Source organism: Comamonas sp. E6, from assembly GCF_001010305.1.
Lineage (GTDB): Bacteria > Pseudomonadota > Gammaproteobacteria > Burkholderiales > Burkholderiaceae_C > Comamonas > Comamonas thiooxydans.
In genome coordinates, this window is sequence record NZ_BBXH01000008.1 from 285856 (window position 1) to 338895 (window position 53040).

Annotated in this window: 43 protein-coding genes and 7 pseudogenes (1 of these 50 only partly in view); 22 read left to right on the forward strand and 28 right to left on the reverse strand. The window is 58.5% G+C overall.

Annotated elements, in window-relative coordinates; translation table 11 throughout:
- Both CSE6_RS07940 and CSE6_RS07945 read left to right on the forward strand, forming a co-directional pair.
- On the forward strand, positions 1-1105 hold the 3' portion of the coding sequence (locus CSE6_RS07940) for a phosphomannomutase/phosphoglucomutase (protein WP_059440269.1). It extends 284 nt beyond the left edge of the window; the window shows 1105 of its 1389 coding nt (coding positions 285-1389); its start codon lies beyond the left edge, outside the window; its stop codon occupies positions 1103-1105.
- Positions 1106-1123: 18 nt separating this feature from the next.
- The gene (locus CSE6_RS07945; protein WP_045838898.1) at positions 1124-2428 is read left to right on the forward strand and encodes a 3-deoxy-D-manno-octulosonic acid transferase; all 1305 of its coding nucleotides are present in this window, start codon (positions 1124-1126) and stop codon (positions 2426-2428) included.
- An 87-nt stretch (positions 2429-2515) separates the two neighbouring features.
- Here the strand turns inward: CSE6_RS07945 and CSE6_RS07950 are convergent, their stop codons facing one another.
- The 5 genes from CSE6_RS07950 to CSE6_RS07970 all read right to left on the reverse strand — a co-directional run bounded on the left by CSE6_RS07950 (position 2516) and on the right by CSE6_RS07970 (position 9763).
- A complete protein-coding gene (locus CSE6_RS07950; RefSeq protein WP_059440270.1) occupies positions 2516-3976 on the reverse strand; it encodes a TolC family outer membrane protein in 1461 nt (486 codons plus the stop codon).
- Positions 3977-4059: 83 nt separating this feature from the next.
- Complete coding sequence (locus CSE6_RS07955; RefSeq protein ID WP_034355938.1) at positions 4060-4407, reverse strand: rhodanese-like domain-containing protein; 348 nt, start codon at positions 4405-4407, stop codon at positions 4060-4062.
- 117 nt (positions 4408-4524) lie between these two features.
- Positions 4525-5235: a protein-L-isoaspartate O-methyltransferase gene (locus tag CSE6_RS07960; RefSeq protein ID WP_004340917.1), complete on the reverse strand. Its 711-nt coding sequence runs from the start codon at positions 5233-5235 to the stop codon at positions 4525-4527.
- A 22-nt stretch (positions 5236-5257) separates the two neighbouring features.
- Positions 5258-8512: an efflux RND transporter permease subunit gene (locus tag CSE6_RS07965; protein ID WP_034355942.1), complete on the reverse strand. Its 3255-nt coding sequence runs from the start codon at positions 8510-8512 to the stop codon at positions 5258-5260.
- Positions 8513-9763, reverse strand: coding sequence for an efflux RND transporter periplasmic adaptor subunit (locus CSE6_RS07970; protein WP_034391546.1), 1251 nt, complete (start codon positions 9761-9763; stop codon positions 8513-8515).
- Between the two features lie 344 nt (positions 9764-10107).
- Between CSE6_RS07970 and msrA the strand changes: the two genes are divergently transcribed.
- From msrA to CSE6_RS07985, 3 genes are all read left to right on the forward strand, one after another.
- Positions 10108-10644, forward strand: a complete 537-nt coding sequence (msrA, locus tag CSE6_RS07975; RefSeq protein ID WP_045838895.1) for a peptide-methionine (S)-S-oxide reductase MsrA — start codon at positions 10108-10110, stop codon at positions 10642-10644.
- Between the two features lie 180 nt (positions 10645-10824).
- Positions 10825-11241, forward strand: a complete 417-nt coding sequence (locus CSE6_RS07980; RefSeq protein ID WP_059440271.1) for a hypothetical protein — start codon at positions 10825-10827, stop codon at positions 11239-11241.
- A 160-nt stretch (positions 11242-11401) separates the two neighbouring features.
- The gene (locus CSE6_RS07985; RefSeq protein ID WP_034355954.1) at positions 11402-13537 is read left to right on the forward strand and encodes a TonB-dependent receptor domain-containing protein; all 2136 of its coding nucleotides are present in this window, start codon (positions 11402-11404) and stop codon (positions 13535-13537) included.
- A gap of 62 nt (positions 13538-13599) precedes the next feature.
- Here the strand turns inward: CSE6_RS07985 and CSE6_RS07990 are convergent, their stop codons facing one another.
- Positions 13600-14679 carry a site-specific integrase gene (locus tag CSE6_RS07990; RefSeq protein ID WP_059440272.1) on the reverse strand — a complete coding sequence of 360 codons (1080 nt, stop codon included), beginning with the start codon at positions 14677-14679 and terminating at the stop codon, positions 13600-13602.
- Between the two features lie 143 nt (positions 14680-14822).
- Entirely contained in the window at positions 14823-15470 is a 648-nt protein-coding gene (gene pdxH / locus CSE6_RS07995; RefSeq protein WP_034356018.1) for a pyridoxamine 5'-phosphate oxidase, read from the reverse strand.
- Positions 15471-15504: 34 nt separating this feature from the next.
- Here pdxH and CSE6_RS08000 point away from each other — a divergent pair, with 34 nt between their 5' ends.
- The gene (locus CSE6_RS08000) at positions 15505-16119 is read left to right on the forward strand and encodes an NTP transferase domain-containing protein (protein WP_059440301.1); all 615 of its coding nucleotides are present in this window, start codon (positions 15505-15507) and stop codon (positions 16117-16119) included.
- Between the two features lie 143 nt (positions 16120-16262).
- On the opposite strand, the gene CSE6_RS08005 is transcribed toward CSE6_RS08000, so the two are convergent.
- Together CSE6_RS08005 and CSE6_RS08010 are read right to left on the reverse strand one after the other, a co-directional pair.
- Complete coding sequence (locus tag CSE6_RS08005) at positions 16263-16874, reverse strand: superoxide dismutase family protein (RefSeq protein ID WP_059440273.1); 612 nt, start codon at positions 16872-16874, stop codon at positions 16263-16265.
- 102 nt (positions 16875-16976) lie between these two features.
- On the reverse strand, positions 16977-17606 hold the full coding sequence (locus tag CSE6_RS08010; RefSeq protein WP_034384211.1) for a gamma-glutamylcyclotransferase: 630 nt from the start codon (positions 17604-17606) through the stop codon (positions 16977-16979).
- Between the two features lie 301 nt (positions 17607-17907).
- Here CSE6_RS08010 and CSE6_RS08015 point away from each other — a divergent pair, with 301 nt between their 5' ends.
- Positions 17908-18432: an OmpA family protein gene (locus CSE6_RS08015; RefSeq protein WP_059440274.1), complete on the forward strand. Its 525-nt coding sequence runs from the start codon at positions 17908-17910 to the stop codon at positions 18430-18432.
- A gap of 78 nt (positions 18433-18510) precedes the next feature.
- On the opposite strand, the gene CSE6_RS08020 is transcribed toward CSE6_RS08015, so the two are convergent.
- Entirely contained in the window at positions 18511-19038 is a 528-nt protein-coding gene (locus tag CSE6_RS08020) for a nuclear transport factor 2 family protein (RefSeq protein ID WP_034355968.1), read from the reverse strand.
- A gap of 286 nt (positions 19039-19324) precedes the next feature.
- Positions 19325-20320, reverse strand: coding sequence for an AraC family transcriptional regulator (locus CSE6_RS08025; protein WP_034356023.1), 996 nt, complete (start codon positions 20318-20320; stop codon positions 19325-19327).
- Between the two features lie 176 nt (positions 20321-20496).
- Between CSE6_RS08025 and CSE6_RS08030 the strand changes: the two genes are divergently transcribed.
- The 7 genes from CSE6_RS08030 to CSE6_RS08055 all read left to right on the forward strand — a co-directional run bounded on the left by CSE6_RS08030 (position 20497) and on the right by CSE6_RS08055 (position 26975).
- Positions 20497-22089: a long-chain-fatty-acid--CoA ligase gene (locus CSE6_RS08030; RefSeq protein ID WP_045838892.1), complete on the forward strand. Its 1593-nt coding sequence runs from the start codon at positions 20497-20499 to the stop codon at positions 22087-22089.
- Between the two features lie 54 nt (positions 22090-22143).
- Positions 22144-22938: a crotonase/enoyl-CoA hydratase family protein gene (locus CSE6_RS08035; RefSeq protein WP_034355974.1), complete on the forward strand. Its 795-nt coding sequence runs from the start codon at positions 22144-22146 to the stop codon at positions 22936-22938.
- 41 nt (positions 22939-22979) lie between these two features.
- The gene (locus tag CSE6_RS08040) at positions 22980-23297 is read left to right on the forward strand and encodes a DUF485 domain-containing protein (protein ID WP_034355977.1); all 318 of its coding nucleotides are present in this window, start codon (positions 22980-22982) and stop codon (positions 23295-23297) included.
- Positions 23294-24862: a sodium/solute symporter gene (locus CSE6_RS08045; protein WP_059440275.1), complete on the forward strand. Its 1569-nt coding sequence runs from the start codon at positions 23294-23296 to the stop codon at positions 24860-24862. Before CSE6_RS08040 ends, CSE6_RS08045 begins: the two co-directional genes overlap by 4 nt.
- A 62-nt stretch (positions 24863-24924) precedes the next feature.
- Complete coding sequence (locus CSE6_RS08050; protein WP_238585660.1) at positions 24925-25218, forward strand: hypothetical protein; 294 nt, start codon at positions 24925-24927, stop codon at positions 25216-25218.
- Positions 25219-25228: 10 nt separating this feature from the next.
- Complete coding sequence (locus tag CSE6_RS26020; protein WP_193751110.1) at positions 25229-25396, forward strand: hypothetical protein; 168 nt, start codon at positions 25229-25231, stop codon at positions 25394-25396.
- A gap of 55 nt (positions 25397-25451) precedes the next feature.
- Entirely contained in the window at positions 25452-26975 is a 1524-nt protein-coding gene (locus tag CSE6_RS08055; RefSeq protein WP_059440277.1) for a CoA-acylating methylmalonate-semialdehyde dehydrogenase, read from the forward strand.
- Between the two features lie 266 nt (positions 26976-27241).
- Here CSE6_RS08055 and gloA read toward each other — a convergent pair whose 3' ends face one another.
- Complete coding sequence (gene gloA, locus CSE6_RS08060; RefSeq protein ID WP_059440278.1) at positions 27242-27691, reverse strand: lactoylglutathione lyase; 450 nt, start codon at positions 27689-27691, stop codon at positions 27242-27244.
- Between the two features lie 160 nt (positions 27692-27851).
- Here gloA and CSE6_RS26785 point away from each other — a divergent pair.
- Positions 27852-28185, forward strand: a pseudogene (locus CSE6_RS26785) (transposase); the annotation flags it as partial.
- On the opposite strand, the pseudogene CSE6_RS26030 reads toward CSE6_RS26785, so the two are convergent.
- From CSE6_RS26030 to nirB, 3 genes and pseudogenes are all read right to left on the reverse strand, one after another.
- Positions 28184-28874, reverse strand: a pseudogene (locus CSE6_RS26030) (hypothetical protein); the annotation flags it as partial. The pseudogenes CSE6_RS26785 and CSE6_RS26030 sit on opposite strands and share 2 nt — an antisense overlap.
- A gap of 6 nt (positions 28875-28880) precedes the next feature.
- Positions 28881-29285 (reverse strand): nitrite reductase small subunit NirD, encoded by a 405-nt coding sequence (gene nirD / locus CSE6_RS08070; RefSeq protein ID WP_059440280.1) that lies wholly within the window; start codon positions 29283-29285, stop codon positions 28881-28883.
- Between the two features lie 18 nt (positions 29286-29303).
- The gene (gene nirB / locus CSE6_RS08075; RefSeq protein WP_059440281.1) at positions 29304-31889 is read right to left on the reverse strand and encodes a nitrite reductase large subunit NirB; all 2586 of its coding nucleotides are present in this window, start codon (positions 31887-31889) and stop codon (positions 29304-29306) included.
- A 159-nt stretch (positions 31890-32048) separates the two neighbouring features.
- Here nirB and CSE6_RS08080 point away from each other — a divergent pair, with 159 nt between their 5' ends.
- Both CSE6_RS08080 and CSE6_RS08085 read left to right on the forward strand, forming a co-directional pair.
- On the forward strand, positions 32049-32237 hold the full coding sequence (locus CSE6_RS08080; RefSeq protein ID WP_131421520.1) for a hypothetical protein: 189 nt from the start codon (positions 32049-32051) through the stop codon (positions 32235-32237).
- Positions 32227-33942, forward strand: coding sequence for a bifunctional protein-serine/threonine kinase/phosphatase (locus CSE6_RS08085; protein ID WP_059440282.1), 1716 nt, complete (start codon positions 32227-32229; stop codon positions 33940-33942). The genes CSE6_RS08080 and CSE6_RS08085 overlap by 11 nt, the downstream gene beginning before the upstream one ends.
- Before the next feature lie 8 nt (positions 33943-33950).
- Here CSE6_RS08085 and CSE6_RS08090 read toward each other — a convergent pair whose 3' ends face one another.
- The 4 genes and pseudogenes from CSE6_RS08090 to CSE6_RS08115 form a co-directional block, all read right to left on the reverse strand.
- Positions 33951-35171, reverse strand: a complete 1221-nt coding sequence (locus CSE6_RS08090; protein WP_059440283.1) for a nitrate/nitrite transporter — start codon at positions 35169-35171, stop codon at positions 33951-33953.
- 2053 nt (positions 35172-37224) lie between these two features.
- Positions 37225-38278: pseudogene (locus tag CSE6_RS08100) on the reverse strand (IS110 family transposase).
- 117 nt (positions 38279-38395) lie between these two features.
- Positions 38396-38802 (reverse strand): annotated as a pseudogene (locus CSE6_RS08105) (transposase); the annotation flags it as partial.
- Between the two features lie 173 nt (positions 38803-38975).
- A pseudogene (locus CSE6_RS08115) lies at positions 38976-39110 on the reverse strand (helix-turn-helix domain-containing protein); the annotation flags it as partial.
- A 156-nt stretch (positions 39111-39266) separates the two neighbouring features.
- Between CSE6_RS08115 and CSE6_RS08120 the strand changes: the two are divergent.
- A complete protein-coding gene (locus CSE6_RS08120) occupies positions 39267-40484 on the forward strand; it encodes an EAL domain-containing protein (protein WP_059440285.1) in 1218 nt (405 codons plus the stop codon).
- A gap of 555 nt (positions 40485-41039) precedes the next feature.
- Here CSE6_RS08120 and ftrA read toward each other — a convergent pair.
- Positions 41040-42056: a transcriptional regulator FtrA gene (gene ftrA, locus CSE6_RS08125; protein WP_045838877.1), complete on the reverse strand. Its 1017-nt coding sequence runs from the start codon at positions 42054-42056 to the stop codon at positions 41040-41042.
- Positions 42057-42128: 72 nt separating this feature from the next.
- Between ftrA and CSE6_RS08130 the strand changes: the two genes are divergently transcribed.
- The gene (locus tag CSE6_RS08130; protein WP_045838876.1) at positions 42129-42551 is read left to right on the forward strand and encodes a rhodanese-like domain-containing protein; all 423 of its coding nucleotides are present in this window, start codon (positions 42129-42131) and stop codon (positions 42549-42551) included.
- Between the two features lie 502 nt (positions 42552-43053).
- On the opposite strand, the pseudogene CSE6_RS08135 reads toward CSE6_RS08130, so the two are convergent.
- Positions 43054-43953, reverse strand: a pseudogene (locus CSE6_RS08135) (LysR family transcriptional regulator).
- 97 nt (positions 43954-44050) lie between these two features.
- Here CSE6_RS08135 and CSE6_RS08140 point away from each other — a divergent pair.
- Positions 44051-45019 carry a tripartite tricarboxylate transporter substrate binding protein gene (locus tag CSE6_RS08140; RefSeq protein ID WP_034408216.1) on the forward strand — a complete coding sequence of 323 codons (969 nt, stop codon included), beginning with the start codon at positions 44051-44053 and terminating at the stop codon, positions 45017-45019.
- 201 nt (positions 45020-45220) lie between these two features.
- On the opposite strand, the gene CSE6_RS26430 is transcribed toward CSE6_RS08140, so the two are convergent.
- Complete coding sequence (locus CSE6_RS26430) at positions 45221-45385, reverse strand: hypothetical protein (RefSeq protein ID WP_238585657.1); 165 nt, start codon at positions 45383-45385, stop codon at positions 45221-45223.
- A 36-nt stretch (positions 45386-45421) separates the two neighbouring features.
- Between CSE6_RS26430 and CSE6_RS08150 the strand changes: the two are divergent.
- Positions 45422-46524 (forward strand): annotated as a pseudogene (locus tag CSE6_RS08150) (IS3 family transposase).
- Between the two features lie 1277 nt (positions 46525-47801).
- Here CSE6_RS08150 and CSE6_RS08155 read toward each other — a convergent pair.
- The 6 genes from CSE6_RS08155 to CSE6_RS08180 all read right to left on the reverse strand — a co-directional run bounded on the left by CSE6_RS08155 (position 47802) and on the right by CSE6_RS08180 (position 52332).
- Positions 47802-48269, reverse strand: a complete 468-nt coding sequence (locus CSE6_RS08155) for a hypothetical protein (RefSeq protein WP_152668545.1) — start codon at positions 48267-48269, stop codon at positions 47802-47804.
- A 941-nt stretch (positions 48270-49210) separates the two neighbouring features.
- Positions 49211-49774 (reverse strand): fasciclin domain-containing protein, encoded by a 564-nt coding sequence (locus CSE6_RS08160; RefSeq protein ID WP_045838872.1) that lies wholly within the window; start codon positions 49772-49774, stop codon positions 49211-49213.
- 207 nt (positions 49775-49981) lie between these two features.
- Positions 49982-50710, reverse strand: a complete 729-nt coding sequence (locus tag CSE6_RS08165; RefSeq protein ID WP_045838871.1) for an anti-sigma factor domain-containing protein — start codon at positions 50708-50710, stop codon at positions 49982-49984.
- Entirely contained in the window at positions 50707-51285 is a 579-nt protein-coding gene (locus CSE6_RS08170; RefSeq protein ID WP_012838008.1) for a sigma-70 family RNA polymerase sigma factor, read from the reverse strand. Before CSE6_RS08170 ends, CSE6_RS08165 begins: the two co-directional genes overlap by 4 nt.
- Positions 51286-51351: 66 nt before the next feature.
- The gene (locus CSE6_RS08175; protein WP_012838009.1) at positions 51352-51927 is read right to left on the reverse strand and encodes a DUF3455 domain-containing protein; all 576 of its coding nucleotides are present in this window, start codon (positions 51925-51927) and stop codon (positions 51352-51354) included.
- A gap of 150 nt (positions 51928-52077) precedes the next feature.
- Positions 52078-52332: a hypothetical protein gene (locus tag CSE6_RS08180; RefSeq protein WP_059440286.1), complete on the reverse strand. Its 255-nt coding sequence runs from the start codon at positions 52330-52332 to the stop codon at positions 52078-52080.
- Between the two features lie 141 nt (positions 52333-52473).
- Between CSE6_RS08180 and CSE6_RS26435 the strand changes: the two genes are divergently transcribed.
- Entirely contained in the window at positions 52474-52911 is a 438-nt protein-coding gene (locus tag CSE6_RS26435; RefSeq protein ID WP_034408237.1) for a hypothetical protein, read from the forward strand.
- Positions 52912-53040 lie beyond the last annotated feature (129 nt).

Genomic DNA, 53040 nt, shown 5'->3' on the forward strand with positions numbered 1-53040 from the left:
CATTCAGGTGACGGGCAGCCACAACCCCAAGGATTACAACGGCTTCAAGATGGTGCTGGCAGGCCGCGCCATTTATGGCGAGGAAATCCAGGCCCTGCGCGCACGCATGGAAACCGAGGACTGGACGATTACTGGTGCCGGACAGATCAGCCGTGCTGATGTGCTGGCCGATTACACCGCCCGCATCGTGGGCGACGTGAAGCTGGCGCGGCCCATGAAGATTGTGGTGGACTGCGGTAACGGCGTGGCCGGTGCGTCGGCGCCCGCCATCTTCCGGCAGCTGGGCTGCGAGGTGATTGAGCTGTTCTCTGAAGTCGACGGCAACTTCCCCAATCATCATCCAGACCCCAGCAAGCCCGAGAACCTGCGCGATGTGATCCAGGCCCTGCAGACCAGCGATGCCGAGCTGGGTCTGGCCTTTGACGGTGACGGCGACCGCCTGGGCATTGTGACCAAGGACGGCCAGAACATCTTCCCCGACCGTCAGATGATGCTGTTCGCCAAGGATGTGCTTTCGCGTGTGCCCGGCGGCTCCATCGTGTTCGACGTCAAGTGCACCCAGCGTCTGGCCCCCGAGATCGAGGCTGCAGGCGGCAAGGCCGTGATGTACAAGACCGGCCATTCGCTGGTCAAGGCTCGCATGAAGGAGCTGGGCGCGCCGCTGGGCGGCGAGATGAGCGGCCATATCTTCTTCAAGGAGCGCTGGTACGGCTTTGACGATGGCACCTATGCCGGCTGCCGTCTGCTCGAAATCGTCAGCCGCGAAACCGACTCCAGCGCAGTGCTCAACGCATTGCCCACCAGCTTCTCCACGCCCGAACTCAATGTGGCCTGTGCCGAAGGCGAGCCCCATCGTCTGGCGGCCGAGCTGCAGGCGCTCGCTGCCACGGAGTTTGCCGAACCTGCCCGGGTCAGCACCATTGACGGCCTGCGCGTGGACTGGGCCGACGGCTTCGGCCTGATCCGCGCCAGCAACACCACGCCGGTGCTGGTGCTGCGCTTTGAAGGCCATACACAGCAAGCCTTGCAGCGCATAGAAGCGCAGATGCTGGCCTTGCTCAAGCGCGTCAAGCCCGACGCCCAGGTGGGCGCTTCTGCGCACTGATAGCAGCAGCGCTCAAGCATGGCCAGATCGGCTCCCATGAGCTTTCCCCGTGCGCTGTTCAGCGCACTGGCCTGGGCGGTGCAGCCTCTGCTGCGGCGCAAGCTGCGACGCAGAGCGCTCGCCGAGCCGGGCTACGGCGTGGCCGTGCCGGAGCGCTTTGGCCATTATCAGCCTGCAGATCTGGGGCGCGACGGACGCGGCCGTTGGGTGTGGATTCATTCGGTGTCGCTGGGCGAGACCCGGGCTGCCGCCATTCTGATCAAGGCCTTGCGCGAGCGCATGCCTGCGATGCGTCTGCTGTTGACGCACAGCACTGCGACCGGGCGAGAGGAGGGGGCAAAGCTGTTGCACCCGGGCGATGTGCAGGTCTGGCTGCCCTGGGACTCCCTGGGCGCCACCAGGCGTTTTGTCGCGCAGTTTCAGCCTGCCGTGGGCGTGCTGATGGAAACCGAGATCTGGCCCAATCTGATTGCGGCCTGTGCCAACACAGGCATTCCTCTGGCCCTGGCCAATGCACGTCTGAACGAGAAATCCGAAGCCGGTGCCTTGAGAGTCAGGCCTCTGTCTCGCCCAGCGTACGCCGCACTGGCTGCCGTCTGGGCGCAGACCGAGACCGATGCCAAGCGCCTGCGCAATGTAGGAGCCAGCGTGGATGCGGTGCTGGGCAATCTCAAATTCGATGTGCAGCCCGATACTGCCCAGATCGCCCGGGCAGGCCAATGGCGCGCAGAACTGGCACGCCCCGTACTGCTGTTTGCCAGCAGCCGCGAGGGCGAGGAAGCGATGTTCATCGATGCGCTCAAGGCCCTGGGCGATGCTGCAGCGGCGGTGCAATGGCTGGTCGTTCCGCGTCACCCTCAGCGCTTTGACGAGGTGGCGAGCTTGCTGGGCAAGGCGGGCTTTGCTGTTTCGCGGCGCAGCCAGTGGGGGCAGAGGCCTCCCGTGCAGTCCGGCGCGATCTGGCTTGGAGACTCGCTGGGCGAGATGCCCCTGTATTACGGCTTGGCAGCGGCGGCCCTGATGGGGGGAAGCTTTGCGCCGCTGGGCGGGCAGAACCTGATCGAGGCGCTGGCCTGTGATTGCCCGGTGATACTGGGGCCGCATACCTTCAATTTCAGCCAGGCGTCCGAGCAGGCGCTGCATGCCGGAGCAGCCCTGGGTGTGGAAAATATGGGAGCGGGCTTGTGTCAGGCCTTGGACCTGGTGGCCAAGCCGGATCGTCTGCAGGCTGCCGTACAAAGCTGCCGCCAGATGGTGCAGGGCAATCGCGGCGCGGCCGCGGCCACGGCCGAGGCGATTCAAGCGTTGATGAATGCTCCTTGATCAGGAGCGTATGGCGACCTGTAGGAAAGGGTTTGAGGCCGATATGATGTTAAACCCTGAGAGCCTGCTTCTCGAGCGGTCTTAACGCTAAGGCGTTCTTGCTGCGGGCTTTGCGGCAGCCAGGCTGCTTGTGACGGCTGGCCTGGCTGTGGCAGCAGGGGCTATGTCGGGCGTGCGTGTCAGTGCGTCGATCATGCGCAGATCATCGTCACTGAGCACGCCTGCGGACTGGCGCAGCTTGAGCTGGCCTAGCAGCACCTGGTAGCGCGCATTGGCCAGATCGCGCTCGGTCTGGTAGACCTGACTCTGGGCATTGAGCACATCGATATTGATGCGCACGCCCACCTCATAACCCATTTTGTTGGCCTCCAGCGCACTCTGGCTGGAGGCGAGGGCCGCTTCCAGCGCCTTGACCTGAGCCTGGCCTGACTGCACGCCGAGGAAGGCGGTGCGCGTAGCCTGCTCCACGTTGCGGCGAGCATCGTCGAGCTGGGCGCGGGCTTTTTCCTCCAGCGCCACGGTTTCCCGGATGCGGTTCTGCACGGCAAAGCCCGCAAACAGCGGCATGTTCATGACCACGCCGATCTGGGCAGCGTTGGTGCGATAGCTCAGGGGAATGGATGGAGTCATGGAGCCGTTGGGATAACGGTTGACCACATAACCCGCCTGCAGGTCCACGGTAGGCTTGTGGCCGGCTTCGGCCTTCTGCGTGTCGAGCCTGGCGATGTCCAGGGCCAGCTGGGCCTGGCGCAACTGGGGCTGGGCGGCCAAAGCCTTGTCCACCCAGTCTTGCATATTGTCGGGCGTCACCTTGGGCAGGGTCAGCGGCGCGGCCAACGGCGTAGGCTGAATGCCGACGCGGCCCACGAGCTGATCCAGGGCTACGCGCTTGACCTGCAGGTCATTTTGCGCAGCGATTTCCTGGGCCGTGACCAGATCGAAGCGTGACTGGGCTTCGCGTGAATCGGTGATGGTGGCTGTGCCAACTTCGAAATTGCGCTTGGCCATCTCGAGCTGGGTGCTGATGGCCTGCTTTTGCGACTGGGCCACCTGCACGCTGTCCTGGGCCGCCAGCACATCGAAATAAGCCTGGGACACACGCACGATCAGGTTCTGTGCAGCCGCATCCAGCTGAGCCTGGGCCACATCCACGCCGTGCTGCCCCTGCTCGTAGGCAATCTTGTTGGCAGGACGGTACAGCGGCTGCTGGGCGCTGAGCTGCACGTTCTGCTGCGTGCTATTGAAGCTGCTGGTCATGCCGGGCACGGGCACCGAGGTGTGAATGTCCACATGGGTGCGGTTGGCACCCGCCGACAGACCCACATTGGGTAGCAGCCCGGACAGGGCCTGGTCGGCGCGGCTGGCCGCAGCTCTCGCATCGGCTTGCTGGGCCTGCCATGAAGCGTCATAGCCGCGGGCCTGAGCCACCAGCTCCGACAAGGTCTGGGCCTGTGTCTGAGTGCCGGCCCATGCCAGCAAAACTCCCAAGGAAATGGCACGCAGCGCGTGTGCGGAGGGGGCTTGCAGAGGCCTGGGCAGCTTGGTCATAAATGTCAGGGTTGGGCGGTCTCGATCACAACAGAAAACTCAACAAAGCTCTGGATTGGCCGAGCAATAGGCCCGGCAATCTTTCAATAACGAGGCACGCCCGGGTCGGCGCTGAGCGACCAGGCGTCAATGCCGCCGGTGATGTTGCTGACGTCCTCAAAGCCGTTGTTGAGCAGAAACGCAGCCACGCTCATGCTGCGGGCGCCATGGTGGCACAGGCAGGCGACGGGGTGGTCGGGGTCCAGCTCCTGCAGGCGGCCGGGAATATCGTGCATGGGAATGCAGCGCAGCTCGAAGCCTTCGCCGGGCTGAATGCTGGCCAGGGTGACTTCCCAGGGTTCGCGCACATCCAGTACCACGGGCCTGACGCCATTCGCGGCATGAGAAGCCAGCCATTGCTGGAATTGGGCGGGCAAGACCTGGGTCAACATAAAAACTCCTGGCGGCTGGCCGACGAATCTGCGGGCCAACCCTGACACTGAAAGACAGGCCCTGATCGCTGCACTGCCGAGTCGCAGCGCAGAAAGCAGGGCGAACGCAACAAGCGTTTAGAACGAGAAGCGCGAAGGCTCTTCAAAACCCACAAGGCGGGTGGCAGCAGTATCCCAGGGTTGCTGGACTTCGAAATTGTTGCCGTTCTTGGTCACCAGTGTGAAGCGCATCACGGGCATGTGACCGACGATGGCGGCAATGCGGCCGCCTTCGTTGAGCTGGGCGTAAAGGGCATCGGGAACCTGAGCCACCGAGCCGCTGAGCACGATCACGTCAAACGCGCCCTGAGCCAGGGAAGCGGTGGCACCGTTGGCCAGCTTGACTTCGACATTCTTGACGCCGGCGCTGAGCAGATTCTCACGGGCCATCTCGGCCAGTTCGGGGTCGATCTCCAGTGTCACGACTTCCTTGGCCTGGGCGGCCAGCAGGGCTGCCATATAGCCGGAGCCGGTGCCGATCTCGAGCACGCGGTCGGTGGGCTTGATCTTCACGTCTTGAAGCATGCGCGCTTCGATCTTGGGTGCCAGCATGTGCCAGCCTTTGGCGGCAGCTTCTTCGGCCGTGCCCTTCAGGGGGACTTCAATGTCCATATAGGCCATGTTCGCGTATTCGGGCGACACATAGTCTTCACGGTGGACCTTGCCCATCAGCTCCAGCACGGACTCGTCCAGCACATTCCAGGGACGGATTTGCTGTTCGATCATGTTGAAACGAGCCTGCGCGTGCACATCGCGCGGGTCCACTTGGGCATTCATTGGCAGGGCCATGGTATCTCCGGGGAAAGACTTATCAGGACAAACCATCGATTCTACGAGCCTCGGAGGCTTCGTGCGGCGGCTCATCGCTTTTTGAGGGCACGCCAGACCATTTACGGCGCATCCAGTTGGAAAAATCATCGAGATAGCAGTACACCACGGGCACCACGACCAGGGTCAGCAGCGAGGAAGTGATGACGCCACCGATCACTGCCTGACCCATGGGGGCGCGTTGCTCGGAGCCCTCGGTGACCGCAAAGGCCAGCGGCACCATGCCGAAGATCATGGCCAGCGTGGTCATCAGAATCGGGCGCAGGCGCACCCGGGCCGCCAGCAGCAGCGCTTCGTTGCGCGGCAGGCCCGGCTCGGTCTGGCCGCTGACCTCGTTGGTGCGGCTCTCGCGGGCGCGGATGGCAAAGTCCACCAGAAGAATGGCGTTCTTTGTCACCAGACCCATGAGCATGACCACGCCGATGATGGAAAACATGGACAGGGCCGAGCCGAACATCATCAGGGCCAGCACAACGCCGATCAGCGTCAGGGGCAGCGAGGTCATGAGTGCCAGGGGCTGGAGAAAGCTCTTGAACTGGCTGGCCAGAATCATGTAGATGAAGATGATGGCCAGCATCAACGCGGAAATCGCGTAGCCGAAGGATTCGGCCATGTTCTTGGCCGCGCCGCTGAACTGGTAGCTGTAGCCGGGCGGCATGGGAATGGTGGCCAGCGCCTGCTTGATATCGGCTGTGACCTCGCCCGTGCTGCGCAGATAGACATTGGCGTTGATGGCGACTTCGCGGTTGAGGTTGCGGCGGTTGATCTGGCTGGGGCCGGTGCTGTCCACCACGCTGGCGACTTGGTTGAGGCGCACGATACGCATGCCGCCATCTCCGGTCGCCAGTGCAAACGGCAGGCGCTCCAGGTCCTGGGGCGTGGTGCGGGCCTCGGGCTGGAGCCGCACGTTCACGTCATAGGTCTGGTCGTCGCTGGCCCGCCAGTTGCCCACGGTCTGGCCGGCCACCCAGGTGCGCAGTGCGCCAGCCATATTGCCTATCGACAGGCCCAGATCGGCCGCGGCATCGCGATGGACCTCGATATTGACCATGGGCTTGTTGGGCTTGAGGCTGGAGTCCAGATCGACCAGACCCGGGATGTCGGCTATGCGCTCCTGGACGATCTGGCTCAGGCGGCCCAGTTCGTCCAGATCCGGGCCCATGAGCGAGAACTCGACCTGCTTTTGCCCGCCCACGGCCTCGCGCAGGCCCACATGGGTGAGCTTGATGCCTGCAACCGCCTGCAGCCTGGGGCGCAGATAGGCCGAAATCTCGTCCACATTGCGGCTGCGCTGGTGGCGGTCAACCAGGCGCACATAGATATTGGCGTAGTTCTTGCCGTTGGCATTGCCGGTGTTGATGGTGGTCAGCGTGTAGCGCACCTCTGGCAAGGCGCGCAATATGTTCGTCACCTGCCTGGCCTTGGCTTCGGTGGCTTCGATCGAGGAGCCTTCGGGGGTGTTGAAGCTGATCGAAGTTTCCGAGAAGTCCGCCTTGGGCACAAATTCGGTGCCAAGCAAGGGTACAAGAGCGATGCTTGCTATGAAAATAATGAATGCCAGCGCCAGGGTGAGCAGCTTGTGAGCCAGCGACCAGCGCAGTATGCCCTGATAGACGTCCGAGAGCCGATCGCTCATGCGCTCCACCCAGGCCGTCACGCGACCCAGCGTGCGGTCGTACAGGCTTTTGCTGCCATGTTCGCCATGGGCGTGGATTGCCGGGTCATGCCAGACGCTGGAGAGCATGGGGTCCAGCGTGAAGCTGACGAACATGGAGATCAGCACGGCCGCCACGATGGTGATGCCGAACTCATGGAAGAACTTGCCGATGATGCCGCCCATAAAGCCTATGGGCAGAAATACGGCGACGATGGAAAGCGTGGTGGCGAGCACGGCCAGCCCGATCTCCTGCGTGCCTTCCATGGCTGCCTGATAGGCGTTCTTGCCCATCTGCACATGGCGCACGATGTTCTCGCGCACCACGATGGCATCGTCGATCAGCAAACCCACGCACAGCGAGAGCGCCATCAGCGTGACCATATTGATGGAAAAGCCAAACCAGTACATGAAGAGAAAGGTGCCAATCAGTGCGATGGGTAGCGTCAGCCCCGTGATCACCGTGGAGCGCCAGGAATTCAGGAACAGAAACACGATGAGTACCGTGAGCAAGGCTCCCTCGATCAGGGTTTGGCGCACGTTGTCCACGCCCACGCGGATGGCGCGCGAGTTGTCGGCAATCGCCTGCAGGCGCACGCCGGGTGGCAGCTCGGGGGCGATGGCCTTGATCGCCGCGTTCAGGCCGTCGACTACCTCGATGGTGTTCTCGTCCTGGGCCTTTTGCACGGACATCAGCAGAGTGCGGCTGCCGTTGTACAGCGCCAGGGTCTGCAGCTCCTGCGCATCGTCCTGCACGCGGGCCAGCTGGCCGACGCGGATCGGAGCGCCGTTGCGGTAGGCTACGATGATGCGGGCGAACTCTTCGGGGCGCTGAATGCGGGCATCGATCTGCACCACGCGTTCCTGGGCCTTGGAGCGGATCGAGCCCACGGGCAGATCCTGGTTTTCGGCGCGCACCGCCTGGGCAACCTGCTCGGGAGTGATGGAGTAGGCCTCGAGCGCCTGCGGGTCCAGATAGACATTGATCTCGCGCTTGGTGGCTCCCACCATGTTCACGGCGCCCACGCCGCGCACATTCTCCAGCCGCTTTTTCAGCACCTGGTCGGCCCAGCTCGTCAGCGCAATCGCGTCGGGCGGCGTCACGCTCTGGCCATTGGCTGCGGTCTCGCCGTGCAGGGCATGGGGGTCTGGCAGCACGGCCAGCGACCAGACAGCCGTGCTGGCCGGGTCGAAGCGGATGACGCGCGGCTCCTTGACCTCGTCACGCAGAGTGGGGCGCACTGAGGCGACCTTCTCGCGTACATCGTCGGCAGCGCGGCGACCGTCTATATGCAGCTGGAACTCGATGATGACGACGCTGGTGCCTTCGTAGCTGCGCGAGGTGAGGGCATTGATGCCGGCGACCGAGTTGACGGCTTCCTCTATTTTCTTGGTGACCTCGCTCTCGACGATCTCGGGCGAGGCTCCCGGATACTCGACCGTGACCACCACTACTGGAAACTCGATGTTCGGGAACTGGTCAACCTTGAGCCGCTGGTAGGAAAAAATGCCCAGCACCACAAAGGCCAGCATGAGCATGGTGGCCAGCACCGGGTTCTTGAGGCTGATGCGCGTGAACCACATTTACCGGCTCCCGCTGCTGACTGGCTCGGCCGATTCTTCGACCAGCGTGCCTTCGCGCAGACCGCCGGTGCTGCCAGCCAGTATCCGGTCGCCCGCATTCAGGCCCTTGAGGATCTGCACCCAGGTTGCGCCTTCATGGGCGGACTGGCGTCCCAGTTCCACGGTCTTGTGGATCACGCGAAGCTCTGTGCGGCTGGAGATTTCCTGTGTACGCTCCGGTGCGATTGCGGCCACGGTCGGCTTGACCGCTTGCAGCACTTGCACATAGGGCAGGGGCTTGTCGGTGCGCACGGCGGCCAGAGGCACGGCTAGCTGGCTGGCGTTGCCGGTCAGTATGCTTCCCTGCAAGAACAGGCCGGGGCGCAACTGTGGAATGCGTTGACTGCTATTGTTCTTGGCGGCTTCGTCCTTTTGCACTGCCAGATAGGCCGCCACAGTGCGCGAGCCGGTCTGGGCGTTGGGATTGATGCGCACCACCTTGGCTCTGATGGCCGTCATGTCCTGGGGGGCACCGGGCACTTGCAGCTCGGCCAGTTGGCCGACCTGAACCTGTACCGAATCTGCGGGAGCGAGCTGGGCCATGATTTCCAGTTTCCCTGGATCGACGACTTCGACGATGCGCGCTTCCACACCAACGCGCTCGCCGTTCTGGACAAAGCGCTGGGCGATCTGCCCACTCATGGGGCTGGTGATGACGGCGTCGGTGACGGACTTTCGGGCCGCATCGGCGGCGGCCTGGGCGGCGGCCAGATTGGCGCGGGCCGAATCCAGGTTGGCCTGCGAGGTCAGCAGTGCGGTGGTGGAGATAAAGCCTTTTTGCACCAGGGCTGCATTGTTGTCCTGGTTGCGCTGGGCAATCACCAACTGGGCTCTGGAGGCATCGGCCTGCTGCTTCGCCTGGCGCCAGCGTGCCTCGGCCTCCGTGGCATCAACGCGAGCCAGCTGCTGGCCCTTGCTGACGCTATCGCCTTCACGCACCGTCAGGCCGCGCAGTTCGCCCGCGACATAGGCCTTGACCATGGCTGAATTCACTGCCTGAACCACACCGTTGAGGGGAACGCTCAAGGCAAGTTGAAGGGGTTGAGCCGTCAGAACCTCCTGGGCAGCCAGTTGTATGGGCAGCTCCAGCGGTGCCGATCCATTGGCCACAGCCGGCTTTTTATGCTGCAGATTGACGACTGCGCGCCAGCCTGTGATAGCCAGCAAGCCGATCAGGGCCAAACTCAAGGCCCAGCGGCCGGAACGCTTCATGGTGTGTATCGGCATCCTGTCGGTGAATATCCGAGGAGATTAAAAATCCAGTCAAAGTTGCGCGAAGTATGTAATCAATGGCCACGCGGAAAAATAAGAACAATCTTGTTTTACCAAGACCTTTTCGTGCGCCGTCCTGCCCGGCTTCTGCACGATGGCGCTTCGTTCCTCTGAGACAGGTTTCTTCTGTTCTATGCGTCACATATTAGATGCGCAGGACACCGCTTGTATTGCAAGTGTAGTGGGCGCCGTGCAGCATAGCGGTGCCGCAATCACTGTCATTGGTGAAAATGGGTAGTTGATTTGAGCTACGCTTGATGCGTCTTAAACACAAGGAGCCCGCAATGGCTGCGGAAACCATTTATCTGGGCGGCGGTTGCTTTTGGTGCACGGAAGCCGTCTTCGATCGCGTGCGCGGCATTGTCGATGTGGAAAGCGGCTATGCCAACGGCCATTTGGACCACCCGAGCTACGACGATATCTGTACCGGCCAGACCGGTCATGCAGAGGTGGTGAAGCTTGAATTCGACCCCGCGGTCATCAGCTTGCGCGATGTGCTGCTGATCTTCTTCGGCACCCATGATCCGACCACACTGAACCGTCAGGGCAATGATGTGGGCACGCAGTACCGCAGTGCAATCTTCACCACTGATGCGCAGCAGGCGACTGTGGCGCGGGCATTGGTCAAGGAAATGCAGAGCGAAAAAGCGTTTGATGCACCCATGGTCACTCAGATCGAGCCCTTGACCAACTACTGGCCCGCCGAAGACTATCACCAGGACTATTTCCTGCAGCACCCGGGTCAGGGCTATTGCGCTTTTGTGGTGGGACCCAAGGTGCAGAAATTCCAGAAAGCGTTCTCGCGCTGGCTCAAGGATTAAGCCTGGCTTGCTGCGCAGGGCCCTTAGTGCAGATACACTTTGCAACCCCCGGCAGCTTTGCTGCAGCCGTTTCGCCCGAGACCGCATTTGCTCCTGAACGTGTCACATCACTCCCATCTGCGCAGAAACAGCCGTCCAGCATCCGCTGGCGGTTGTGCCAGCCTGCGTGAAATCTGGGTGATGCGCTGGCTGATGGGCCTGCTGGCCCTGGCCATGGTGCTGGGCCCGACGCTTGGCCAGATGCACCGTGCGGTTCACGCGGTCAACAATACAGTCCCGGCAAAGTCCTATGTGGCGCACAGCCATGTGCAGCCAACCTCGCCGGCTGTGGCTGGCGACTGCCAGAGTGACAACAGCGGCTGCGCCCCGGATCAGGGCTGGGTCCATGCGCTGTTTGCGGGTCACGGCCCGGCCGAATGTCAGTTGCTGGATCAGGTCAATCATGGCTATGCCGGGCCTGTGGCCGTGCTCGCTTTCAGTGCGCCGCCACCTGACAGCTTCATCCCTCGGCCTTTTGCTCCCGCACCCAGAGCCGTCTTTATTGCAGCGCCGCTGGCTGCTCGCGCGCCTCCTCTGTCTCTCAGCTCCCTGGTCTAGGCCGGATCCATGCTGCGGCATGCTTTGCCGCCTACACCAGAAACATCAGAATTGATAGCTATAAGCGCTTTATACATAAGCGATTTATGCTGTTTTTATTGAATTTCCGTGCGTACTTTCTTTGATGGTCTGCGTGCGCACGGTTGTTTGTGGAACTGAGATGTCTCAACGTTTTTCGAATTCTTCCGCCCATTCCTTGCGCCGCTCCCCCAAGTCGGCTCTGGCCCGCGCCATAGAGGCGCTGCAACCAGCAGGGCGAGGACTGGCCCTGGGCACGGGCCTGGGCCTGCTGGCCTGCTCACCCCTGGCCTTTGCGCAGTCCGATGCGGCCAAGCAGGAGTCCAGCCTGGCCGAGGTGACGGTGTCGGCGACAGGCATGGCCGCCGGCGATATGGCCACGCCCGTCCAGGTGCTCGGCGAAGAGGAACTGCGCCTGCGCCGTGCCGCGACCCTGGGCGAGACCCTGGCGGCCGAGCCGGGCATCAATGCAAGCCATTTCGGTGCGGGAGCCAGCCGACCGGTGATTCGCGGCATGGATGGTGCGCGGGTCTCCGTGCTCAGCGATGGCTCGGAGTTGCTCGATGCCTCGACGGTCAGCCCCGACCATGCGGTGACCACCGAGCCGCTGCTGGCCAATCAGATCGAAGTGCTGCGCGGCCCTTCAGCTTTGCTCTACAGCCCCGGCGCCATGGGGGGCGTGGTGAATGTGCTGGACGGCAAGATTCCGACCCGGGTGCCCGAGAAGGGCCTGGAAGGTTCGGCCGAGGTGCAGGCTGGAACGGCGGCAGGCATGTCGGCCGGGGCCTTCTCCCTGACCACGGCCACGCCGCTCAAGAACGATAACGGCCAGCTGGTGCTGCATGCCGAAGGCGTGGCCCGCAACGCGGGAGACTATCGCGTGGGCAGCGGCTGGGGCCAGAGCAAGGTTCCGGGCAGCTTCAGCCGCGGCAACACGGGCAGCGTGGGCCTGTCGTGGGTAGGTAATCAGGGCTATCTGGGTCTGGCCTACACGCGGCAGCAGGCCAAGTACGGCTTGCCAGGCCATCAGCACAGCTTCGAAGGCTGCCACGCACATGGCGATCATCTGCATTGCGGCTCCCATGACGGGCATGACCACGACCATGATCATGAGGAAGGCGGCAGCGTGCCCGTGGTCGATCTGACCAGCGAGCGCTGGGATCTGCGCGGCGAATGGCGCAAGCCCACGGCCGGCATCGCCGCACTGCGTCTGCGCGGCGGCCTGACCAATTACCGCCACGACGAGATCGAGGATGGCAGCGTGGCAACTCAGTTCAGAAACAAGGCCCATGACCTGCGCCTGGAGATGGAGCATGAACCCATCGCCGGCTGGCGTGGCACGCTGGGTCTGCAAACCCTCAAGCGCCGCTTCAGCGCCACGGGCGAAGAGGCCTATGTGCAGCCCACGGATACCCAGCGCCACAGCCTCTATCTGCTTGAGGAATACCGCTGGCAGGATTGGAGCTTTCAGGGAGCCTTGCGCCACGACCGCCAACGCGTGGAGGCCGAGCTGAGCAACGAGCGTCGCAGCCACAGCGCCACTTCGGCGTCGCTGGGCACGGTCTGGAAGTTCCAGCCCGGCTATAGCGCATCGGCCTCGTTCACCAGCGGCAGCCGCATGCCCACGGCCGAAGAGCTGTTTGCCAACGGCCTGCACATGGCCACGGCAACCTACGAGATCGGCAATCCCAATCTGTCGCGCGAGCGCTCGCAGGCGCTGGACCTGGGCCTGGCCAAGACGGCCGGTGATACGACCTGGAAGCTCAATGCCTATCACTACCGCATCAAGGGCTATATCTACGGCGCCACGCTGGATGCTCACGAAGGGTTGCAGCTGCTGCAATACACCCAGGGCAATGCGCGCTTTACGGGCTGGGAGGCCCAGCTGAGCCAGCGCCTGAGTCGCGAGTTGAGCCTGACCGTGTTTGGCGACGGCGTGCGTGCGCGTCTGGAAGACGGCTCTGCGCTGCCACGCATTCCGGCATTGCGTGCCGGCTTGCGTGTGAACGCGCGTCTGGCCGGCTGGGACACCATGGCCGAATGGACCCAAGTGCTGCGCCAGAACCGCACGGCCCAGTATGAAACCCAGACGCCTGGCTACGGCATGCTGAACCTGGGCGCGAGCTACCTCTGGAAGAGTGGCGGCAACCAGTGGCAGTTCTATGTCAAGGGCCAGAACCTCACCAACCGTCTGGCCTACGCAGCAACCTCGTTCATCAAGAGTGCAGCCCCGTTGACGGGGCGTAATCTGGTGGTCGGTCTGAGAATGGATTTCTGATCCGGCTTCAGCTGAGTTAAGCCGCATCCGGCCCAGGTTTGGGCCTGGGCCGGATGTCGTGGCTATAGATAGTGCTGCAGATGGCGCAGGGAACGTGTGCTGTCCACGCCGATCCTGGCAATCACTTCCGATTCGGGCACGCCGGCGCGCAGCCATTGCACGATGGCCGTGTTGCGCAAGACCTGCGGCCCTACGCGCTGCAGCGGAAATTTCTGACTGTCCTCGGGCTGGGCCTGATGGGCGCGCTGAATGATCTGCGAGGCCACATGGAACAGCATGCGTACTGACAGTTCGCCGCCACGGCGCGAATAGAAAACGATATGGTTGCCGTCAATCACTGACGGCCCGCGCTGTGCGGCGCTGAATCTTCTCCAGCTTTGCAGGGCCTGGGCCACGGAGTCGGGCAACTCAAGCAGCCGTTGCTGAGCATTTCTACCGCCTTCTATCTGCAGGTAGCGAGGCAGGGGTGACTCTCCGTTCGCAATGCTCTCCAAGCTGCCAAGCCAGACCTGATCGGCGCTTGAAAGCAGGTTCTTCCAGAGTAGGCAGCGCACTTCCTCGGGGGCCAGAGCCAACTCGTAGAGCAGCAACACAATGGCGCGATCGCGTGCATCCTGATAGCCGTCGGCGCTGGGAAAGTGCCTTGGCAGTGACTGCCAGAGCAGGGGAGGCAGACAATGGCCCTTGCCGTCCTCGGAGGGAGGGCGTTCAGCCGGCTCGAGACCGGTTGCTGGGTTGGCGCTGATCCAGCCGTGCTCCATCGCATGATCGTAGATGCGCTCCAGCAGCCGCCAGTAGCGGCGGCGGGTGACCGGGCTGATCTTGCGCTCGGGGTGGTGGTGCGCACGTTGGCCATCGCGTATCTGCAAGAAGCTTTGCACATCCAGCTCGGTTGCCTGATGCCAGGGCTTTGAAGAACGTTGCCTGCGCGCAGGGCGCTCCTTGCCAGAGATCGGTGCCTGCCCGGACAAATGCATCAACCAGGCCTGCCAGACCTTTTCATAGTTGCCGTCAGGAGAAGTATCCAGCGCATCCCAACTCTTGTTGCCCTCATGCTCTAGCCAGTCGCGAAACAGCTGACTTCCTGTTGGCAGAGTGGATGGGTCTGGAGGCTGCAGATCCGAAATGTCTATATTTTGCATTTGATGATATTAATGTAACTTACATGATTTATTTATCACCACCGACATAAATTCATTCACTTAATCACAAGCCAAAGGTCATCAGCGAAGAGGGCGCTTTCTGTCGCTGCGCCCTCCCATTTCAATGAGGGATCCATCAAAACTCAGGGAGCTAGTCGTTCACGAATCCAGTGCTGACCTTCCTGGCGGTAGCTCAGGCGGTCATGCAGCCGGCTCTTGCGTCCCTGCCAGAATTCCCACCGCTCGGGCACCAAACGGAAACCGCCCCAGTGGGGAGGCCGGGGAGGATTGAGCAAAAACTGCGCGCTGTACTTGGCGGCATTGGCCACCAGCACGCCGCGGCCACTGATGACCTGGCTTTGCGGACTGGCCCAGGCCCCAATTCTGGAGTCAAGCGGGCGGCTGGCAAAGTAGGCATCGCTTTCTTCGGCACTGACTTTTTCCACACGGCCTTCGATGCGCACCACGCGCTCCAGCTCTACCCAGTGAAATTGCAGTGCAGCGAATGGATTGCCCGCCAGTTGCTGGCCTTTTCGGCTGTCGTAGTTGGTGTACCAGACAATGCCACGCTCGTCGTAACCTTTGATCAGCACAATACGCGTGCTGGGTCGCAGGTCGCCGCTCACGGTCGCCACAGTCATGGCATTGGGCTCAGGCACTTGGGCTCTCACGGCTTCCTGCAGCCATTGGTCGAACTGCTGCAGGGGATTCTGGTTGGAAGCGGATTCGCTCAGCTCTGCGCGTTCATAGCTTTTTCGCAGATCGGCAATGGATGAAGATAGGCTGCTCATGTCCACATTGTGCCGCGCAGCCAAAGCCGGCGTTATGCTCGACAGCAATATGAATCAAGAAGTTTTGTCCGCTGCCGTGATTGATTCGGAGCAGCCTTGTGTGCTGGTTCTCGCTGCGGGCAGGGGAGAGCGTTTTCTCGCATCGGGCGGCTCCAGCCACAAGCTCCATGCCATGCTGGGCCTGCAAACCGTTCTGCAAACCACGCTGGCTGCAGTGCAGGCCTCGGGCCTTCCCTGGCATATGGAATACGGGCCGCATCCCGGCATGGGCGACAGCATTGCGGCGGCCGTCAAGGCCACAGCCGGCGCCAATGGCTGGCTGGTCCTGCCTGCAGATTTGCCCTTGATTCAAGCCAGCACGCTGCAACAACTGGCTTTGCAGCTGGCACAGCTGGAGAGTCGCGAGCTGCGTGTGATCCAACCTTTTTATCAGGGCCAGAAGGGCCATCCTGTGGCTTTCAGTCGTGCAGCAGCGCAGGAACTTGCTGAGCTCAGTGGCGATCTGGGCGCAGCCTCCATCGTGCGCAACGCGGCGGAGAATCAGCGTCTGTGGCGCTGGGACTGCGATGACATAGGCTGCGTGCTTGATGTGGACACTGTGCAGGCCTTGGAAGAGGCGCGCAGGATCTGGCAGGCGCGCAATTCTTGATTCTCTAGAAGCCTCTGAGGGAGGGCCTGACGCGGTAGCCTTTGAATTTGCCGAGTTCGTCTATCAGACAAGCCCCGGTTCCGGCTGCCTGGCCTTGTCCTTCAAATGCACGCTCGCTATTCATTTTCCAGGCGATGGCAGGCTTAGGCGCCGCGCTCAATCACGGCACAAGCCAGGCGTGCGCCTGAATTGCCGGTGGGCTGGGTCGTGTAGTCATCCGGATCGTTGTGCACGATCAGCGATCGACCCAGAATGCCGCTGCTGCCTCTGTCCAATTTGAACTCCTTGCTCACAAAATCGATAGTTGCCACGCCCTGGGTGTCGGCGTCAAGGCTGGGTAGGTCACCGATGTGATGGGCCTTGCTGTCGCCGAATTTGCCATGCGCCTGCTGTCCAGGGTTGAAGTGGCCACCGGCGCTCAAGCCGTCGCCGCTGGAGCAGTCACCTTTTTCATGGACATGAAAGCCGTGCTCGCTATTCGGCGCAAGCCCTTCCACACCGCCTTGCACCCGAACGCTGCCGTCGGGCTGCGGAAAGAACTGTACCGTACCCGTTACCTGGCTGCCCTTGGTGGCTTCCAGACGTGCAATCGATTGAACGCCTTTGCTGAGAGTCGCTGCGGGAGTCGTCTCCGAAGAAGAGGGCGCAGCCGTGTTGCTGGTCGTGGAGCAGGCTGTCACGGCCAAGCTTGCTGCAAGCGTCAAACCTGCCCAGGCAGGGCGCGAAAAGAGGGCGGCAACACGGTTGGGAAACATGGCAGTCTTTCCGAAATCAAAAGGCCATTGTGCCCTGGATCGCCAGAATTTCAAGCCTCTTTGCTCTGCAGACCAATACAGTAGAGCGATGTTAGCTACGTTTCAAATAGCAGCAGCAGATGGGCAACTGGCTTGCTGGAAGTCCGCATAGGCCAGCAGGCGCTTGAGCGCCTTGTCGTCGATGCCAAGCCGTTGTAGCTCGTCAAAAGTGGCCTGCGCATAGTCCAGGGTCGTGCCGTATATACCCTGAGCCTGAGAGAAAATGCGCCGGTATTCATCCGGCGCCAGCTCGCCGGTATGGTGCGGGCTTTGGCGTGACAGCGTGAAGGCGAGGGCTTTCACGGCTCCGTGCGGGGTGCGGCAAGGCAGCCAGCGCGGGTCATAGACGGCATTGGGCATCTCACGCAGCCAAAGCTTGCGCATGACGGTATCGCCTTGGTTGCGCGGAATACGGAAGGCCATGCCCTGGCAACTGCCGCCCGAGAGCATGCCAAACACCAGGCCTGGAACCTGGGGCGTGCCACGGTTGATGGTGCTCCACATTTTGAGGGCACGATGCCAGCCATGTACATGGGCCGAGCGGCGTTCGCTGAAGTCGAATTCGGGGCGCCAGATCAAGGAACCATAACCAAAGATCCACAAATCCTCGTCACCTCCCCACTGCACCAGAGCCCGCTCCAGCATCTGGTCAGCATCACGCATGGAATGATTCAACAAAGGAAGGGCGGACATGGAAACTCCTCGAACCGGATTCAGAGCTGAATTGACTTTGATATATAACGCGCGGACGCGCCGTCGGTGCACCTGTGCACACACGAAGGCGTAAAAGCAACGCTTTCCCGGTGTGAAACGGCTGAAATTTGAATCTTTTTTGCGATTGCTGTGAGAGCAGCAGTTAGGGCGTTTCACGCCAAACCTCTAGAATGCGTGGTTTTGTCGCTTTGTCAGCCTGAAGCATGTAGCCGGGCTGCAAAGTGTCATGAATACAGGTTTCGTAATTTCATAATCACCCGCAAATACGGAGATTTCATTCATGTCCTTCAACAGCTCTGACGACGATAGCCAACAACGCTTTGCCCTGGGTTTTCTGTTTGCCCTGATCGCTCTGGTTGTCTCCACCGTCGTCGGCACCGTCGTCTACAAGCGCGGCATTTCCCATGCTCCCAAGGCCGAAGCAGCAGTGTCCGCACCCAGCGCGACCAACGTGCCTGTGGTGGTGGTTGAAGAAACTGCCCGCGTGATCGTGGAAAACGGTGTGGTCAAGTTCTACTTTGTCTCGGGCAAGGCGGAAGTGGCCGCTGGCGCCAACGAAGCGCTGAGCGATGTGGTCAAGGGCGTGGCCGAAGGCAAGCGCGCCATGATCTCCGGTTTCCATGATGCAACCGGCAGTGCTGAAATCAACGCGGAGCTGGCCAAGCAACGTGCGCAAGCCGTCCAGGCCGCCCTGGTGGCACTGGGCGTGGCAGAAGACAAGGTCGAGCTGAAGAAGCCCGAGCAATCTCAGGCCGACGGCTCCAATGCCGAAGCTCGCCGTGTGGAAGTGATTCTGGCTAACTGATAAACCCAGTTCTCTTGCACAAAGCCCGATATGGCATTGGCTGTATCGGGCTTTTTGCTGTTTGCAACAGAGCAAGGATCAGTTGTTTTCAATGAATCCAGCTGCCGGAGGCTTGCCCAGGGCAATGACTCTTTCAATGCCGCCTGCATCGACCTGGCGCATGACAAATGATCCCCGCGCAAAGCGCATGGTACGGATCTGCCAGCACCCGTTGATGCGCTCGTACTCATCACTGTACTGACCTGAGAGATTGACGATGGTGCGTTCCTTGACATTGACCTGGCAGAACTCCAGATCCCACAAGCCTTTTGCACTATCAGCTCCCGTGAAGCTGATCTGAGGGTTGTGGCCGTGGTGCATGTCCTGGATGGACGGGTTGGCAACCGCCAGCCTGGTGAAGGTTTCAACCCATTCTTCGCGATCCGTAAAAGCCGGAAAACCATCGGCCTCGATAACTGCGCCATGTTCCACAAAGCACTCACGCATGGCATTCGGCTGCTTCTGATCGCAGGCTCGCAAGTACCGGGCCTTCAAAGCCTGTATCGACTGAATATCCTCAAGATGCTGCAAACGCTGCTGAAGTTGCTCCAGAACCGAGTCACTCATTGCCAGTCTCCTGATTGGTGTTGGAGTACCGAGTCTGGAATGCCAGCCAATGACTGAACACCCATGTTTGGACGATGGGTAGTCAATTCAAGCCTGAAAAATCAGGAACTGGCGCAGATCGTCAAGGACATTGCCGCCAATACGGTCGGGACCATCGTCCATCGCCTGGTAACTGACGGTCAGTGCGGACATGAGATTCACACTGTAGAAGCCTGCTCTCTAACAGCGGTTGGGGCAACAGGCCACAACGGTACGCAGTGGCGGGCTTCAGGCTGCATGACTGACGTCATGGCTTGGTTATTTGGGAGATGCTTCGCTGCGCAGTCCGGTATGTGCCCGGAGTCATACCCGTCCAGTGACGAAAGGCACGGTGAAAAACAGCAGGAGTGCTGAAGCCCAGGGCATAGGAGATCTCAGCCAGAGAAACGTCGTTACGTACAAGGTTCAGGATGGCCAAGTCCCTGCGCAGTTCATCCTTGATGCCCTGGAAGGACAGACCTTCCTCTTGCAATTTGCGGATCAATGTTCGCGAGGACATGTGCAGTCGGCTTGAAACGTCGTCCAGCGTTCTTCCCAGATCTGCGTGCAACAACTCGCGCACTTTTAGCCGTATAGCGTGTTCGTGGTAGGAGGTGAATATCCAATCGCGGGGTGCTCGTGCAAGAAAGGTCCGTACGTCAGCTGCACTGCGTACGGGCCGAATTTTCCCTAGCTCGGCACCAAAGGTGATCTGCGAGTGCTTGCCATCGAAATCAATGGGGGCCGGGAACAGGATCGGATAGTCGGCGGCAAAGGAGGGACGCGGAAATGCGAGCCCCACGCTGTAAACAGGAACCTCCCGGCCGACGAGCCATGAAACGATGCCGTGCGTGAGCTTCAACATCAGTGCGTGGCCGAAGCGGTTCACCCTCGCCTCGGGTGAACGGGGGATCAGGTCCAGGCGCAGTGTGGTTTCAGCTTGTCCAAAATTCAAGCGATAGTCGTCCAGCAGCAGGTTCCAGAACTGTGTGAAGCGATATAGCGCCACATCGATTGTGGGCGCATCCATGAGCACCCGGATGATGTATTTCAGGGAGCCGGTTCGTATGGGGCGGCTCCATAAACCCATCATTTCATCGCCCGTTGCGCCTGCGCTTTTCTGATAAAGCCCAACGAGCTGATCGTGTGTGAGCCGAGCGCCAGGGTGACTGATGAATTCCTTGACGATTCCAGCCTCTTTCAGGCAGCGATCCAAAGCTTGTTCAGAGCAAAGCGCCCGCAGGCTTTGCAGCAGATCCTGCACCAAATCGAGTGAAACAGTTGCCGTCGAGGTACTTCTGCCATCCTCTGCATCCGTTTGAGGCCATTCCAGGGGATCTGGTGCGATTGTCACTTTTTGCATGTTTCAAGTCGCCATTGGCAATTGGATGGGGAGCGCCTTGTACCTATTCTCTGAATAAAGGAAAAGGAGACAACGACATGGAACGGCTTGGAAACATGATGCGCATGCCGCTGCTTATCAGTTCAATCCTAACGTATGCCCTTGAAAATAGCGGAGATCAGCAGATTTTAACGGCACTTGACGATGGTGGGTTGCACACGTACTCGTACCGTGAATTCGGTGAAAGAGTGATGGATCTGGCCATCGGTATGACGCGACATGAAGTGCAGCCAGGTCAGAGGGTGGCGACATTGGCATGGAATACCTATCGCCATCTGGAAATCTACTATGCCACGGCTGGTATCGGCGTGATTTGCCACACGGTTAATCCGCGGCTGAGTCGTGAGCAAATCACCTTCATCATCAATGATGCGCAGGACAGCGTTCTGTTCTACGACGCGCAATTCACAGAGCTGGTCGATTTCTTGCGCCCTCAGTGCCCGTCAGTGGCGCATTGGGTGCTGTTGAGCGAAGGTGCAGGTGGAGGAAGCGCTGGGGACAACTACGGCTCCTGGCTTGGCAACGACACCCGTGGCTTTGAATGGCCGGTCTTTGATGAAAATACCGCGTGTGGGCTGTGCTACACGTCCGGCACCACTGGAGCGCCAAAGGGGGCCCTGTACTCCCATCGATCAACTGTGCTGCACGCCTACGCGTCCAGCCATCCCAACGCCGTCGCCATCTCGGCCAGAGATGCCGTGATGCCATTGGTGCCCATGTTTCATGTCAATGCTTGGGGTTTGCCGTATTCAGCCTTGATGTCCGGGGCCAAGATTGTCTTGCCGGGATCGAACATGCAGGGGGAGCGCCTGTACGCTCTGTGCGAGCGAGCAGGGGTGACGTTGTCGGCCGGCGTTCCAACTGTATGGAAAGGCGTGTTGGACCATGCCGAAAACCACGGACTAGCCTTCAGCACGCTCCAGCGCATCCTCATCGGTGGCGCGGCATGCCCGCCTCACATGATTGCGGCTTTTGGTGCCCGTAATGTCACGGTGCGCCACGCCTGGGGTATGACGGAGGTGTCCCCTCTAGGAACGGTGTGCCAATTGCTTCCCCAGCATGCGTCGCTGTCTGGCGACGAAGCCCTGCAGGTGCTGGCGTCGCAAGGGCGGCCCTTGTTTGGTGCGAGATTCAAGGTGGTGGACGATGCTGGCAATCGATTGCCCCACGATGGAGTTTCAACTGGGCACCTGATGGTTCAGGGCAACTGGGTCATCTCTCGCTACTACGGCAAGACTGAGCCCGCGATCGAAGACGGATGGTTCTGTACGGGAGACGTCGGCAGCATGGATGCGGACGGCTACATGCGCATCACGGATCGCCGCAAGGATGTCATCAAGTCAGGCGGAGAGTGGATCTCATCCATAGAGATTGAAAACATCGCGATGGAAGAGTCCGGTGTCGAGTTGGCAGCCTGCATCGCCGAGGCCAACGAAAAGTGGGGTGAACGCCCGGTGCTGTTCGTCGTGCCGAAGGCGGGCGCGGAGCGATCGGCTGAACGGATTCTTGCGCGCTACCAAGGGCGTGTGGCGAAGTGGTCCATTCCCGACAGGGTGGTGTTCATAGATCACATGCCGATGACGGCCACCGGAAAGATTCAGAAAACAGCGCTGCGTGCGCTGGCGACGTGATCCGTCCCTATCCCCATTCGTTACCCATTTCACCGCTTGCAAGGAGTTCTTTCTATGTCTACCCCTCTTTTGCTGACGTCCGAGCAGGACGACGTCGGCATCGTTACCCTGAACATGGAGCACAAGCGCAATGCGCTGAACGAGGAAGCGATTACGGCCATCGATGCCTATTTTTCGGCTATTCCCAGCCACATCCGCGTCGTCCTTCTAATGGCCAAGGGTGAGCATTTCTGTGCCGGGCTCGATTTGAAGGAGCACCATGACAAGGAGCGCAGCGGCGTTGAATTCATGCGCGTGTGTCAGGGCTGGCACCGCGCGTTCGACAAGATCCAGCATGGCGGCATCCCTGTGGTCGCCTGCCTGCAAGGCGCCGTAGTAGGCGGTGGGCTGGAACTTGCCAGCGCGGCCCATGTCCGTGTGGCCGACAGTGGCACCTTCTTCGCGTTGCCCGAGGGAACACGTGGCATCTTCACTGGCGGCGGTGCCACTGTGCGCACGGCGCGCATCATCTCCGCCCCCCGCATGGTTGAGATGATGCTCACGGGCCGGGTTATCGATGCGCAGGAAGGCCGTCAACTCGGTCTGGCCCACTACGTCTGCGACTCCGCCAAGGGCGATACACCAGCCTCTGAATTGGCACTTTCCCTGGCGAAAAAGATCGCTGGCAACGCGGCGCTATCCAACTACGCCATCGTCAGTGCCATCAACCGCATTGCGGACATGTCGGCCACGGATGGTTTGTTCACCGAAGGGCTGGTCATGGCCATGATCCAGCAGGGGCATGACGTACAGCAGCGCCTGGGCGAGTTCGTCAACAAGAGGGCGCACAAGGTGCAACTGGGCCACTGATTCTGGTCGCCTGCCAACCCGCAACAACAACGGAGACAAGCATGCTATCGAATGAAGAAATATGCCGGCGGCTGCCCGGCCACCCTGGCTACGAACAACTCAAAACCCAGCGCCGCCGCGTGGCATTTGCCTTTGCCAGCGTATGCCTGGGACTGTGTATGGCCTTCATTCTGGCTGCAGTGATGTCGCCTGCCAGTCTGGCCGTGCCTTTGAACCGCGAGGGAACGCTTACCAGCGGCGTGGCATGCGCCACCGGGCTGATCGCGTTGTCATGGGGGCTAACGGGCATTTATATCCACATTGCTAATACACGCTTCGACGCTCAGTGCACGCGGCTGCTGTCGGGGTTGCAAACATGAACACGCAGGCCATCCTGATCTTCGCTGGTTTTGTCGCCATCACGCTAGGCATCACCTACTGGGCATCAAACCGCACGCGTTCCACCTCGGATTTTTACACTGCAGGTGGCGGTATCACTGGGACCCAGAATGGAATGGCAATCGTGGGCGACTACATGTCTGCAGCCACATTGCTGGGTATCTCCAGTTTGGCATTCTCCAACGGCTTCGACTCGCTGATCTACGCGGTGTGTGCCTTCATGGGCTGGCCCATGATCATGTTTCTGATTGCTGAGCGCCTGCGCAACCTGGGGCGCTATACGCTGAGCGACATCGTTTCCTACCGCTTGGATGAGCGCAGTACGCGCATCTTCACCGCGATCAGTTCGCTGACCGTGGTGCTGTTCTACCTCATTGTGCAGATGGTTGGCGCCGGACAGTTGGTGCAGCTACTGTTTGGCATCGACTACACCTATGCCGTCATTGCCGTTGGTCTGCTGATGATGGTGTATGTCGTGGTCGGCGGCATGGTTGCAACGACCTGGGTGCAGATCATCAAGGCCGTGCTGATGCTGGGCAACGGCATCGTGCTGATGGTGCTTGCTTTGCGCTACTTTAATTTCGACTTCTCGTCCTTATTGGCGGCTGCTGCCAACAACCATCAGGCTGGCGAAGCGATGAAAGGGCCCTGGAAGCTCATGGCGAATCCGATCTCCGGCTTGTCACTGGCCGTCTCCCTAGTCTTTGGCATTGCGGGCCTGCCTCACATCATGATGCGTTTCTTCACCGTGCCCAATGCGCGCGCGGCCCGCAAATCGGTTTTCGTCGCCACAGGCTTGATGGGCGCGTTCTTTGTGATCATCTGCTTTCTGGGTCTCAGTGCAATGGCCATCCTGCCGAACTACCCCGCATTCTACGTGGACGGCAAGGTGGGCGGCCCTGTGCTGGGTGGCTCAAATATGCCCATCATGCACCTGGCGACCGCGCTGGGCGGCAACTTGCTGTTCGGCCTGCTGGCTGCCGTATCGTTCGCCACCATTCTCGCGGTGGTCAGTGGATTGACGCTGGCCGGTGCCTCCGCTATTGCGCATGACCTGTATGCAAAGGTCTACAAGAACGACCATGTTTCCCCCAGTGAGGCCATGCGCGTGAACCGTCTGGCCTCCATTGGCATCGGCATGGTAGCCATCGTGCTCGGTCTGCTCTTTCGAGATCAGAACGTGGCTTTCCTGGTGGCCCTTGCCTTCAGCATCGCTGCATCCGCCAACTTTCCAGTGTTGCTCATGTCGATGTACTGGCGCAGCCTGACGACCCGTGGTGCCTTGGCCGGCGGCCTGGTAGGGCTGAGCGTAGCTCTTGCTTTGGTAGTGCTCTCGCCTGCGGTATGGGTGCGCATCTTCCATTTCGCCTCGCCGGTATTTCCCTATGACTACCCCACACTGATTTCGATGCCGTTGGCATTCGTGGTGATCGTCGTGGTATCCCTCATGGACCGCTCGCCGCGCGCCGCGCAGGACAAAGCTGGGTTTCCTGCGCAGGAGGTGCGCGCGGAAACTGCCGTAGGCATTGCCTCTGTATCTCATTGAACGTACGGAAGATAAGCAAGGACATGACTTACCAAGCCCCCATTGACGACATGCTGTTTTGCATGAAGGAACTTGCTGGGCTAGACGCAACCGCGCGACTGCAGAGGCTGGAAGAAGTCATGCCGGAGACGGCCCAAGCCTGCGCCAAATTCACCCAGATAGTGATCGCGCCGCTGAATGCAGCTGGGGGACAAAGCCCCGCTGCCTTGGCCGATGGCTCGGTGAGCACCTTGCCCGGCTTCAAATGGGCTTACCTACGGTTGATGGAAGAGGGTTGCAGCCCCCCGCCTTTGGCGGCCAAGGTCTGCCCAGCATCGGCGCGGCATGCACGGAAATGCTCAACAGCGCCAGCATGAGCTTTGCATTGTGTCCGCTGCTGCCAGCAAGGTCATGTTGGCGCGCCAGAAGATAGATACGGCCTTCCTGAGCACAAAGATCGCCACATCGCACCTCTTACACCATCCGCATCCTTTCGGCTTGCGCGACATCGTCATCGAAGCCAATGAAAGCACGCTGGCGTGTGAGTCTTTCTGAACACAGGCACTCGTTATTCGACGGGTTTCTTTTTCCACCGAACAGGAGTTTCACCATGACTGACATCAGTAACAGAACGGAAGTCGCCCACTACATAGGCGGCGCTCACATCTCTGGCAACGGCACGCGTAAGCAACCCATCTACAACCCCGCCACCGGCGCCGTTAGCCGCCAGGTGCGTCTGGGTACGGCTCAGGACGTGGAGGCTGCCGTTGCTGCTGCGCAGTCTGCATTTCCGCGATGGGCGGACACCCCGCCCATACGTCGCGCGCGCGTACTGTTCAAGTTCCTGGAACTGCTCAATCGCAATAAGGACGAACTCGCCGCACTCATCACGGCCGAGCATGGCAAGGTTTTTACTGATGCTCAAGGCGAGGTGGCACGGGGCATCGATATCGTCGAGTTCTCATGTGGAATTCCCCAACTCCTCAAAGGCGACTTTACCGATCAAGTCAGTACCGGTATTGATAACTGGACTCTGCGCCAGCCACTTGGCGTCGTCGCTGGTGTGACACCTTTCAATTTTCCCGTCATGGTGCCCATGTGGATGTTTCCCGTGGCCATTGCCGCCGGCAATTGCTTCGTGCTCAAGCCTAGCCCCATTGACCCCAGCCCGAGTTTGTTCATAGCCGATCTGTTGAAACAGTCGGGCTTGCCCGACGGCGTGTTCAACGTTGTGCAAGGAGACAAAGAGGTTGTAGAAGCGCTGCTGGAACACCCTGAAGTGAAGGCGCTGAGCTTTGTCGGCTCTACCCCGATCGCCAACTACATCTATGAAACCGGTGCGCGCCATGGCAAGCGCGTGCAGGCGCTGGGAGGTGCCAAAAACCATATGGTGGTGATGCCGGATGCCGATATCGACCAGGCCGTGGATGCACTGATCGGTGCGGGCTATGGTTCAGCGGGGGAGCGCTGCATGGCCATCTCTGTCGCAGTCCTCGTAGGCGACGTCGCCGACAAGCTCATGCCCAGATTGGTGGAACGAACCAGAGCATTGAAAGTGCTCAATGGCACCAATTTGGCGGCAGAGATGGGCCCCATCGTGACTCCTGTGGCGCATGCGCGTATCAGCAGCTATATCGAGCAGGGCGTTAAGGAGGGGGCACAACTGCTCGTTGATGGCCGTACCTTCCTGGGCGCTGCTGCCGGAGAGGGGTGCGCCAACGGCTTTTGGATGGGGGGCACGTTGTTCGACCAGGTTACGCCGGAAATGAGCATCTACCGGGAAGAGATCTTCGGCCCCGTGCTGTCATGTGTTCGAGTCGCTGATTTCTCCGCCGCAGTGCAACTCGTCAACAAGCATGAGTTTGGCAATGGCGTTGCATGTTTCACCCGCGATGGCAATGTGGCTCGGGAATTCACGCGGCATATCCAGGTTGGCATGGTAGGTATCAACGTACCCATTCCGGTGCCCATGGCCTGGCACGGCTTTGGTGGGTGGAAGAAGAGCCTGTTTGGCGATATGCATGCCTATGGGGAGGAGGGGGTGCGCTTCTACACCAAACAGAAATCCGTCATGCAGCGTTGGCCCGAGAGCATTGGCAAAGGCGCGGAATTCGCCATGCCAACGGCCCAATAGGTAGAGACAACATCCATTGCCGATGACTCTGAAGACAAACAGCTGCATGTATTTCGCAATGCTGTAGACGTGCGTCTCGTCTTGTTCGATCTCGCGCGTGCAGTCAACGATTTCCTGGCCGTTGGTGACGCAAGCCAGTGACAGTTCCTCGGTCAGGCGGAATCCAGGTGATTCTCGAAAAATCGCATATGGTCGCGGGCGTTGCAGGCCTTCCATCACTGGATAGAAAAAAGCCTACTCGCGTAGGCTTTTTTATTGCTCACCTGCTACGCGCTACGCAGCGGATCGATTTTTTTGGCGTCTGAGTGGCGTTCTTCGCTGTAATCGTTTAAATTTTTTTGTATTAATTCGATTTTGTAGCCATCAGGATCCGTCACAAAAGCAATGACGGTACTACCGCCTTTGACGGGGCCAGCCTCACGGGTCACATTACCGCCGGCAGCCTTGATCTTCTCGCAGGCGGCATAGGCATCGGGCACACCCAGAGCAATATGACCGTAAGCCGTGCCCATGTCATAGTTCTCGGTTCCCCAGTTGTAAGTCAGCTCAATTTCCGCCTGACCCGGGTTACCACCTTCGAAGCCAAGAAAGGCCAACGAGTACTTGTACTCGGGGTTCTCGGACGTGCGCAGCAGTTGCATGCCGATGACGTTGGTGTAGAAATCAATAGAGCGCTGGAGATTGCCAACGCGCAACATCGTGTGGAGGAATCGCATAGGCACTATTTTGCCAGCAGGTTCTGAGTTGCAGGCGGGTGAAGTAATTTCTTGTACGTTTTTACAGTCATGCCTTCAAGAGCAGCTCGCTGAGCGACGTCCCCCCGGATTTGAGTAGCGTCTGACTCTGGAGTCCAATCCCGAAGACAGGAGATTGGACGTGAAAAAGAGATTTACAGAAGAACAGATCATTGGCTTCCTGCGAGAAGCGGAGTCTGGACTGCCAGTGGCAGAGCTGCGCCGCCGGCACGGTTTCTGCATGAGCGTCTCGGACGCGAAACAGCTCAAGGAGCTAGAGCTTGAAAACGCCCGTATCAAGCGGCTGCTGGCCGAGTCCATGTTGGAGAACGAGGTGACGAAAGAAGCCTTGAGAAAAAAGTGGTGAGCGCACCTGCACGGCGCGAGGATGGGCGGTGGACTCAGCGAACGCCGCTCACTGCTCGTCATCCAGCACTTACCGTTACAAGCCCGCTGAAAGCCGAAACGGTGACGTGGTACGTCCCACACATCTTCGACGAAGTGGCGCTCAGCTTCCACCAGCACTGCCCGTTGGCCAGGTAGGCCAGGGCCCATATAGCCCATCTCGCGTCCCCCCATTTGCGTTGGGCTGGCCTGTCAGCGAGAACGGACCGCTACCCGGCTTGCAGATCGCACCGGTAGCGAGGTGCAAGTTACAGATGGCATTGGTGTTCCAGGTGCCGTGCGCGCTCTGGTTCAGCCCCATGGTCCAGCAGCTCATCCAGGCCCCGGCTTTGCCGATTAATGCGCAGGAACAGGATGGGGTGGCAATCGGCCATATTGGCGCCGATCACGAAAAAGACATCGGCTTGATCGAAATCCTTGTAGGAACCGGGGACATCTGGCCCGATACGTACAACGAAATAGCATCGGGGCCATGAGTGTCAAGGATGGTCTTGAGGCGCTGGGCAGTTTTCGTAACGGCCTCGTCCATTTTGACCTGCACAGGATCGCGCTGACGGTCAATGCGCGCAAATGCGGTCTCCATCCGGCCAGACTCCCTCAAAGTCTGCGAGCTGCTGGAGTCCTTGGTGCACAGGCGGCCGAAGTTGGTCGGGTGGCTTTTGATGCCGATGACCTTGATCACCTTACCCTGGTCCACGTGCAGATTCATACCGCAGCCAACGCCGCAGTATGGGCACACAGAGGAGACTTCGGTGGCCATGTGCACTCAGCCCTTGAGCCAGACGATGCCGTCGCGCAGCTCGATGGAGTAGACCGGCAAGATGGTGTCCGGTTCTTCCACGCAGGCGCCGGTGCGCAGCAGATAGTGGTGCTTGTAGATGGGCGAGGCGACGACAGGTTCGCCGCCCAGGTCGCCAACGATGCCGCGAGAGAGTACGTTGGCACCACTGTGGGGATCATGGTTCCCTATGGCGTAGAGGCTGCCGTCGGTCAGCCGAAAGACGGCCACCTGAAGACGCCCGATGAGAGCGCAAACGCCCGTGTCGGGCCAGATGTCGTCGAAAGGGCAGATGCGGTGCCAGATGGCAGCAGAGGCTGCGCTCTTGTTGGCGGCTGAGCTCGTGGGTGCGGCGGTGCGCGTGGGTTCTGGCGCAATGGCGGTATCGTTCATGAGGTGCTCCTTAGAGGGTCAAACGCTGGCTTCGACCAACACCGGGATGCCTTTGAGGCGTGAGTGCTTTTCGGCTTGGGTAGCGGGTCGGATCTGGCCGCGCTCCTGAACGAAGACAACGTTGTCGTCGCCTGCGTCGCTGTTGACGAAGGTACGCAGGCGCCGGACGACGGCGGGGTCGTCCACGGCCTTTTTCCATTCACAAGCGTAGGTGCCCACGACATGGGCCATTTGCGCCTCCAGCTCGGAGGCAAGACCCAGACTGTCGTCGACCACAACGGCCCTGAGGTAGTCCAGGCCGCCTTCGAGGTTGTCGCACCAGGTGCTGGTGCGCTGCAGCCGATCAGCGGTACGGATGTAGAACATCAGGAAGCGGTCGATCAGACGTACCAACTGATCCTTGGAAAGGTCAGCTGCCAGCAGCTCGGCGTGGCGTGGTTTCATGCCGCCATTGCCGCAGACATAGAGGTTCCAGCCTTTTTCTGTGGCGATCACCCCCACGTCCTTGCCCTGTGCTTCGGCGCATTCGCGTGTGCAGCCGGAAACGCCGAACTTGATTTTGTGTGGCGAGCGAAGGCCCTTGTAGCGGTTCTCCAGCTCGATGGCCAGGCCAACGCTGTCGTCCACGCCATAGCGACACCAGGTGGACCCCACGCAGCTCTTGACCGTACGCAGCGACTTGCCATAAGCATGGCCCGATTCAAAGCCTGCATCCACCAGCTCACGCCAGATCAGCGGCAGTTCGTGGACTTGGGCTCCGAACAGATCGATGCGTTGGCCGCCCGTGATCTTGGTATAGAGACCGTAGTCCTTGGCGACCTTACCAATCACGATCAGTTGGTCAGGCGTGATCTCACCTGCGGGCACGCGTGGGACGATGGAATAAGTGCCGTCCTTCTGGATATTGCCCAGGAAGTAGTCGTTGCTATCCTGCAGCGGCGCACCGTTGTGGTCGAGAACGAAGTCGTTCCAGCAACTGGCCAGGATGTTGGCCACAGTGGGCTTGCAGATGTCGCAGCCATGACCTTTGCCATGTTGCTGCAGCAATTGCGCGAAGGTTCGGATTTCGCCAACGCGCACCAGGTGATAAAGCTCCTGGCGCGAGTGCGGAAAATGCTCGCAAAGGTGGTTGTTGACAGCTACGCCTTGGCGCTTGAGCTCGGCCTTGAGTACCTGGGTAACCAGCGGCACGCAGCCGCCGCAGGAGGTCCCCGCCTTGGTGCAGGATTTAAGTTCGCTGATGGTTTGCACACCGCCAGCGATAGCTGAACACAACTGCCCCTTGCTGACGTTGTTACACGAGCACAGTACCGCAGCGTCAGGCAGGGCGTCCACGCCGAGGCCTGGTTTGGCCGCGCCGTCGCTGGTTGGCAGGATGAGCTGGCCGGGTGCATCGGGCAACTCCATATTGTTGAGCGCCATCTGCAGAAGCGTGCCGTACTCTGCGGCATCCCCCACCAGCACGGCGCCCAGCAGGCGCTTGCCGTCTTCGCTGACAACGATTTTCTTATAGATCTGCTGCAGCTCGTCGGTGTAGTTAAAGCTGCGACTACCCGGCGTCTTGCCAAGTGCGTCCCCGATGCTGGCTACGTCCACACCCATGAGCTTGAGTTTGGTGCTCATGTCGGCGCCCGTGAACGCGGCATCGGCCTGTCCTGCCAAGTGAGCTGCGGCAACGCGGGCCATATCGTAGCCTGGCGCGACCAAACCGAAGACCTGCTCATTCCAGGCCGCGCATTCACCGATGGCATAGATGTCGTGATCGCTGGTGCGACAGTGGTCGTCAATGACCATGCCTCCGCGCGGACCGATGGCCAACATGCATTGACGTGCCAGTTCGTCGCGCGGCCGGATGCCGGCCGAGAACACGATCATGTCGGTTTCGAGATAAGTTCCATCGGCGAACACCATGCGATGGCGCGCCGTGGCGCCATCGGTGATCTCAACAGTGTTGCGGCTGGTGTGAGCCTGCACGCCCAGCGATTCGATCTTGGTGCGCAGCACGCGACCGCCGCCTTCGTCCACTTGGACCATCATCAGGCGTGGTGCGAACTCCACGACATGGGTTTGCAGCCCCATGTCGCGCAAGGCCTTGGCACATTCCAGCCCCAGCAGCCCGCCGCCCACCACTACGCCGCTTTGGGACTTGGCCCCCGAGGCCTGCATGGCTTCGAGGTCCTCGATGGTTCGGTAGACAAAGCAGTGAGGGCGGTCGCGTCCCGGCACACCTGGTACAAAGGGTGAGGAGCCCGTTGCAAGCACCAGCTTGTCGAAGGCCAGTACTTCACCATTGGTCAGTTGCAGCGTACGATCGCGCCGCTCGATGGAGGCAACGCGGGCATTGAGGCGCAGCGTCAGGCCCGGGCGGTCGTAGAAGCCCTCTGGGACCAGGGACAGATCGTCGGCGCTGCGGCCACTGAAGAACTCCGACAGGTGGACACGGTCGTATGCCGGGCGCGGCTCCTCACCAAGTACCGTCACTTCCCATCCTGCTGCGCAAAGGTCGGGAAATTGTTCGGTTAGAGCTTCGACATAGCGTTGACCCACCATGCCGTTACCAACAACGATGAGCTTTCGTGGTGTTTTATGAATCGCGTGGGGCATGCGATATCCCTTCGTCGGAGGGGAGTGAAGCGAGTTACGCTCCCTCTCACGGTTAAAAAACAAAAAGGCGCTTGCGCCATGACCTAGCCACCTTTGGCCAGGTATGTCGCAAACGCCGTTGTCCTCAACTGTCGGAGCTACATTGCCCAGACCGTTGCTATGAATAAAGCATTTTTTATGCCAATCGTTTTCTTGCTCATGGAGCTTGGCAGTGCCGTGGTTCCAAACGAAGGTGCTGCTGATTCTGATCTACCGATGCATCAGTTCGGTGCGGTGTCCGCACCGATAGGCACTCTTGTGGGGCGCGACTGCAAGGAATGCCATTACGGATTCGCTCATGCCTTTTGAACTGGATATCGGATGGGTCTCACGCTCCGGCCGTGCGCAGGACAACGAGGACTTCGCGGCAGTACAACTGCAGGACGAAAGTTCTGGCCACGCCAGCATGCTCGCCGCCGTTGCCGATGGTGTCAGTGCGGGTGGCTGGGGCCGTGAAGCTGCACAGACCACGGTAACCTGTTTGGCACGCGACTTCTTTTGCACGCCGGCCACCTGGGAGCCCACCGTGGCGCTGGACCGCATCGTGGGTGCACAGAACGCTTGGCTCTATGGCATCAATCGGCGACGTCAGCCGGCCTATGGTCTGACCACGCTGACAGCTCTGGTTCTACGTGGGCAGAGTTTCACGCTGGCCCATGTAGGCGATACCCGTGCCTACCTGTTGCGACAAGGGCAGATCGAGCAGCTGACGGAGGACCATGTGATGGGCGGCGTGGACTTCGCGCACCGCCTGGCGCGCGCCATCGGCCTGGAGGATAGGGTCAGCATTGACTATCGGCAAGGAGAAGTGGTTCCCGGCGACATTTTTGTACTGCTGTCAGACGGCATACACAATGACGTCAAGCCGCGCGAGTTTGCCCAGTGGGCGGGCGAGGGCGGTGCACAGTCCCTGGCCGAACGCTTGGCTGATGCCGCGTGGCGCAACGGCAGCCGCGACAATCTCACAGCCGTGGTCGTTCGCGTGCTGGGCGTGAAGGAAGCAACCCTGGACAACACTATGCGTCGCGCACAGTCCCTGCCGCCGTTGCCTCTGCTCAGGCCCGGCAGTCTGGTGGATGGGCTGCGTGTGGAGGCTTTAGTGGCCGACAGTGGCATTTACCGCGTGTACCGAGTGCTGGATGAGCGCAGCGGCCAGCGCCATGCGCTCAAAACGCTGCACACACAGCGTGCCCATGACCGCCAGGAATGGGCTGCTCTGGCCCATGAAGCATGGGTGGCCGGCCATCTGCAGACCGGAGCGGCAGCCCGACATCTGGTTCGGCTGCATGCTGCGCCGGTAGATCTGCCATCAGCTTTCTATCTTTTGTACGAATGGGTGGAGGGCGAGACGCTTTCTCAGTGGCTGGAGCGACGACATCAGCCTGGTGTAGACCAGGTGCTTGCCATAGGTCAGCAGGCCGCGCGTGTGCTGGGTTACCTGCACCGACAGGGTGTTATCCACCGCGACGTCAAGCCCGCGAACCTTCACTGCGGTGTTGATGGGGTGTTGCGTCTGCTCGACCTTGGCGTTGCGCTGACTGGCCGAGAGCCTCCCGAACTGCGTGCCTTACATGCGGGTACTGCTAGCTACATGAACCCCGAGCAGTGGGACGATCCGCCAGTGCCAGCAAGTGCGGGCAGCGACCTGTTCGCTTTGGGCGTGACGCTGTACCAGCTATTGACAAGTGGACGTCTGCCTTATGGTGAGGTTATCGCTTACCAGAGAGGGCGCTACTGGCGTGACCCAATACCTCCCAGTCGTCACAACCCACAAGTACCAATCTGGCTGGATGCCATCGTTCTTAAGGCGATCGTTCGCGATCCTGCACAGCGCTTCGAGACGGCCGAAGAAATGTTGCTGGCGTTAGAGCGCGGAGCTGCGCGGCCACTATTGCCGCAAGCGTCCAGTCCACTCCTTGAGCGCGATCCAGCATTCGGTTGGAAGACAGCGCTCGCCTTCAGCGTTGTGCTCAATGTGGCGCTGCTTTACTGGTTACTGTTCCTGCCACGCTGAGCTTTGAATCAAGCCGGCACGGTGCGTGCGCGACCGCCTTTCTCCGCCCAGGTGCGTGTCCAGCGCAGTTGCATGTGGCGCAGCATCACCAACATGACTAGTGAAAAGCAGGCAAACACAGCGAATCCTGTGAAGTAACTGCCGGTGTGCTGTTGCGACAAACCCATGCTTGCAGGGATCAAGCCGCCGCCCAAAGCGCCCAACTCTCCGATCATGGAGCCGGCCACAGCAGTGGTTGTTGGCCACCGCAGAGGAACCAATTGGAACAAGGCACCATTGCCAGCTCCCAAGGCGGCAAAACATACCAAGAAGAACAGCACTGTGAGAGTTAAGGAGTGGCCGCTGAGTCCGCAAAGCAGCAAGCTAATGAAGACGACGACCAGCACTGCTGTGAGCGTGTTCACTCCGCCCCAGTGATCCGACAGCCAGCCGCCAAAAATGCGCGTAGTCGCACCCATAAACGCAGCCAGCATGGTCAACTGCCCAGCTTCAACTTTGCTCACACCGAATTGGTCATAAAAGTAGCTTGGCAGAAAAGTGGCTAAGCCAATGAAGCCGCCAAAGGTGACGGCATAAATTAGGCTGAAGGCCCAGCCGTCCTTCTCGAAAAGGCAGGCAACATGGTCGCGCAGAGTGGCATGTGCATCACGGTCTGCGGGTTCTCGGGCAAACACAATCATTACGACCATAGGCACCAGAATACCTAGAGCCGCAAAGCCGTATACGGCCTGCCAGCCAAAGGCCTGTGCCAACTGCGGTGCCAGCAGTGCGGCAAAGGCCGTTCCGATGTTGCCGGCACCAACTAGTCCCATTGCTAGTCCCTTGTAGCGCGGTGGAAATGAGCCTGAACCGAGTGAAAGAGCTACGCCGAAGCTGGCACCAGCAATGCCTAGCAAAACGCCCATGGCCAGCAGATCACCAAAGGAGTCAACGGCGAAGTAGCCGTACAACATTGCGATGGCGATGCCCACCATCTCAACCAGGGTGGCATTCTTTCTACCGATGTACTGAGCCAGCAACCCCAGCGGAAAGCGCATCAGCGACCCCGCGAAGATTGGGATGGATAGCATCAGGCCCTTCTGCGCCGGTGTCAGATTAAAGCTCTCGCTGAGAAAAGGGGCCATTGCACCATTGATGACCCAAATGCCGCATGAGCAGGCGAAATAGAAGAATGATGCGCCCAAGGTTGGTGCATGCCCAGCTTGTAAAAAGTTTCGGAAGCCCGTCATTGCTTTCTGTCCCTACAAAAGAAAACGTCTACGCAGGCATTACCCACAATAGCGGCCTATGCCTGACGTAGACGTCGTTGTCTTGATACAGCCGAATCTGCTTCATTGCAAAAACGGCTACAAGTCAGTTAAGCAAGATTCGTGCTCATCCGATAGCGTGTGCGAACAACATGATGGACTGATGTTCTACTGAACCAGATGGCCCAACTGAAAAGCCTGACAACGGCGCGCTTGGCCCAGACCGGAGCGCTGTAAGGGGGTATCGGGGGCCGCGCCCCTGAGGTTCACCCGCTGATCAGGCAATACCCGGCGCAATTGAAGCACGCGATCGCGGCACCGCTGGCAAAGTATGGTGTGTGATGGAGGGCGTGCAATTCACCAAAAAATGCCGGTCGCCACTCTCGCTTGAAAAACAACCGCCGTAGGCGCTCTGGCCTATGATTCCCATTGAGGGGGAATTATGGGAATACAAGATAGAGATTATTGGAGAGAGCGCTATGACCAAAATCTGAGCGCTAGAAGGGATCCAAGTGATAGCCCGTTTTCGAGTGGTCGTAATGAAATGGGCTTTATGGGAAAGCTCATTGTCACTGCGATAGTGCTATTCATTGGTGTAATCGCATACAGGTACCACTTTGAAATCATTCGTTTTATCAAGGGTTTTCCACCCACAGCTGTCCACCAGCGGGCTCCGCCGCCGTCTGTTTTGAAACCAACGGAGCCTGCAACTGCGGTAGCTCCTAAGCCAGGGACTCCGGAGTTTCCGAAACCTGAAGCTACTGGGCAGATTTATAGGTGTGGGAATACCTACAGCAATTCTCCATGCGAGGGAGGGCGTCAGATCGCGCAGCAAAGCACTCCGCGAGTGGATACACCGACAACAAGAGAGATTTACCTCTGCAAAGATATTCATGATCGCCTGACTTGGGAGAGCGTTCCGTGCTCGGTCAATGGCCGCTTTATAGATCGCATAGCGCGAGTACCAGCAAATATTCCATGGGAAAGTCAAGTTGCTTTAGCTAGGCAGCAGAGAGACAAGGCTTATGCGATTGCTGCTGAGCAAGTTGTACCAGTCGCTACTCGACCTTCGTCATCAGTGCCCGGTGAGTGCAGAATTTTGGAGGAGCGAATTAGGGTTCTCGACGCTGAATGTCGTGTCAAGGCGTGCGGAATGGATCAGCTTGATTACGTTAGGGCCGAGAGAAAGAAGACGCGTGACCGGCAATTTCGTATCGGTTGTTAGCCAATTTGGAAAACCGGTAGATTGGACGGCCCGGTGTTTGACCTGGCTAACTCGGCTTCAAGTAGCGCAATTTGACCTATAAGCCTTTTGTTTCGGCGCTCTTGCGCTTGTGCCTGGGCGAAGTATGTGGAGGTGCGTAGGTTTGAGATTGACTCGACGTACTGAATGCCCCAGGTCGATTCCCAGAACAGCGCCAGATGGATGGCTCTGGGTGCTTGGCCTTGCGCGCGGTACCGTCGGAGCGTTGACGGTGAAATGTCCAGCAGCCTAGCTTTCTGTTCAATGCTGCCGGGGACGTTTTCCAGGATGCTGAGAAAGTGAGGGAGATGTGCGGGGTATGGTGCTCTAAACATCAACTGACGTTCGAGCAATCGTTATGAAAATTGGAGCAGTGCGCGCTGTGTCAGCAGGTGGGTGAGGTAAATCCTTGTACACAAGAACATGCTCATTCCTTTGGCGCCAAAGCCGAAAGAGTTTTTGTACAACGTTTTACCTGGAAAAAGTGTGAGGTAAACGCTTGTACATTCCAAAGGCGTTGCTGCATTACAGGGACTTCCCGTCAATGCAAGCGCTTTTTGACTGACCTGTCTGCCAAGACGATCCAGGTGCTTGAAACGAGGAACAGACTGCACATCTACAGACGGGGTTAGGCACGAGGTGTGCGCCCCCAGAAACAAACCGCGCAGCAGGGCTCCATTCAAATCTCGTGACGTCTTGCGACTCACAATGCAACAACCGAGCTTGCCTGCTGCTGGTCTGACCTGTTCATTGCATCTTTGATTTCACGTCTGGCATGTTGAAGTGCCTGTCTCAGGCAACGGCAGAGACGGGTGGCCTGGGGCGTTCGCTGATATGGGCTGCTTCGTAGGTACGCTCCTGTGTCATGAGCGCCCACAGAATGCGTGCATTTTTGTTGGCTAAAGCCACGGCGGCCTTTTGCCAACCACTGCGCTTCCTCAAGGCCATTACCCATTGAGAGATGGGGGCGAGGTTGTGTTTGCCGGCCAGCACTACGGCCTTGGCTCCTTACACCAGCAAAGTGCGCAGGTAACTATCGCCTCGTTTGGTGATGGCACCTAGATTGGATTTGCCTCCGCTGGAATTCTGTCTGGGCGTCAACCCAAGCCAGGCGGCAAACTGTGCACCGTTCTTAAACTGCTTGAAGTCGCCCACAGTGGCTACCATCGCTGATGCAGTGAGTGGCCCCAAGCCCTTGATGGCGGCTGCTCGCTGCACCTGTGCATCTTCTTTACAGTGAGCGGTAATACGCTGCTCACACCAGTGAAGATGTTCATCGAGCTCTTGCCAATGCATGAGTGCACGCTGCAGCGCAATGCGGGCTGTTCTTGCGATGTCATTGGTCGTATCTTCCAAGATATCGTGCAAATGGGTGCGCAAGGCTCTGGGGCTTTGCTGCAGCATAACGCCAAACTCGGCGAGCAATCCTCGAATGCGGTTAATGCATGCTGTTCGCTCCTCTTTGAACCCTTCACGCAGCCGATGCACACACAGTATGCCCTGCTGCTCTGGAGTCTTCACGGGTACAAAGCGCATCCGAGGACGGCTGGCTGCCTCGCAAATGGCAGCGGCATCATTGGCATCGTTTTACCGCTCTTGCCCTGCATGCGATAGGGTGCGACCAGTGCCGCTGCCATCATGCGTGCATCCAAGCCCGACACCAGTGGTGCGCACCACCACAAGCCTCCATGGCCACCAGACACCCTGCAGGTAATTGCGCACACCATGCCAAGAACTTGCTGCGCTGGATGGCCCGGTTAGTGACCATCCTCCCTTGAGCATCGACTGCATGGACCTGCAGCACATTCTTTGCGAGATCTACCCCAACACGGACGATGGTTTGCATGGCACGACTCCTGATGAATGACGAAGAAATTGGCTTGCCGATCCATCGTGGCACTGCGTATCCAGCAGGCCAAGATGGCGGGAAGTCCTTCGTATTCAAATCTAGTTTGAGACGAACCTACCCAAACTCCCGCCGTAGGTCAGCCACCGCTGCCGTCTGTGGACGGCCCAGTTCAGTGAATCGATTCAAGATCGCTGCCCGGATATGTAGCTCGTTGACTTGGCGTTCAAAGGTACGAGACATCACACGCTCGCCCAGTCGCTTGATGCAGTGCATCTTGGTTTCGTAGGCACTCCAGCATTTCCAGAGACTTCGCCCTGATCTTGCCCCAGTCGCCTACATGCTGCAATCGCAGCATTGCGATGCACAAAGACACTGCCCTTGCGGATTCGGGCATTCTTTCGAGGTGGAATGGCTGGCATAGCGCCACCTCTGATGACTGCTTCATGGACGGGCTGCGTGCCGTAGGCAGCATCGACTGTCAGGCACTCAAGCGCTTCATCCTCGGGCAAATGCTGCAGCACGTCGGAGGCTCACAAAATGAATGGCAGGGCACCATCGAAAATTTATTGGAATAGAATTTTCCCTTCTAAAACAGATGCATAGCACTGAATCTGGCATTGACCTCTCTGAGCTTGCCACGGCTGACACGATCGACGGCTGTGCGCATGTTGTCGTAGCCTCCAAACACCGCAAAGGCACGGTCGTCGGAGCGCAAATACTTGCGGATGGTATTGCGAGAAAGCCCAGTTCTGCGGGCGATCTCTCGGATGGACAGGTTCTCACGCAGAGCCCAGCGCCGGATGACACTCAAAGTGGCCACGTCAATCACTCCTGGTCTCCTGCTGCACAAGAAAACAGCAGGCTAGGGTTAATTCGTGGGTCAGATTGAGATGGAAAAACCGGGGGCTAGTGGGTCACTTCTGGGTGGAAATCAACAAGCAAGGGACTGTCCGTTCGTGCGGCAACAAAAAAGCGTGCGACTTTGATGGTCACGGGCCAGTTCTCGACCGCAGAAGACTCTGGGTATCACGGCGAAGCCGAGCGCATCTGTGCAGCGATAGGGCAAGTGCCGGTGATCTGGGGCATGAAACAGATCTATCTACAGGTCGAAGCGCAGATCCTGGGCGCTGCTTCCGGCAATGGCACAAATTCGCAGCTGGAAGGTTCTCGTACCGCAGACTGCCGTCGATATCCTCCTGCACGGGGCCTGCGCTCTATATGGCGTCAGCACTACCAGAGCGATATGCATCTGGCCAGCTGCTTGCTGAATGACCTGCGCCTGGGAAACCTCGCCTTGGCATTCCAGCCGGTGGCGACCCGTGAATACTCGGGGTCTGCTCCAACCCTTTACTATGAATGCCTGTTGCGCCGCACTGCGCCCGAGGCTGCGTGTCTCAGCTATGTGGTTCCAGATGCTATTCAGGCCTTGGAGCGCTTGGGGCTGGTTGAGCGTCTTGACCGTAGCGTGTTATGGACCACGCTGGGCACATTGGCCGGCAGTGAAGGTTTGAATCTGGGTTGCAACGTTTCCGCTCGCTCCTTTGTGAGTGCGGCGTGGTGGGATGAGATTCTCACGTATCTAGGGGATCGACCTGATTTGGCGCAGCGACTGGTGCTTGAAATCACAGAAACGAGCACCTTTCCGGAAGAGAAATCCGCCCTCAGCCTGATTCATCACCTACAGTTCCAGGGTGTCAGGATTGCGCTTGACGACATAGGCAAGGAAGCGGGTTCGCTGGACATCCTGAACAAAGTTCGTGCCAACATCGTCAAGCTCGACAAGTCGGTGCTGGAAGAAACCGCCGAGGGTGAGCTGCCGGCGAGGCTGCTGCAAGGCATGGTGGGGATTTGCGCCAATCACGGGGTGACTGTGATCGTTGAAGGGATCGATTCTGCTGCGAAGCTCGATGTGGCTTTAACCGCTGGAGCGACTGGCGTTCAAGGGTACCTGATCGCACGGCCCACGCTGCATCTGCAAGCCCTGTTCAATCACGTTGCTCGTGTGGAGGATGACATGCAGACCCGGGCTTCTTTGACGAAGGGCCAAGATGCGACAACTACCGTAGTGGCTCATCAAACCCAGAAAGACGCCGTTGTTCATTCGCTCCACAACGGAGATATCGTGAGGTGCTCTCCACGAGTGCTGTTCCCGCAGGAGACAGGATTTCGGCCGTATCTGGTTAAAGAAGTTGCTGATAGCTGAGAAGTGTGCGTCGGATTCTCTGTTTTGCATCTCACATTGATTTATGCGACCAGGCCATAAGCGTCCACGATGTGAGAGCTGAACAGAGAGTACGCCTATGGCAGCGGGTGAGCCGCCAATAGGCACAGACAGGACATTCTGTCACGCGCGTTCAGCGAAATGCCTTGCAGTCATGTGGGATAGAAGTCGCCAAGGGCTGTACATCCGTGGCTTGTCACAACTCGCCATAGTTGATTGCGCGGTGCAGCCATGCGAGCTGGCTCGAAGGACCGGTTCTGAATGCCCCAACAGGCTCAGGTCGACCCATTGCCGTCGTTCGAGTAGTTAGTTCAAACGGCCGCTTTGCAGCGATTGCTGCTGCTCATGGCTGCATCGTGACCTATCGGTCACCGCTCCGTAGCAGCTATCCGAAGATCGATGCTGGCGAATTCTCAACGACGGGTTTCAGTTGAGTAGCGGACAGTGGATGTTAGTTGCAGGTCGATTGGTTGCTGGAAGTCTGCTGTCACTTGACACAGACATGAGGTTGCGACCCAAAGCAGAAATTCACTCAAGTTATGCCGAAGGCAGTTCGCTGATCCGTACAGCGCTGAACATAGCTCGATAGTCTCTGGGGGCTAGGCCTAGTTTGGCGCGAAAGTGATGCCTCAGGACCTGGACACTGCCGAATCCAACCCGTGCAGCAATGTCCTCGACCGGCATTGCACTGCCCTCGAGAAGGCGTTGGGCTTCTGTCACCCGCTCAGCGATCAGCCATTGGCCTGGGGGTACACCTGTCGCCCTGATGAAATGGCGCAGGAAAGACCTGGGACTCATCAGCACGCTCTGCGCCATCCGATCAACTGTCCAGTCGCCTTGAAGATCCGCACGCATCTGTTCCAGCACGTCAGAGAGCCGATTGAGCCGGTCCGGCTGCACGGGGCGTTCGATGAACTGAGCTTGCCCACCGCTGCGATGGGGAGGCATCACCAAGCGCCGGGCGACGCTGTTGGCGGCTTTCACGCCGAAGTCTCCTCGCACGATATGCAGCATCAAATCTATACCCGCGGCGCTTCCCGCCGAAGTCAGAATACGGTCTTCTTCGACATAGAGCACGCTGGCATCGACTTCGATTGCGGGGTGCCGCTGGCTCAGCGTCTCGGCATAGCGCCAGTGCGTTGCTGCCCTTCGCCCGTCCAACAGGCCCGTTGCGGCCAGCACGAAGGCTCCAGAGCATATTGAGGCCAACCGGGCGCCGCGCTCCCAGGCCAGGCGCAAGCGTCGCGCAAGCTTCTGTGGTACCGGTACATGTGGGCCTTTCCATCCGGGCATCACGATCAGATCCGCGCGCTCTAACAAATCGGCTTGACCATCAGCCATGACGTGCAGGCCGCCATGAGCCCGCAGTAAGCCGGGCTCAACTGCCGCACTGGCAAAGCGGTACCAGTCAGGGCCCATCTCCGGACGCGCCAGACCGAAAACCTCTGCCACGATGGAGAACTCGAAGGTGCATAGGCCATCGTAGACTGGGGCAACAACCAGCGGGCCGCTGGTGGCCTCGGTGATTGGCGTAATATTTTCGGTTGATGTCATATACGCCAATTGTGACTCGACTGGACTCTCGGCACGATAAGCATCACTGCCACAAACACAGTCTTCTTTGTTATGACCTTCTCCAGCACCCATGTAACCGCAATTCCCGCTGCGAAGCCGTCCATTGCCATCGCTCATTTCGCTGCTGAATTCAGTTTCGAGACCGATTGTTGGGATGTGCATGACGGGCTTCTAAAGGGCCCCGATTTCGTGCTCCTCGACGTACGCTCGCCAGCGCTGTTCGCACAGGGCCATGTGCCAGGGGCAATCAATTTGCCTCATGGGAAGATCGTCGAAAGCAAGTTGGCGGCTTGGCCAGAAGAGACCCTATTCGTCACCTACTGCGCAGGGCCCCATTGCAACGGCGCGGCACGCGGTGCCTTGCGTCTGGCAAGACTGGGGCGGCCCGTGAAAATAATGGTTGGCGGTATTACTGGTTGGCTCGATGAAGGGTTTGAATTGAATAGGACAATGCTCGAAGACCCGTCCGCCTAACGCGTTGACTTCCTGCTTCAGAAGACAGCCCTGGAGGAATGCGGGCCGACCGCTAGTGACTGTGGATTCAACGGGTTGCGTCCGTCGCTGTTCGAAACCCAATCGGTCATCTCTCCTCAATGAGGTCGGCCATAGCTTTCACCTTCGCAGTTCCACTCAAAATTCCGCAAGTGGATTGGGCTGCGTGGAGTTCTCCAAACCGCCTTTTCAATTGGGCTGTGAGGCGGTTGTCGGGGCACCTACCGAGCTTCTCGGCGCTAGATTTGAAACGCAGATCGCTTTAGAGAAGCGAAAGAGAATTTTGATGGTGAAGATCGCAGTACAAGCCCTTAGAGCTCCGAGTTTTTGACACTCTCAAAAACCCTGATTTCTTACGTGATGGATGTCGCGCACCTGAGTTGATGTGCCACGCTCAATTCGCTGAAAAATCGAGAACACTTGATCGGAACATAGGTTTGTACCGCTGAACGCAATGGGTCGCGTGCAACAGTCCAGTGCGTGCTCAGTGGTTCACATGGAGGTTGAGCAAGCGGTTCTTCAGATATTCAGCGACAGGACTAAGCACACGCTCTCGCTTCTGTATCAGGCCTAAAGTCCGCCACAACTGAGGCTCAATGAGTGGCACACCGCAGACCTTAGGATTGCACTCAGGCAGAGCAAGCTGCGGGATGGCTGCCATTCCCAAACCTGCTTCGACAAGAGCCAGAGCCCCAGTTACGTGATTGCATTCGTACCAAGCCATTGGCTGCTCAGGCAGGCCTGCCATGACTTGGTCCAAAAGCAGTCGATTGCTGCTCTGGTGCGATACGGATACGAGGCGCACTCCGGCAAGCTCTGACTACGCTACCTCTGAGCGGCATGCCCAAGCATGACTTCGCAGCATTGCCAACACATATCGCTCGCGTGCCAAAGTCTCGAACTGAATTCCTGGTTCCTGGCTTCCCGTGAAACTGAGCCCGAAATCGGCTCGCCCCCTAACCACGGCATCCAGGACATGGCTCGCATTCTCGTCAATGACATGAACGTGCACATCCGGGTACGCATCGGCAAAGGTGCGCAATGCATTTGGCAAAAGATGGTTTGCCACTGAAGGGATGCAAGCCACCGTCACCAATCCTCGGCGAGTCAGCGACTGATCGCTGATGCGCTGCGCTGCTGTCTCGAGGCTCTCCAGCGCTGCGCGCGCCTCAGTCAGAAATTCCTGACCAATCGCGGTCAACTGAACATGCCTGGTGGTCCGCTCAAGCAGCTTGGCTCCAAGTGCTTCCTCCAGGCGCTCCACCCTGCGACTCAACGCCGGGGCAGACAAACAAAGACGTTCCGCAGCTACACGAAAGCTTGAATTCTCTGCCGTGGCAACAAACGCCTGTAGTTCGGCAATATCGAATTTAATGCGCTGCATGCAACAGTCTAGTCATATATTGCAATTCACGAAATAGTCCCGGATATTTACCATCGCCGCTTGCACAGAGTTGATAACGACTCGATCAGGAGACAACATGCAACGACGCCCTCTCATACTGGCTGCCGCATTGGCCGCCTGCCTGCCGCTCGCCGGTGCCTATGCCCAGGATTTCCCCCCAAAAAGACCGGTCACCATGGTTGTTGGCTTTGCCGCAGGCGGTTCGGCCGATATCGCCGCACGCATTATTGCCAAGAAACTCGGTGAAAACATTGGCCAGAGCGTGGTCGTGGATAACAAGCCTGGTGCCGGCGGCAATCTGGCGCATGCCCAGGTTGCCCATGGACCTACCGATGGCTCTGTCTTGCTGTTCGGCTCGATCGGCCCTTTGAGCATCTCGCCTCACTTCATGAAGGTGAGCTACGACCCGCTCAAGGATCTCGCACCAATCACTATGGGCGTGACCTTTCCCAACGTTCTGGTGGTGCCTGCAAGCAAAGGCATCAAAACCCTAGGCGAGTTTGTGGCTACAGCCAAGCGTGAACCGGGCAAACTGGACTTTGCCTCTACGGGCCCTGGATCAGCGGCCCACTTGGCCGGCGAACTGCTTAACGACATTGCAAAGATCGACACGGTTCACATTCCCTATAAGGGCGGAGCCCCCGCGTTACAGGATGTCCTGGGCGGACGCGTCAGCTCCTTCTATGCAGCACCACCCACAGCGCTGCCGCATATCGAGTCGGGCAAGCTCATCCCGTTGGCAACCACCGGACTGACACGGCCAGCCTACCTGCCCAATGTGCCCACCGTCGCAGAGACCTATCCAGGCTTTAACGCCACTAACTGGTATGCGTTCGTTGCGCCAGGTAAAACACCCAAGCCGCTACTGGACAGATGGAATGTCGAGCTCGTGAAGGTGTTGAACGCACCTGACGTGCGAGCAAACCTGCTTAAACACGGTCAAACCGCAGCTCCAACATCACGAGAAGAATTGGCCAAATTCATTTCGACAGAAAATGAGAAATGGAGCCGCATCATCCGTGATCGAAAAATAACGGCGGATTGACTGAAAGGTAAATCCACACGAATCGCCGAAGATCGACAGAAGTAAAGGATGTGCGCATGGTGTGCTCCCTGTAGGTTTATCCGGCATGGGCGAGCAGTGCCTATGGACATGGCAGGCCAAGCTTATACCGCTGAGCCAGGCGCCTTCCGCGGTGCCGTTGTGCAGCCAGTCACCGCACATCCCCAAACTGGCAGCCGCGTCTCACCAGGAGCCCATGTTCAGCGGGTTGGCCGTGTCGGCATAGCGCCAGCGGTGGGCCGTCACCTGCACGCTGGCCGGATCGGGGCCGCCCAGTTTCGCAAAGGCCTTTAACAGGACAGCTGTTACTGACGCCTCCTCAAATGTGTCCTCGAATCTTCGCGCCACTCAAAAGTCGAGAATCCCCCTCACGGAGGTCTCAACATGAAGAAGTCCAGATTCAGTGAAGCGCAAATCGTCGGCATCCTCAAGGAGGTTGAGCTAGGCGCCAAAGTCGGTGACACCTGTCGCAAACATGGCATCAGCGATGCCACGTACTACAAGAGGAAGAGCCAGTATTCAGGGATGTCTGTGCCGCATCTGGCCCAGATGCGGCAGTTGCAGGAAGAGAACGCCAAGCTCAAACGCATGTATACCGATTTGGCGCTCGTGCACCATGCTCTGAAGGATGTTGTCGAGCGAAAGCTCTGACCCCGGAGCGTCGGCAATCCATCGTGCATGCGCTTATGAGCGAGCACCGCCTAAGTCAGCGCAGAGCTTGCCAAGCGGCGGGCCTGGCTCGCTCAACGCTTCGATATGCACGTGTGGTCTGTGACGACTCCGGGGTAATCGACTTCATCCAAAGATACGTGGCATTGAATCCTCGCCACGGGTTTGGGCTGCTTTACGCCAGCGCCCGCTATCAAGAACAGCTCTGGGCAAGACTGTGCTTTGGCGTGTGTATTGCCAGCTCAAACTGAACCTGCCCAGGCGAGGCAAGAAACGTTTGCCGCAGCGCATCAAGCATCCCTTGGAGGCAGCCTCAACACCGAACCAGGGCTGGAGTTGTGACTTCATGTCCGATGCCCTGTGGTCAGGAAGACGGTTCAGAACCCTCAACGTCATTGACGACTTCAACCGGGAGTGCCTGCGTATCGAAATTGATGCCAGCTTGCCTGCAGCTCGGGTGGTACGAGCCTTGGAGGAGCTCACTGAGGTCCGTGGGGTGCCGCAGTGCATTCGCCTGGACAACGGGCTCGAGTTCATCGCCCAGGCCTTGAAGCAATGGGCGCAGGATAAAGGCATAGCGTTGAACCACATTCAGCCTTCAGCCAGGCAAGCCGACGCAGAACGCTTACGTAGAACGTTTCAACAGAACCTATCGCACGGAGGTGCTCGACTGCTATGTCTTTGAATCTCTGCAGGAAGTGCGCTCGATGACCGAGGGCTGGCTGCATTGCTACAACCACCATCGTCCACATGAATCGCTGGGCCGGATTCCGCCGGTCGCGTATCGTGTCAAACGTTTCCCCAACCTCTACTTTTAGGTAGTGCAGGAAAGCGAGGATGCTTCTCCTGTGACAAAAGAAAAAGCCCGCAAGCAGTTGCTGCGGGCGCGAATAAAAAGCCGGTGACCTATTTGGTCATGCCTGGGCAAGTTGAGGAAGTGAAAGGAGTCTGTGACCCCAGGCCCGGCAAAACAGGTACGTGACGCAAATTTTGCCCAAAGAGAGTGATGGAATCAAGATGTGCGTGGGCTCATAAACAGGCTCTGCCTTATCTGGCGTGACCACTTTCGCTAAAGGCGCTGAAGCCACACCGCACTCCCAATTGTCGCCAGCCCAGGCGAATTCCTGAGTTGCCGTACCTGCTTAAGCGGTCACGCCGGATGGCCCTAAATTCAGGACAAAAAAAGCCACCTCGTGGGTGGCATAAGAGGCTCCACCTACGTCCTAATAGCTGGGCCCAACGCGAATGCTACTGGAATAATTTCACGAGGGGCAGGCTTTTGCTGCTCAATACATTTCGAAGTGCGTTGGCGCGTACATTTCCGCGCTGTGGTGGCTCCGGTAGAGTCCTGCCACATGCTCGCAGCTCATCGCACAAGCGCATCAAACAGGAAAAATCCGCCTAGAAGGCTGCATGCTGACGAAATCGAAGACGTTTGGTTCAGTGGTGTGTTGGCAAGTCTTCGACGTTGCATATTTCGACGCACAGACGAACTTTGTGGCCGATGTTCGAGCCACGTATGTCCCAAATAAAATGAAGTGCATCCTTTACACGTAGGAACTGTCCTGTCTGGGGCTCAGGGTGCCATCTAGCATTTCTAAATCCATTCCAACTCATCTTGTCTCCGACGGCGAAGGGGTGAAATGGTGTTGATGACTCAAGGTGGACGACCGGTTCGCTCTTAATTGAGTCCTGTGAAATTTCAAGGTGATAGGTAATGGGGCGTACTAGCATCTTTGCCTCAGCTTGGCTTGAAGTTCTCTGCCGCATAAGCTTGCTCTTCGTGCATTTGCATGCATAGAGTGCTTTCATTGATTTTTGCTTGAAGCACTCAGCGCCACTTCCGCAAATTACACGCGAAGCATTCATTCGTCATGTTTAGGAAAGTTGCTGGGCCATCTAGTGTTACCACTGTTGCCACGACGCGAAAGCCGCGCCGTGCTCTTGATAGATGGCTAGCCCAAGCCCATTCCTGAACTGCCGTGCCTGCGTGAGCGAACACGCCAGATGGTCTTCTCGGGGAGCGCTGCATGCTACTTCGTGCAGAAGGCCGGTAACCCTGCAAGCAGGTGCCAAGACTGGTTTGCTGGAATTGCTAAAGCACTGTGGGAGGCTCAACGTAGCTGCAGAGAGCGTGCTTCTTGATATCAAGCGTGGGAGAGCAGTTCGTTTCCCATAGAGCTTGCCCGCGGCAGGTCTTGATCAAGTTTTTCGCTTTGGCAACTTCGTCTTCGTTTTCGAGCCTGTCCTCTATAAAGTTCTTGAAGTCCTTATCCTGAAGCATTTCCACTAGGCTTGCGGTGTGCGTGTTGACTTCATAGACAAATGGTTTCTTGCCTGGATAGGATGCTAACTCACCTTGACGAAAGCCCACAAATCCGCAGACAGCATCGCCGTTCTTTCCCAACTTCACATCTTTGAACTCGGCATGCTCAGGGAAAGCAAGCAGCCGCCTGGCAGCTCGCCTGGCCTCAAGTTTGTGGCTCTCCTCATTCGTGCAGGAGACAAGGACGAAGCCTGAAATGGCGATCGATATGCTGATAGACAGCATTGATGGACGCATAGCTATTCCAGTATTGATTTGGCTAAGCCGGGACTTCGCAACGGTCACAGACACGATTGCTAGTTGGCGTTGGATGTTAGATGAATAGCTAGATCAAGCCGAATTCAAGCGGCTTTCACGGAGATTGCGGTGGCGCTCGGGAAGCGCTTCAGGGCATCTTCAAGTGCGGCGCATGTGCTTGGGAATAGGGCGGTGTAGCAGGCTCCTGCTACTTTGATGATGCATCGCTTCAATGAAATCTCCTTGAGTCTGTTGAGCTCTTATGAGGTTATCGGTTGATATGTATCAAACTGAAACATTAAAAGTGAAGCAGTTAAGATAGTCTTCGAAGGCTACGGGCAGCAGTACGGCCGTCTAGGTGAACGTATCGGCTTCAGCTACAGTCTTGATATCCACGATGTCGAGCTTGGCGTCCTTCGGCTCTTCATCTCCAGACTTCAGGTAAGCCGATGCGGCTGCATTTCTTTAACTAGCTCTTCTCATGTCTGCATGAACCCCACAGACACTAATCTGCTGAGCTTTGGCCAAGCAAAGTTGATGGCAGTGCAACTGCATCAACGACAGTGGTGCCGCTTGTACCCGTATCTACACCCAAGCAGCACGTACTAGACGTAATGTTAGCTAAGGGTGTCAGCAACGCCCACATACACGAAGTTATCGGTGGCCCCTGTTTCGTAAGAACACTGCTGAAAAACAGCGCCCGTAAGCGCCGTCAACTGGATGTGAGCCGTCAAGATACTCAGGAGTAGTCCCTCCATTCAGTGGGGCGCATCGCCAGTTTCTGAGAAGACCCTACAGTATGGGGACTTTACGAGTACATCGACCAGAAGTATTCCCGTCCCATCGACCGCAATCATCACTCTCATGGTGTTGCGGTCGATTTCAAGGGAGACCCCATATTTCAGTTAAGGCTCGTTTGGGGCCTCAAACAGGGGGCTTGCTTATTTGGGAAGCAATACCTTGTCGATAACGTGAATCACACCATTGGATTGATAGACGTTGGGAATGGTCACCGTGGCCGTGCCTCCTTTTTCATCCGTTAGCATGATTTTCTTATCGCTGGACTGGGCCGTCAGGGTGCCGCCACTGACTGTTTTGATCATGGCCTTGCCTTTGCCGTCCTTGATCATCTTGCTGAGTGCTGCGGCATCCCATTTACCAGGGACGACGTGGTATGTGAGGACCGTGGTCAGCACAGCTTTGTTTTCAGGCTTGAGCAGCGTATCGACGGTGCCAGCGGGAAGTGCATCAAATGCGGCATTGGTCGGCGCAAAGACGGTAAATGGACCGGGGCCCTTGAGCGTATCGACGAGGCCAGCAGCTTTGACCGCCGCGACCAGCGTAGTGTGATCCTTGGAATTGACTGCGTTGTCTATGATGTCCTTGGAGGGCAGCATGGGGGCTCCACCCACCATCACATCAGCCATTGCTGCGACGGATACAGCAGACATCGAGATAGCTAGGCTGAACGAGGCCAACTTACGTGCAGATTGAATCGAGAACATGGATGCTCCTTGATGTACAAGCCGAAAAATGCCGGCTGAAAGGAATACGCAACCACTTTCTGTCTGGATTCATTGAATTTCGCTATTTATGTTCTGCTGGCGATTCGTCGGGGGCACGGGTGTAAGGCAAGGCTGCCTGTGACGGCCGCTATGTTTGCTTTTGGAGATGTCGGCAAGTGGCTCATCAAGGCTTAACCGGTAGAAGTCTTAGATCTGGACGGCTCGGCCAATGAACTGAATGGGGCCAGTGGGTCGTCCAATCGGGGAGCCGCCATAGGGTTCCAGGGTCAGCTCAAACAATTGATTGGGCTGTAGGGGGGGGAGCTTGTCCACTGGAACCTCTATGGCCTCGCCTGGCTTTACGAGGCCAAGCGATACTGGAGCGCTCCAGCCATCAGCCTTGGTCCAGAACTGCAGGGATTTTTCTGCAGGAACACTATTGGTGCCTAACGGCACCAGACGCAGCCTGCCTTCTGTCTGGGCCTGCACGAGCCAGCCTGGAGATTGGTTCTGAGGCGCGGCCAACACCACGAAATAGCGCGGCGCTGTTGGAGGAGACGCTTCACGCACCACAAGAACAGCGGCCAGCACTGCTGTGGCGGCGAAACCTGCGCCCGTCAGGCTGCGCCATAGGGCGAGGCTGTCCCATTGCCACCAGCGTATTCGGGCAGGCACGACTCGAGGGCGGCTCGCTGGCGCGATGCTTGCGGCGATGCGCAGCCAGAGGCTGGCTCCTGGCTCCACAGGCTCGGCTAGCGTGGTCAGCGGCAACAGGCGCTGCTCCCATTCGTCCACTGCTGCGCGCAGGGCGGGCTCGTAGGGAAGGCGCGCTTCAATAGAGCGACGCTCGCTTTCATCAAGCGTGCCCAATACATACTCTCCGGCCTGTGTATGCAGGTCGTCTGGAGGTTGTGGTTGTTGGGTTTCGCTGCTCATTGCATGCATTCCCGCAGTGCGCGCAGTCCGCGCTGAATCCAGGCCTTGACTGTGCCCAGGGGGGCTTTGACTCGCTCGGCAATCTCGCTGTGGCTGCAGCCGTCCACATAGGCGTGCAAAAGGCAGGCGCGGCGCGCTGGCTCCAAGCTATCAAGACAATGCCCCAGACGGCCAAGTGAGGCCTGTCGTGCAAGCTCATCACCACTTTCCTGCCAGGCCGCAAAAGCCGCTTGTGCGTCCAGGTGTGCTGTAGCCGGTTCATCCAACATGGTTTCTCGCCCGCTATCACGCACCCGATTTAGTGCAGCATGTCTTACGATGCTGTAAATCCAGCCTCGGCCAGCACCACGGCTGGCGTCGAAGCTCGATGCACGCTCCCAGATGGACACAAAAGCGTCGTGAAGCACATCCTCTGCCGTAGCGCGGTCACGAACTATTCTGAGAGCAACACCCAGCAGATAGCGTGTTTCGCGCTCATAGATGCTGCGCAGGGCTTCGCGATCACCTCGCGCACAGGCCTGAAGCGCAGCGTCATGGTCGAAAGCGTCGTCTTGGAGGGCGGCAGCAGGCGGCACAAATAGAAGGTCAGAAGGAAATAGAGGTAAATCCTTCGATCATTCTAGTCATGCCGTTGCAAAACCTTACATCGTGGGTTTCCAGAAGATGTAATCGGCCTGGTACTTGACCATGGTCTTCTGGCCTTTGGTGGCGGTGGTGCAGGGTTTGTCTGCAGGAGCAACACCCCCTTGGAGTGCGACGCGCTGGATGTAGCTCACGTCTACCAGCGCGCCGGCCCCCATGGCGGGATTGGCCTTTACCAATTGATAGGGCAAGCTGCCTGGGCTGGAGGGTGCGACTGCGAGTTGCGTAGCTGTGAGCTTGGATCCGTCATTGGCTTCCCAGGTTGCGGGAGGTCCGTAGTAGCGGCCCACAGTCTTGCCTGAGCGATCTTTCAACACTGCATCGGGACCGACGAAGACCCATTCGGTTTGGCCAGGTACGTTGGCCTTGTCCCGGCACTCATAGGTGATGTCGCCACTGCCAACCGTTTCCCAGGCTACCTTGTGACCGGCAGGAACCTGGATGGGAGCAGGCAGTGAAGCCTGAGAGAAGTTGCTGGCTGGTGACTTCATCGAGCCGCATGCAGCGAGCAGGGCTGCAGCGGAAGTGACGGCAGCAAAGGCGGCGAGGCGGTATGCGAAGCGAGTGGTCGACATTGAGATTCTCCAATTAGATCGGTTGGAAGGATTCACTGAAGCAGCACATTGCTTGTGTTGCTGCAGGTACTACCCACGAGATCGATGTTTGGATGCACCCGATACAAATTTTTTTGGAAATGTTCCGTGACGCTATAACTCGTGGCCGCTTTAGTAGCCTTCAACCAAAGGCATTTCCGTCCCATCGACCGCAATCATCACGCCCGTGGTGTTGGGGTCGATCTCTATTGGGACGCCCCACATTTCATTGGGCTTGGCGAAGGCGTTGACGATGTTGAACTGCCGCAACTCTTCCGGCGCCACCTTGATTAGCTTGGGATAGGCGTTGTTGTGAGCCTTCCAGTGCCGGAGGAACGTGTGGCAAACGCGCTTGTGGACTGTGTGGATCGGAGATTCATCGGTCATGGCCGGATTGTCTCAGAGCAGCTTTGCCATGGTGTCCGACTGGAAGCTCCGAGAAGCTAATGGTGAAAAGAGGTCAGGGGAGCTGTTGAGTAGTTGATTTAAACGGTATAAATGGTATGTCTAGTTTCTAAAGTGTGCGTTATGCCAGTCCGTAAACAAAAATCGTCAAAATCCAAGACCGTCACCGCGGCCGAGGCCGCCAGCACAGCAGCGGTACCCACAGCTCCTAAAGTAGAAGCTCCGGCTCCAGCCCCCGCTGTGGTGACAGCACCTGAGGTTGTTGAGGCAAAATCCAAGAAACCGAAGCTGGTGCGCGATAGCTTCACCATCCCGAAGGATGAATACGAAGGGATCGATGCTCTGAAACTGCGAGCTGCCCTGCAGGGCCATTTGGCCAAGAAAAGTGAGCTGTTGCGGGCAGGTCTCAAGCTACTGTCCACTTTGGACGACAAGCAACTGCTTGCGGCTTTGGAGGCTGTGCCTTCGATCAAGACGGGACGCCCTGTCAAGACAGAAGAGGTGGCTCCTAACCCTCGCAAAGTGTCGGCGAAGTCCAAAAAAGCAGCTAAAGCGTCCTAAATTTTAGGTGTGAAATGTGGCGGGAATTCCTGCCACATTGCGAGCGATGTACCACCTACTATCGTTAGTGCAAGTGGTGTTGAATCCAGCCACAGAGTAGGGTTTGGAGCTTCGTCAGGGGCATGTCTG

Coding starts and splice junctions, on each gene's coding strand:
- CSE6_RS07945 (WP_045838898.1), top strand. CDS start 1,124: ATGGCCAGATCGGCTCCCATGAGCTTTCCCCGTGCGCTGTTCAGCGCA.
- CSE6_RS07950 (WP_059440270.1), bottom strand. CDS start 3,976: ATGACCAAGCTGCCCAGGCCTCTGCAAGCCCCCTCCGCACACGCGCTG.
- CSE6_RS07955 (WP_034355938.1), bottom strand. CDS start 4,407: ATGTTGACCCAGGTCTTGCCCGCCCAATTCCAGCAATGGCTGGCTTCT.
- CSE6_RS07960 (WP_004340917.1), bottom strand. CDS start 5,235: ATGGCCCTGCCAATGAATGCCCAAGTGGACCCGCGCGATGTGCACGCG.
- CSE6_RS07965 (WP_034355942.1), bottom strand. CDS start 8,512: ATGTGGTTCACGCGCATCAGCCTCAAGAACCCGGTGCTGGCCACCATG.
- CSE6_RS07970 (WP_034391546.1), bottom strand. CDS start 9,763: ATGAAGCGTTCCGGCCGCTGGGCCTTGAGTTTGGCCCTGATCGGCTTG.
- msrA (WP_045838895.1), top strand. CDS start 10,108: ATGGCTGCGGAAACCATTTATCTGGGCGGCGGTTGCTTTTGGTGCACG.
- CSE6_RS07980 (WP_059440271.1), top strand. CDS start 10,825: ATGCGCTGGCTGATGGGCCTGCTGGCCCTGGCCATGGTGCTGGGCCCG.
- CSE6_RS07985 (WP_034355954.1), top strand. CDS start 11,402: ATGTCTCAACGTTTTTCGAATTCTTCCGCCCATTCCTTGCGCCGCTCC.
- CSE6_RS07990 (WP_059440272.1), bottom strand. CDS start 14,679: ATGCAAAATATAGACATTTCGGATCTGCAGCCTCCAGACCCATCCACT.
- pdxH (WP_034356018.1), bottom strand. CDS start 15,470: ATGAGCAGCCTATCTTCATCCATTGCCGATCTGCGAAAAAGCTATGAA.
- CSE6_RS08000 (WP_059440301.1), top strand. CDS start 15,505: ATGCTCGACAGCAATATGAATCAAGAAGTTTTGTCCGCTGCCGTGATT.
- CSE6_RS08005 (WP_059440273.1), bottom strand. CDS start 16,874: ATGTTTCCCAACCGTGTTGCCGCCCTCTTTTCGCGCCCTGCCTGGGCA.
- CSE6_RS08010 (WP_034384211.1), bottom strand. CDS start 17,606: ATGTCCGCCCTTCCTTTGTTGAATCATTCCATGCGTGATGCTGACCAG.
- CSE6_RS08015 (WP_059440274.1), top strand. CDS start 17,908: ATGTCCTTCAACAGCTCTGACGACGATAGCCAACAACGCTTTGCCCTG.
- CSE6_RS08020 (WP_034355968.1), bottom strand. CDS start 19,038: ATGAGTGACTCGGTTCTGGAGCAACTTCAGCAGCGTTTGCAGCATCTT.
- CSE6_RS08030 (WP_045838892.1), top strand. CDS start 20,497: ATGGAACGGCTTGGAAACATGATGCGCATGCCGCTGCTTATCAGTTCA.
- CSE6_RS08035 (WP_034355974.1), top strand. CDS start 22,144: ATGTCTACCCCTCTTTTGCTGACGTCCGAGCAGGACGACGTCGGCATC.
- CSE6_RS08040 (WP_034355977.1), top strand. CDS start 22,980: ATGCTATCGAATGAAGAAATATGCCGGCGGCTGCCCGGCCACCCTGGC.
- CSE6_RS08045 (WP_059440275.1), top strand. CDS start 23,294: ATGAACACGCAGGCCATCCTGATCTTCGCTGGTTTTGTCGCCATCACG.
- CSE6_RS08050 (WP_238585660.1), top strand. CDS start 24,925: ATGAAGGAACTTGCTGGGCTAGACGCAACCGCGCGACTGCAGAGGCTG.
- CSE6_RS08055 (WP_059440277.1), top strand. CDS start 25,452: ATGACTGACATCAGTAACAGAACGGAAGTCGCCCACTACATAGGCGGC.
- gloA (WP_059440278.1), bottom strand. CDS start 27,691: ATGCGATTCCTCCACACGATGTTGCGCGTTGGCAATCTCCAGCGCTCT.
- nirD (WP_059440280.1), bottom strand. CDS start 29,285: ATGAACGATACCGCCATTGCGCCAGAACCCACGCGCACCGCCGCACCC.
- nirB (WP_059440281.1), bottom strand. CDS start 31,889: ATGCCCCACGCGATTCATAAAACACCACGAAAGCTCATCGTTGTTGGT.
- CSE6_RS08080 (WP_131421520.1), top strand. CDS start 32,049: ATGAATAAAGCATTTTTTATGCCAATCGTTTTCTTGCTCATGGAGCTT.
- CSE6_RS08085 (WP_059440282.1), top strand. CDS start 32,227: ATGCCTTTTGAACTGGATATCGGATGGGTCTCACGCTCCGGCCGTGCG.
- CSE6_RS08090 (WP_059440283.1), bottom strand. CDS start 35,171: ATGACGGGCTTCCGAAACTTTTTACAAGCTGGGCATGCACCAACCTTG.
- CSE6_RS08120 (WP_059440285.1), top strand. CDS start 39,267: ATGGTCACGGGCCAGTTCTCGACCGCAGAAGACTCTGGGTATCACGGC.
- ftrA (WP_045838877.1), bottom strand. CDS start 42,056: ATGACATCAACCGAAAATATTACGCCAATCACCGAGGCCACCAGCGGC.
- CSE6_RS08130 (WP_045838876.1), top strand. CDS start 42,129: ATGACCTTCTCCAGCACCCATGTAACCGCAATTCCCGCTGCGAAGCCG.
- CSE6_RS08140 (WP_034408216.1), top strand. CDS start 44,051: ATGCAACGACGCCCTCTCATACTGGCTGCCGCATTGGCCGCCTGCCTG.
- CSE6_RS08155 (WP_152668545.1), bottom strand. CDS start 48,269: ATGCGTCCATCAATGCTGTCTATCAGCATATCGATCGCCATTTCAGGC.
- CSE6_RS08160 (WP_045838872.1), bottom strand. CDS start 49,774: ATGTTCTCGATTCAATCTGCACGTAAGTTGGCCTCGTTCAGCCTAGCT.
- CSE6_RS08165 (WP_045838871.1), bottom strand. CDS start 50,710: ATGAGCAGCGAAACCCAACAACCACAACCTCCAGACGACCTGCATACA.
- CSE6_RS08175 (WP_012838009.1), bottom strand. CDS start 51,927: ATGTCGACCACTCGCTTCGCATACCGCCTCGCCGCCTTTGCTGCCGTC.
- CSE6_RS08180 (WP_059440286.1), bottom strand. CDS start 52,332: ATGACCGATGAATCTCCGATCCACACAGTCCACAAGCGCGTTTGCCAC.
- CSE6_RS26435 (WP_034408237.1), top strand. CDS start 52,474: ATGCCAGTCCGTAAACAAAAATCGTCAAAATCCAAGACCGTCACCGCG.